This is a genomic window from Chryseobacterium pennae, from assembly GCF_003385515.1.
Lineage (GTDB): Bacteria > Bacteroidota > Bacteroidia > Flavobacteriales > Weeksellaceae > Chryseobacterium > Chryseobacterium pennae.
In genome coordinates this window covers 57,672-115,202 of sequence record NZ_QNVT01000001.1, presented here as the reverse complement: position 1 = coordinate 115,202, position 57,531 = coordinate 57,672, and the positions used below count along the sequence as shown (strand labels likewise).

The window sequence follows — 57,531 nt, the reverse complement described above, 5'->3', positions numbered from 1 at the left end:
GAAACGGTAGATAATCTTCACAAAATGGGAGTAAAAGCGACCATGCTGAGTGGAGATAAAGGAACCGTAGTAAAATATGTAGCCGATCAACTGGGGATTGATAATGCATTCGGAGATCTTCTTCCGGAAGATAAAGTGAATAAAGTAAAAGAGATCAAAGCTAAAAATCAGACCGTAGCTTTCGTAGGAGATGGAGTGAATGATGCTCCGGTAGTAGCTTTAAGTGATGTTGGAATCGCGATGGGAGGTTTAGGAAGTGATGCTACCATTGAGACGGCAGATGTTGTTATTCAGGATGATAAACCAAGTAAAATCCCAATGGCAATCAATATCGGTAAACAAACGAAAAAGATTGTCTGGCAGAATATTATCCTTGCTTTTGCTGTAAAAGCTGTAGTTCTTGTACTGGGTGCCGGAGGTTTAGCAACGATGTGGGAAGCTGTATTTGCTGATGTGGGTGTTGCTTTGCTAGCGATCTTAAATGCCGTAAGAATTCAGAGAATGAAGTTTTAAAATTAAATAACGTACAACTATATTATATTAATGAAGGCTCTGCTGATTACAGCGGAGTCTTTTTTTTGAAAAGGGAACGCTTTAGAACATGAATTTTATTTTTTTTCTATGTGCCTGTGTGGTTAGAAAAAATTTAAACCACACAGGCACATAGATTTTAAGCAAAATAAATTAATTCAAGCATTCGTGGCCATTAAATGTCCGGCATCCAATTTTATCGCAGATAAAATCTTTGCACCTTAAAACGTAATCTTTTAAAAACTCTTAGCGTCCTTGCGCATTCCAACAAGGCCAATAAAAAAGCCCTGTCGAGAAAACAACAGAGCTTAACAAGATTAAACTTTTATAAAGAACTAATTTTTTGTTTTGATAAGGCAAAGAAATCAAAGTCCTCTTTTCCGATACTGAATTGATGTTTCCCAACCTTGGTAAAACCGTTTTTATCATAAAACTGTAATGCTCTCTCATTGGAGTTCAGAACGGATAACCAGATATACTTCTGATCAGAATTTTCAAAAGAAGTCATCAGTTCATCCATCAGCACCTTTCCTGCTTTTTTATCCAAAAACTCTTTAAGGACATAGATCTTTTGTAGCTGGGAGGCTGCATTGGAGCTAATAAAGTCAATAGGAGAATGTACTTTCAGTTTTGCATACCCAATCGGAAGTTCATTCCAAAAGGCAATCCAGAATTTATTATTAGGGTTCTGTATGCTGTTCCTGATTTTAGAAACACTGAAAGTCCGTTCAAAATAATCAAATAAGTCCTTTGGATCCCGGAAATGTTCCGAGAATGTTTCTGTGAAGGTTATCCTTCCCAGCAGGGCAATATGTTGAGCATCTTCTGCTGTAGCGGTTCTTACCTGGATCATGATATAGATTCTGAAACCTAAGAATCAAAGTTCGTAATAATATGACAATGATAACAGATACAGTTTTATTAAATTTATAGGGAACAGATTGTTCTAAATAGGTGAAAACTCTCGTGAATTTTGCTGATTACGCAGATTTTTATCCACAATCATCTGTGAAAATTTGTGTTATCTGTGGTTAATTATATTGCCAATAAAATTCAAGTGTTATAAAATATAAGCCCAAAACAGACTTTTCTATGTGTGGTTAGTATTTTTAAACAGCATAGAAATATAGATTTTATGCGTCTTAAAAAGCGTAATCCTGAAAACTCTCTGCGCCTTCGAATATTCCAAAAAAGATTTAGCAGCTCAAACAAAGCCATCAATGACATTCATCATAAATAGAACAGAAAACAGTTTTGAAGTAGTATATTTGTAACACAGAACAAAAGAGTTGAGGTTATTTATTTCCATATTTATCATTTTTACGGTTGCAATACGTCCCGTCTTGCCACTGATAAACTATGTGGTAAATTATGATTATATTGTACAAAACCTTTGTGAAAACAGAGAAATCCCTCAATCTACCTGTAAAGGAAAATGCTATGTGGAAAAAGAGCTGGCAAAAACAGAAAGACAATCAAACAGTTCACAGACTGTAAAGATTGCCGGACTGGATGTTTTTATTTCCAATGAAATTCTTTTCTGTTCAAACAAAACAGAACCTGAGCCACTGGCTGAGGCTCCGGATTCAGATTACTTTGATTCCTATTCTTCAGATTATTTTTTCAGGATATTCCATCCTCCTTTAGCATAAATTTATTTTGAACTAAGGTTTTAGTTTTTTAGCTAAAATGCATCTAAATAATTTATTAAGTATTTTTCAAACAAGGCTTAACCAATAAGTGCTTAAAGACTTTCTCATTTTGAATAAGTTGAAATGTTCAATTTTATGATAACGTCTTATCAAGTTTAAATGTATGGTGTGATTTATTTTTGATGTATTATACTCCCCTTAAAACGAAAAAGCTAAATTAAACAATAAGCAAAAAAGGCTGAAAATACCCATTAATAATAAGTTTTTGCCTACATTAAAGCCTTTGGGTAAAAAAAACGAAACGCCGAAAAATTACTATCTGCTACCATTTTATTACTATCGAAAAAAGTTTTTCATAATTATACAGCCCCTTTTTGGGGCTTTTTTATGCTCTAAATGTATAAAATTACTATTCCATCTAAAAACCTTACTGTAAAGCATTTCATGTGCGTTAAATGAAGTTTGTAAGTAATATTATTCTTTAAAGCATTACTGAAGTTTCTGTATTTACTCAAGTAGCCATAAAAATTACAACATTTGCTTTGGGGTTGCAGTTGGGGTTGCATTTGGGGTTGCAAACTCCTGTTTTTCAGATCTAATTCAGGTATATATAAGGGTCGGAAAACGTCAAAAAAAGTAGTATTTTGAATTATTCAACCATATATAGGGACATCCTATTTATGGTGTACATTGCTTAAAACCAGATATTTAAAACATCGTATGCAATCGAACACTTGCTTTGATTATTGCAATGGCATTAATCTCACTTTTTTTTATGTCTTTTGGTTGATGGTGCTGATTTTGGCTCACCAATCTTACGTAATCATTTCCAAGATCTGATTTTTGCACAAATTTAATGGTCACATAGTCGTCAAAAGTTTCAGTTCTGATACCCAATAAATACATTTCCCCGTAGAATATATCATTAACGGTGGTTTGTTTATATGCAATAATGTCTCCTGATTTTAAAAGTGAATACATACTGTCTCCTGTAACATAAACTGCTCCATCACACTTTGGAAGATTGGGAATTTTAAGAGTTTGTAATATTTCATGAGGAGTCCCACTATCGAAAAGCTCTTTTAAACCAGCTACAGCAGGAAAATCATACAACGGAACCTCTTGATTTTCAATTATACCATCTTTGGTCTTCCTATTTCCGGTTATAGGAGTGATAACGGGTTTTTGTTTCAGCATTTCTCCTTTACCGCTAATAATCCAACTATACTCGAATATGTCAGAATATTCTGAACTATCAAGCCTATGAAAGAAGTCGAAACTAGGCTTTACTTTGCCGCTAGTCAAATCATAAATTGTCTGTGATCTGCTGTATTCCAGCCTCTTAGCAAACTCATTAGGGTTAAGGCCCAGATATTCAAGCATTTTCTGAATTCTTTCAGAAATATTTGTATTTTCTTGCATATTTATTTTGTTTTACTGAAACTTCTGTATATATTTGTCCAGACATTTAGAGCAAATGTATAATAAAAAAATTGATTTATTATGGAAAACAAGGAAAAAGAAAAAATTAATTATGGAGACTATCAGCTACTTGGCGAGATGTTATACGTTTCTTCCGACGCTGCCCGTAAAAGATACAAACGAAATGAAGAGGAGGCATTGAAGGCAATGGATATGATACAAGAAAACCGGAAAGAACTGATTGAAAAGTACAGAAAGTCCTTGCAGATAGATTAGAATTATTAATGAGTTAAAAAAAAGATTATGCCACAAGAATGGGGAAATTTATTAGTCGTTACTAAAGACGAACTGATCCCAAAATATTACAACTGTATCAGTACTTTGAAATCTGAGGTACACAGATACAAGGATCTGCCTTACGGTATCAAAAAAGTACAGAAGGGAGGCAATGGAAGACAGATGTTTATTGACTTTGACAGCCTTTCAAAAAATGTTCAGGACAGCTTGGGTGATCCACGAAAAATGAGACATCCTTTAATTTCTTTTTTTGAATTTGATGCTATTGCAACCCGCTATTATAATGATTTCAGGTTTGAGGATGGCACACCATTAAAAGAAAACTTTAAAGAGGAATATATTATTAATGCCAGTGTTTTGATTTCCGCTGAAAGGTTAAAAGAAGCCCGTCTGTCTGAATGGAAAAAGCTAAGAAAAACATCAACACGCGGAATCATGTCTACTATTATAAGAGACATTACAACATTTAATGAATTCCTTCCAAAACTATTCAACGTCACTCACACGATTGCTTCTTCGCAAAGAGGATTTGACAGGATATGGAAGCCATTTTTTGAGTCTCTAGGTGATGGGCTGAATTTCGAGAGCCTTATTTCCGGGAAGTTAAAAAACCAGAACCGGAAGTTAATGACAGAAGAAATGATGGACTTATTAAATGATATGTTTGCGGGTCAGGATTATAAGCCTTCACGTACTGAAGTTGCCGATCAATATCAAGCCTTTTTAAACGGGCAGTTGGACATTATCAACAAAGAAACAGCAGAAATCTATGATCCTGCCAACCCAAATTTCAGGGAAATGTCTGACAATTCCATTATTGCATGGCTTGGTAAATGGGAGAATAAAATCGGAACCTTTGCCAAGCGTTCAGGTGACAGACAAAAATTGATGCAGCAATTTAGCCCTTGGCACAAGCTTACCAAAATTAAGGAAGCAGGTACGCTGATCTCCATCGATGACAGACAACCTCCTTTCATGTATAATGAACAAAGAAAACGTGCTTGGTTTTATATGGGTATTGACTTGGGGTCTGAAGCTTGGACATGTTGGGTGTGGGGAAAAGATAAGAAAGGTATTATTATCGAGTTTTACCGCCAAATGGTCAGAAACTACTCAGAATGGGGCTTTAATCTTCCGTTGGGGTTGGAGTGCGAAAGTTCACTTAATAGCGGATTTAAAGATACTTTCTTACGTAATGGGAAAATGTTTGACCGGGTAAACATTTATAGGAACCGCGCAAGGTCTAAAGTGGTAGAGCGAAAATTTGAGGAATTAAGATACCGACATGAAAAAAGCCGTCTGGGCTGGCTGGCAAGACCACACGCACTAAAGGAAGAAAATCAAAAAAGCGGAGAAGAAGAAATCATCATTCCTTTTGATACCATTGTAGACCAATCACTCAGCGATATTGAAACATGGAATAATAGCCCTCATTCCGTCCATAAAGAGAAAACCAGATGGGAAGTATTTTGTGAAATGCAGAACAAAAACACTCAAGCAACCCATTGGACTGCTATCCTTCCCCATATAGGAAAAACAGAAATATCAAGCTGTAATGCCGGAATTATTAAGTTCAGAAGTACCACTTTCGTTCTGGGGCTAGAAGGTGAAATTGCCTTGAATGACAACTTAATCGAACTCCTGAAGAATATTGATGGTAAGGAATTTACCATTTACTGGCTCGATGGAAATGATGGGGATGTTTTAAAAGCAATGGTGTATTACAATGATACAATGCTTTGTGATTTGGTTCCTCATCCAGAATATGCAAGATCAATTCATGAAAGGGATGAGCAGGGTCAAATTAACCGCGAGTTAATGAGTGCTTATGAAAATACTGTTAACAAATTTATGGCTCAGCGTAAACGTGAAATTGATCAGGTCTTAATTATTGATCATCGTAAAAAAACACTCAACAATAAATTTCAGATTGGAGGACGTAAAAAATACACTCCAAACACAGATATTCCTAAAGAAGTTTTAGCCGATACTGAGGAGAACACTTATAATCATAATACGGCTACTCCAACGGCAAGACGTTGGGCCTCTAATTTCTAACAAACCAAATTCCAAAATAAAAATAGAATATGATAACAAAAGATTTAATTACAACAGAACAAAAACAGAACATTTGTACCGCTATGTTGGGCGGCAGAGAAAAGTTCAGAGGGAGTGATCTGGCTTATGCAAAATCACTCGGAATAGATTTAAACATCTACCAATCCTTACAAGATGGGAAAACTGAAGATATAATGTCCTTTGGCCAATGGCTTAACATAGGCTCGAAATTTCAGGTGGCGAAGAAGGACTATGAAATGAAATTGGTGAAAACTGAGGTTTACTATGCTTTAGAAGATAATTTCAATTTTTGTCAGGCCACCAGAACCTCAATGATCTTAGTTGATGACTGCGGGATTGGAAAAACCAGATGTGCAATGGATATTATTTCCAAAATGAAGAATGCTTTTTATGTGGACTGCTCTCAATCTCACACCAAGATAAGGTTCGTAAAGCAACTAGCAGCCTCATTAGGCTGCGATACTACCGGAAAATATTATGACATTCTGGAAACCGTTAAATATGCTTTAAATATCATTGAAAACCCATTTGTCTGTGTGGATGAGTTTGGAGATCTGGAATACAATGCCTATCTGGAGTTAAAAGGAATAATGAATGCCACCAAACATAACTGTACATGGTATGCAATGGGAGCCGACGGACTGCGCACAAAAATCACCAAAGGGATCAATAATCATAAAGTAGGGTTTGCGGAGATTTTCAGTCGTTTATCTGATGATTTTGTAACGCTGGTTCCTAAAAATCCGGAAGAGAGAAAAGAGTTTTACTTGAAACTTTTTGGTGATGTTGCCTATGTTAATTTGAAAAACAAAAAAGAGGTTAATGATGTGGTAAAAAAATGTATGGTAAAAGTTGCTAACCCTTTTGAAAAAGAACAGAAAGGACAAAAGATCGGGCGGATTAAATCACTCAGATATTTAGAAACACTCTTAAAAGTCAGGGAATAATGAAAGCACTATCAGTAAAACAAGCGTTTTCTATTGTGTTTAAACTGTTTGATTTTACTGGTCTTTGGCTTCAGGCCTTTGGAAAACCGGAAACCACCGGTTTTTGGTACTTGGGAGGGGGAGAAAAGAACGGAAAATCAACTTTCGCCATGATGCTGGCTAAATACCTAACCACATTTGGAAAAGTGCTTTATGTATCCGCAGAAGAAGGATTATCGAAGGATATTATTGCCGCCATGAAATTTGCGGGATTATCAGATAAAGACAAAAAATTTCACATTATAGATTACGAGCCGTGGGCAGAGCTTCAGGCTCGTTTTAGCTCCCGAAAATGCGCTAAAATCATTTTTATAGATAATTCTACAATTTACAGGGATGAGATCACCAGGAAGATGGTATCAGAATTAAAACAAAACCACCCCAATAAATTAATAATAATGGTTTGTCACGAAGTAAAAGGACTGCCGGACAATGCACTGGCAACAACATGGAGAAAACTTGCAAAAATTATTATTCAGGCGGAGGGTTTAAAAGCTATTATTTCCGGCAGATGTCCGGGAGGAACATTAATGATTAATGAAGAAAAAGCAAATCTTTATTGGGGAACAAAATAAAATAAGAAATACAATGAACAACGATATATTATTAAAAATTTTACAACTGGACAGCCTTGTCAGGTTTTTAGACTGGGGCGAGCGGGTAAGAATCCATTTGTACAGAGAAGGAAAATTAGATTCTACAACGCCAAAAATTCTGGCCGCTTACGAGTGGATCATAGATGAAAACTGGGAACCACCGGTGATGCACTATGGAGAAGACCGTTTTCAATATTTTAAAGATCATGAGCTTGATATATGGGTTGAATCGGAATGCTATTTAAACTATTTCCCGGAATACAGGGAGGAACTATTTAAACTTAAATTTTAACTTAAAAATACATATTATGAAAATCGAAGAACTTTTAAAAAAACCAACCAATGAACTTACAGCTGATGAAATGGAGGCCATATTAAATCATAAGAGAAAACTACAAATTGAGCAACAGGAAAAAGAAAGACGCGATTATGAACGCGAACGGGATACTGATATGGGAGAGCTTGTTGCCTTGGCGATGGAAATTGAAAGCAAATCAGCTTTATTAAAACAACTTACCCACAGTAAAATGGAAAAGCATCAGGAGAAGCTGAATAACTATGGTAAAATCCGCAGCAATTCAAAAGGCGGTTTTTCGCTGATGCATAGTGATAAATCCATAAGAATCAAACGTCGCAGAGATACGCAGCCTACTTGGGATGAAAGAAGTACAAAGGCATTGGAACTGATTCACGCCTTCCTTTATGATACCGTAAAAAAGAGGGACAAAGATTTGTTTGAAATGCTGATTGGTTTCTTGGTGAAAAACAAAAAAGGAGATTTGGACTATGCCAGTGTAATGAATTTATTAAGCCATGAAACACGTTTTGAAGACCCAAGATGGAAAGAGGGTTTAAGGCTTCTAAAACAGAGTTACAGCAATTTCCTGAAGGGATATCAATACGACTTTGAAAAACAGAATTCTGAGGGTAGATTTGAACGAATAGAACTCAATTTTTCGGCTTTATAACCAGCTTACATATTTTATCATCACATCGGAAGTACTCCGAATCTATAAAAAAAGAAATACCATAAACAAATGTAATTATAATGGTTGATTTAAGTTAAAACTCCCTTATTAGCTTGAGACTAATAAGGGAGTTCTTATTTTTGATCGTTCTTAAAAGTCTTTTATTTTAATCTGACGATTACATCATAAGTAAACATTGCAGAGTTCCAATTATTCCTACTACAAACAAATTTATATAAATCATACACCTGTTGTATATTAGCAACTCCACCCAATTCATAAGTTTCATTTTTTACGTGATTGAAATAAACTACTGTTTTCATTTTTAGTTGATGATTTTGATATTGTTTAATTTTATATATTCATTTGCATCAATTAAGCTACTAAAGTCTTCTCTCATATTTTCTCCTTCAATTTTAACTCCACCGTCTGAATAAATTCTATAATTCAAAGTTTCACCGTCCCGTGTTCTTAACTCCCCTTCAGTAGTGTTTATATGTAAAACACTCATAATGAATGTACTATATTGTTATTTTGATATAGCAAATATAAAACATAACTATCATACAAAGCAAGCAATTTAATAATAACCTAAATTATAACATGCTTAAATCCAGTATTTTACATTTATATGTAGCTGACTTAAAGAGCATGACTATTTTTTAGATTCTACCTTTAGTCTTGCATTTTCCTCTTTTAATAAAGCAATATAGTCCAGTAAGTTTCTAATAAGTTCAACATTTAGATCGTCTTCAGGCGTGACAGATGGAGCTTTTTGAGAATCTTCATTTGTGATTTTTTTAGATGCTTCCTCCTCATAAATATCTTCTAAAGGTACACTGAGAAATTTGGAAAGTTTGTTCCATTCTTCCTCAGTGATCTTCACATCCCCACTTTCTTTTCTGCTATAATTAGAAACATCGGTTGCAAGAGCATCGGCCACATGTTGTTGTGTATAATTTTTTTGCTTTCTTATTGTACGTAATTTGTCTTTTTGCATGATAGTTTTTTACAAATATGCAAAAAAAATACAATTCATTATTAGGGGATGTATGAATGTGTTTTTTAATTTTAAAAATCTTTTCAAAATAATTGTCGTAGAAGTACTACACTTTTTAAAATTTATCAAAAGAAATGAATTAAAATAAAATAATATTTCTAACTTTCAGGAATTATTACCAAAAAACACATACTATAATTATGAAAAAAAATATCCCAAATTCGGGTGATTCTCTCAGGGGAATTACCTCCTCCTTGAAACAGGACATCTATTTTGTAAAACAAGGAGAAACACTGGAAAGCATCTCATGGGAATTGACTCTTGAAAATCCTAAATATCTTCGTGAATACCACAATTCAAGATGCAGCTACCTAGACCTTATTCCTGAAGATGGAACTCTAAGATTTTTGCAGAAACTGCATATACCCAACTCAGACGAAATATTAAAACTCAATGAACAAATACGAAAATCTGGAGAAAGCTTATGTTACCTACTTCCAATGGGAAAAATCTCTTTTAATATAGAATTAATAGACGGGGATTATGAAGTGAAACAATCTGAAAGTGATGAAGGGATTAAAAAAAGTGAATATTCATACACGCTACACTTTAAATATATAAGGAAGGATGAAAGGGGACATCATGTACAATTCTCTATGAATAATTTCAAAAAAAATGAAGAGGAGCCGGAGGAAAAAATAAATAATCTGGCATCCGATTTTGTAAAAATAGTTTATCCTATAACATTGATTATAGACAAATCCGGAAATTTTGTTGAAGCAAATCCTATTAAAGAGACTAAGGATATAATTAATGAACTTGAAGCATTAAAGCAATATCATACTGGCTCTTATGCCGTTTCTCATATTAACCAGATGAAAAACAAAATGGCTGACCCACAAATGATCTATAATAGTCTCAAAGAAACATTACCCTTTCAATTCATTTTTAATCAATTTTATAACGCAAATTATCATTCAAAAGATACTACAGCTCCATATCATGATGAATTTTCGTGGCTGGCTCCAGCTTCTCCTATTAGACTGGAAATGGCTCATCAAACCTTACCACAAAATGACTCCAATTTAGTAGAGCTAGTACAAATAGGTAAATCCATAGATTACCGAACTGTTGCTGAATTGTATTATACAGACCTGGAGTATGACGAGCAAATAATGCCCCATTCAAAATCATTAAGGGCTAATCATTCAGCTACATACACACTGAATTTCATGAACTTCTCTATTCAAAAGATAAAAGCCATATTTTTTATACAGATTGCCGATTATGAGAAGACAATGACTTTTGACTTAGAAAAGCTAGCAGGATAATTATCATTTTTAGAACCATCAATCACAAAGATATGTCAGAAAATTCATCAGCCCATAGTGACAAGCACTTTGTCATTCAAAAAGGCAAGGCTCAATGCAATCAAGGTGACCAGTTCCCGCAATTTCAAGTAACATCACACCAAAAGCATTATTGGAATAATAAAAATACAACGGAAGATTACCTAGCCGTAACAGAAGACGATCTACAATTTAATCCTCCCGGACCTAGTTTTGGGCAATGTAAATTGAAACCAACGTCCGGGGGATATTTACCCTGTGCTTATGCTCCAGCCGGAAAATGGCAGAAAACGTATGAAAAAACAAAGGTGATGAATAAAAGCTGCCTTTCTGAAATTTCTGAGTTGATGTGCAATGTTGGAGGAAAAATCACGGTAAAAGAACATGGACAAACATCAACTATGAATAAGCAAAGTATAACAACAGCTGATCCAAAGACCTATAACATTATTAACCCATTTATGAATTTTGAGGAGTCCCAAAATGAACTGGAAGGACCTGAGCAGATTTATGAATAAAATGTCTATCAAAACTAACGACTATGGCAAAATTAACTATTAGAGGTAATACAAAACCTATTGTTGGAAATACGGAGGCTTATTCACTTTCTGTATTTGATAATGTAATGACATCCAATCCTTTTTCATTCCCACATCCTAAAGTAAAATGGGATATCTATGTACAAGACAGAAACGGATGGCGGATCGCCAAGGGAAATATAAAGGAAGGGGAAAATGTAACCTATAAATTCACGGCTAAAAGTCTTAAATATAAAGCTTTAAGAATTGAAGTTGTAAGGGGGAAAGATAAAGGAGAACTCTATATAAAACCACAGGAAGCAGAAGATCCAAAAATTGTAAGTGTTGAACTACAAGACATTAACTCTGAACGACTACCAAAAGGAAAACTATTACATTATACTGATACCGTAATAGCTAAAGCCCATTGTGTAGGAATGTTTGGATATAAAGTGGCCTTTACTCTTTGGGAAGATGATGCCATAGGAAAAGGACATGATCCTATTGTAAATATGATGAATAAGATCAACCAGGTACCACTGATTGGGGAAGTAAATCATGAGGGAGTTGCCAAGGTTTATTTTAGACTGCCTGCTTATACTATGGCCGTTCAAATTGCCAATGCCGGAGTAGCAAGAGGAGACAAAAGCGAAGGAAAAACTCATGAATATTATGTAACCGCGGAAGTAGTTTCCAAGCATATTTTAAAAGCGAGTCCTAATGTAAATGTTGCCAACCCTGCTCATATTCCAGCTCCACCTAAGAAAGCTGAACCGGTGGACAATACTCCCGCACACAGGAAACCGCCGGTTGCTCCTGAACATAATAAACCAAAACCCAATAAGCCAAAACCCCAAGAGGAAACAGCAAAGTTTCCTCAAACCCCTGCGGCCAAGAAACAGGCAGATCCTGAAGGAAAAATATTAAGTGTGGAGTTTACAGATGGTACAGGAAAAACGCTTAAGAAAGCCAAAACAGGAGATACAGTATCCATTAAAATAACTTCTCAAGGTATGAGAGGTAAAAATGTAACAATAAAAATTTGGGAAGAAGACCTATCACGATACAACGATGATCTTCTATATAAAGAATCTGTAACATTGGCCTATGATACATCTTTTATTAATTACATTAAGCTTACAAAAGCGATGTATGATAAAAGTAATGATTTTGGAGAAGGAAATGAGCGGGAGTATTATATAGAGGTTGAACATCTTAAGACTTCTGTCACCTCTCAGGTTATCCCGATAAGTCCAAGTGCTGAACCAGTAAAAGTAGATCCTAATGATTCTCCTGCGATTATTAAGGAACCTAAGCAGGAAAAAATAAAAAAAGAAGGAAAGTGTTTCTGTAATAGAGATTTTACACCTGATGAATTTGAAAAAATAATTCATGGGCTAAGAGATAGTGAACCAACGGTTAAAAAAAATATCGGTTATACATTATTTGGTGCTAGTAACTGCAAATTAAAACAAGAGGATAAAACAATTGAAAAATTAAGAATTGAACTTAATAAAGTTTTTAATACTTATGAAATAAATACTTGTATAAGAAAGTTACATTTTCTGGCTCAGATTTATCACGAAACAGATCGTCTAAAAACTACTTTGGAATATGATACAAATAAAAAATATAAGCCTTATTTTGGTAGAGGATTAATGCAATTAACTTGGGAAAGCAATTACATAGTATATAAAGACTATAGTAAAATTGATTGTGTTAAAGATTATGATAGTATTGCAAATAATTTTTCCTATGCTTGTGACTCTGCCGGATGGTTTTGGAAACAAGGCAAAGTTCTTAGTGTAGGAAAGAGGTGGACAGGACCTCCAAATCCTCCAACATACGTGAAAATTCATAAACCAGATTACCCAAAGAAAACTATTAGTTATAAACATGGCGAAAAAACAATTAAGTATGGAACTGTAGATTTAGGTTTAATAGCAGATGATGATAAAGTTGATTTAATAAGTTATTTGGTTAATGGAGGAGAAAATGGATTGGTAGAAAGAAGAAACTATGTTGTAACATTAAAAAGTATATTTAACTATCCACAAGAATGTATTAATAAAAAACAAATTGTGGCAGTAAAAAAAGAGAAAGAGGATGACAATGAAGTCACATTGCATTTTGTTGGTCAAACAGCTAAAGAAAATGCTCTATCAGACAAAACAAAAAAAATATTAAAAGAAGTTGGAAAAGTATCAGGAAACTATGATATATATATAACCAGTACTGCAAGAAGCTCTTATGATCAAGCTAGAATTATGTATGATAATTGTAAGACTGATGTAAACGAACAAAAAAGAATATACAAAGCTCCAGGAAAAAAAGTTATAGCCGTTTATGAAGCTAATATTAAAAAGCCTAAAAGTGAAGTTGTTAAGTTAATGGAAAATAAGATTAACGAATTAGGTCCTTCAACTGTGTCAAAACATTTGGCCAATCCAGAGGTTTTAAATACCTTCGATGTGTCTTATGACAATCTTTCCAACAAAACTAAATTTTGGAATGAGATGGAAAAACGTCCCGAATTAGATGCCATACTTAATGAAAACAGATGTTATCATATTCAAATAAAACAAAAATGAAAAATATAATAATCCTTCATTTCCTAATTGTATCATGTTTGTTTTCTTGTAAAAAAAATGAAAAGAATGATTCTCAAAACATCAATCCTCAAGAAAAAAAAGATACAATAGTGAATAGTTCTGCAATTTTCTTATTAACTCCTGATGATATAGAAATAAAGGAACTAAAAGAAAAACATGGCGAAGATAATTTTTATACTATTGCAGATGATGCTAATTATTATGTCTCTCAAATTAGAGATATTTCCCCTCAAAAATTAAATAAAATTCGTTATAAAAATATTAATTTTAGCAGAGAAGATTATATTTTTAAAAAGAATGCATATAGTGATAAATGGCTAATTATAAATTATACTGAAGGTAGTAAGCCAAAAGTATATTCGTTAGTAGACTACTATATGTCTTTAAATGGAGAAGGGAAAGAAAATAGCGACTTTTCTTACTATGAGAAAAATGAAGATTATTTTACTCGAGATATTGATATCAATAAGGATGGTTTCAAAGATAAAGTTGTTTCTAGTAAAAAAAATATGGGTGATGATTTAATATTTTTTTTGGGGAATGAAAAGTCAAAATATCAATTTGCTTTAAAAACCTATAATTTTTCGGAAGATGGTGGGTTTGTGATTGATGATATAAAGCCTCTTACTAATAATTCAACAAACGAAGTTTTTTATATTACTACATATTTTGATGGTTCAGGTGGGGCTCAACGAATAAATTATATTGCCTATGAAGGCAACAAATGGAAATTAACTAGGTCCGTTTATATAACTTCAGATTGGCGTTCAGATGTAAATAAAGAATATTATTGTGATCTAAAACAAAATATCGCTTTAGATGATAAAAAAATAAGAGAAAAATTACATCCAATGCCTGATGAAACTGTAAGAGATAAGGTATGTAAATCAAGGTATAAGTTTGAGGATACTTTAGGACAATTTGAAGAAAATATAAAGAATTCAGTTAACTATACGGGCATTGAAAGGTATCAAGAGTTATTACTTAAATTCCCAATAAATAATAGTAATATACTGCAATATAATAATATTGCTTATTACTTGTATGAAAAAGGTGCATATAATGAATCAATATTATTAATCAAAGAAATTTTAAAAAAAGACCCGAATAGGATTGTGGCATGGTTTAATTTGGCTGATTTACAATGGGAATTGGGTAATAAAAATGAGGCTAAAAAATCCTATCAACAATACATTTTATTAATGAAAAGCCAGGGTAAAGACCTAAAAAAAATTCCAAATAGAGTATATGAAAGAAGTAAATAAATTAATTTATTGGATATTCCTAGTATCTGTAATAACTTTAGTAGTCTCTTATTTTCTGTTAGAAAGTTCTAACTGTGGAAATAAAGTTATTGTGGGTGATGACATGTTTGGCATCAATAAAGCAAAATCGAATTGGTGCTCAATTCTCACATTTTTAAAGAATATATCGACTGGCTCACTATTTGTGGGAGCGCTGATCTATATAGTAAACTATTACTTTTCAGATAAGTATGATTATTAAAATGCCTTAGGTTTTGACCGATAATGCATATCTAAAAAAACTCCGTCTCATTTTTTGAGACGGAGTTTTTATTTTTCATATTTATTCAATTTTTCCTTCAACCTCTGATTTTCTTCCTTTAATAAGGATATATAATCCTGAAGATTTTTAATGATAGAGGTGTTTTCTTTATTAGTAAAATTAGTGACATTCCCCCCCGCCGAAGAACCCGGACTGTCATTAAAAACTGGGTTTTCTACAATAACCCTTACCTCTTCCTCTTCATAAATTTCGTCCACAGGAACTTCCAGAAAACGAGCAATTTTTTCCCACTCCTCTTTATAAATTCTTACATCACCAGTTTCTTTTCTGCTATAGTTGGATACATCAGTTGCAATAATATTGGCAATTTGCTGCTGAGTAAATCCCTTCTTCTTTCTCAGTGTACGTAATTTTTCTTTTTGCATGACCTCTTTTTTACAAAATTGCAAAAAAAAATCCAATAAATATCTATACCCTTGGTAGAACATAATACCGTTTTTACGAAACATAATAAACTCCAACTTGCACGAAATGAGAATACTTTTTACTTTTGTATTATGGCAGAAGTAAAACAAACAAAACAGGATAAAATAATTAAACGAAACGAACGTATTCGTGAACGCTTCGCTTATTATACAGACACAAAGCATTATAATAGCGATTATGCTTTGGGGTTGCTTGAAGAAGAATATATTGGGTCACTAGAAAGAGATACTATTTGGCTTATCATTAGAAAGACAGGTCATTATAAAAACTTATAATTATGAAAAAAATACTATTACTTTTATTGTTTCCAACCATTTTTTTTTCTCAGACTTCTTTAACTAATGACGATATTTATGCTGCTGTAGGAAATGAATATGAAACTTTGTTAACGAATATTGGAATAGATCGTGAAGGAGGTTTTGCAATCAATCATTTTTTACATAAAATGGGGTTTACACCAGATGAAAAGTTTACACAAAATAGCGAAAACTTTAAACAGAAATATATACAGCAAATTGTATCAGGGAATGCAAAGCCGACAGTAATATGGGTAAGCTATTTAAACAAGAAAGTTAAAGGATACAATTTCCCCATTACACAGAAAGTAGATATTTCAGGCGATACTGAGAACATCATTAAATTTTATGTAAATTTTTGGAGCCGTGCTATCAATTTTAAAGATACCAAGCCGGGAGAAACCGTTACTATACGATTTTTATCTGATGTTGCAGCTCTATCAGTAGGAACAAACGGGCAGTCAAAAATAGTTGTTACCTCGGCAAAAGACTATTATAAATAACCAAATGAATTAGAACTAACACATGAAAACATTTCTCTTAGCATTTTTATTATTTCCGCTCTTTTATTATTCACAGCAAGATACCAACGGGTGGTACTATGTAGGTACAGGAGTTGATGGTACAAAAAACTACATTAAAAATCTTGAAAGAAAGAACTCAGATACTTTTAGTGCATGGATAAAAATGGCTTTACCTTCGAAAAAAAATAAAAAAGGGATAACAGTTTCCAGAGGTTATTATTTACAATATTGGACAGCTTATTGCTATGATAACGAATATTCTGTTTCCGATACAACCTTATATAATTCTAAAGGGACACCTACTGATTCTTTTGATCGATCTGATGAAGGAATTAAAAAAGTAATCCCTGATTCCGTTGCTGAAGGAATTACCTCTGTGATGTGTGAAGCCGGAAAGATGCTACAAAATTAAATAATAAAATCAGATTTGATATTAACCTGCCTTTCCGGTAGGTTTTCTTTTGTCACATACTTCACAATTGGCTCAGCATCCACCTTTATCATTTTGTTGCAGTCAGCCTTCGTATCATCGGTAATAGTAACCTCATATTCATACACTGTAACGATCACATTATTATGATCCAAATCGTCTTCGTCTGCCACCTTTTTCAATTCACTGAATTTTGTACCGCTTAATCCTTCCAGTGCTGCGTCTACTTTTTCATTGAGGTCAAAAAATGCCAGTGCTAATTCCTGGTCAATACTTCCGGTATAGCTTTCTGCATAATTCTCACAAATTACACGCACACGAACGGTTCCTTTTCCCTCTTTAATTCCGTTTCCGATGTCAGACCAATCAAAACGCATAAACGCGATTAAAATGGCGGGTTTGGGTACCATTATAATGTTTTCCTTTTCAACCTGCCCACGGTCTTTATCAATGTAGATCAATTCCTCCACGCGCGATTCCAGATGGTCGGATATTTCTTTAAATACAACTGCTTTTATACTCATAATAGTATTTTTTTAAGTTCTGATATAATCATACGATCCAATGTTTTTTCAAGTGCTTTCGAGTCGCCAATAAATTTTCGCTGCGGAATATCAATATGGGTCTTTGTAGTGAGTGCAAGCCATTTCCAGTATTCTTTTCCAGATTCCTTATATTTTGCCCAGAAGAACCTGCGCATCTTTGGAGTAATCAAAATTTCTCCCCCTTCATTATGGATTTTCGCATAATGGTTATGATTTCCGATACCTACGACAACGCGAGATTCCGAAACCTGTATTTTTTTAATTTCTCTGCGTGTATTTCCAGAACGTACCATTGTAGTTCTTGCTCCGGGATACCCGCTTTTTTTCCATTTCTGAAAAGGAACATCCACGAAGCCGCCAACATTAAAATTTCTTTTAAAGAAGTTCACCATTGTAATGGCGGCTTTCTGCGGAATGGTTCTTTTAAAATTCCTGTATTTTGCACGGAGCCTGTCAAACTCCTGGGCATTATTCTCTCTACGCATTGGCTCTAATTTCTATATCGGCAATCATTTCATTAAATATCTGCTCCAGTATTTTTTTGATCTCCTGTGGATTTTCTTTGATGTTTGTGGTCTTAATGGTCAATTCCTTAACAAAGGACTGGATATTAAAGATCATTTTTTTACCGTCTCCCCCGGTTCCGGTTCCTGATAAGGCATTTTTGGTTTTATCCTTTTTACCCTTTATATTTCCTCCGGCCTGCGAATCCAAAGCGGTCGCAGGTTTTCCACCCGGAGTAGCTAACCCGGACGATGGTGGAATACCGGCAGGAGTTATTACCTTATTTTGGGTGGTGATTTTAACCGCTTTTTGAACCGGTTTTTCCAGCTCTTTGTTCCATCCCTCATAAGCCCCTTTTACAATATTGGGAACTAATTTTGCGGTATCTTTTACGGCTCCGAAACCTTTTGATAATGCTGATCTTATTTTATCTGTATCAAGGGTAAAAATGCCTACGAGTAAATCACCCACACCGCCCAAAATATTAACAGCCATATCTTTAATGCTTTTAAATACGGAATGAACCACTCCCACCAAAGCATTTAATAAACGCTGTACCCATACCGTTTTTTTACCCCATTCTAATACGGCATTAATAACACCTAATATGGCATCTACGGCTTTAAAAACAACTCCGATCACGACTCCCAGTATTTCACCGGCATAGCTCACTGCCGGGGCTATGAGTTCCCAAACCCAAGTTAAAATTCCGATGATATTAGAAAGGAACTGCGCCATATTCCCTGATTCATACATGGCCATACTATTTTCTATCAAGGCTTTGCGGACATAGTTAAACGCAGATTCAACCCCTCCAATAATTTTAAAAAGCAGTTCCAGAAGCGGGGTTAAAAACCGGATCACTCCGGAGATACCTTCCATAGCCAATTTTGCAAAATTGGTATCCCCAGAAAGCTTTATAAAACCGTTATTTTTGATCGCGTCAATAATCGGCTGAAAAGCTTCCGCTACTGCTGAAAGAGCTTTTTTAACCGGCTGGGTATAATTCATCATATCAGAGAGGAACCCAAAGAGAAAATTTCCGGCATCCAATACTCCTATAATCAGCGGGCGGAATGCTTCCCCGGTTTTCAGTTTAAACTGCATTAACGCATTTTCCTGTCTGTTAATCGCCGACTGCATTGAGTTCATTGCTGCGGGTAAACCACCCTCAAAAGTATTTTTTAATTCTTTTGAAAACTTAGGGAGAAAATCCTCTGCCATAATCTTACCACTGTCTAACATTTCATTGAACTGTGCCTGAGTCATTCCCATAGAACGAGCGGCAATTCCGAGCGCACCCGGAATTCGTTCTCCCAACTGCCCCCTGAGTTCTTCAGCAGAAACTTTGCCCTTGGAAGCCATTTGTGAAAGGGCCAAAAATGCTCCTTCACTTTGCTCAGCCGATAGGTTCATCACCGAGGCAGCAATTCCGACAGCCTCAAAAATATCCCTTGTGGCCTGTCCTTCCAGGGCGGTTCCTTTTAGCGATCCGGTTAAGGTCTGAAATCCTTTATATGAGGATTCCATATTGAGGTTAAGGTCTTTTATCGTGGTATCCAAAAATGCCATGTTTTTTGCTCCCTCTTGACCGGAGGCAAAGACAATGGCGTTTTCCATTCCCTCGAATTTGGAGGTAATGCCGGTGATCTCTTTTCCAAAACTGATCACCGCTCCCACAGACAATGCGGCAAGAATGGCGACTCCCGCTGTCTTGGCATAAGTGGCAATGCTGCCGAATACACTTTGTCCGGTATTTCTTAACCTCCCAATACCACTATTAGTAGTATTGACCGCATTATCCAAACTCCGTGTTTCATCTCGTGCGCGACTAATGCCACTCGAAAAGGAGCGGTCAATTAAATCTAAAGCATATTGTAAACCGTTCATTGTTCTTTTATTTTTTTGGGATATTCACAAGCAAACCTTTACGTGCCGTATCTGCATCTGCGATAAGGGTATAATCAGTAACTTTTACTGATTCGGTGGTCACTTTAAAAGCTCCATCCTTATAAAACCTTATAAATACCGACTGTGGCATTTTACCGGAATCACTCCAATACACCTCGTCCGGACTTATTAAAGTTTCCCTGATCTGGGTAAATAGCATGTCATCTAATTTTGAAGCTTCGGCATCAATCCAGACCGGTAGATTTTCAGAGGTAATAATTCTCGCCATGCCGGTTTTATCAATATGGCTTCTAATAGTAACCGCTTTTTTGGGGTAAGCGTTTTTTTTAACTTTTGCCCACTCTGAAAGTCCATAATCGGTAATTCCCAAATCACTCACATCGATAGGTGTAGAATCCTGAGACAATTTTCTAAGGTAGCTTTGCGCGTGGGTAAAGATTTCGTCACTATCACCCCAGTTGACATCAAAGCCCTGTTTTTGCATCCTTTCCCATCCATCCGGATCAGTTTTTATGGCCTCTTCAAAACTTGTAATTTCCCCGTCGTAATCATCAAAAATATCCTCTGCATCGGTGCGGCATTTCCAATGTAAAGGAGGGAGAAATTTCCATGAACTCTGATCTCTTTTATCAAAGACCTTTCCGTCCATACTTCGGCAAATAACAGTCGTTCCGTTATCTATAATGGCGTTTAATCTCCAATAAGGAGCAATTTCTATATCATCCATCATCTCCATGTATCGCGCTGCCATATTGGAGGTGGCATTGGCATGATCCCATTCTGTTTTCAGATACAATTCTTTATAGTTTGGAAATACAGCTTTTGCCTTATTTCGGAAATCATTAAAACTTTTTACTTCCGGATGCTTCAACATTTCATTAAGTTCATTAACCTCCGCCTGTGTTTTGTCTACTCCGAACCGGTGTATATTATTCATCCAAGCCCTCATCCTACGGTGATCGGTACTGTCAAAATCAAAATCCATTTTTCCAAAGCCTTGTTTTATGGCATTCAATAAAGAGGTATGAGATTCTCTAAATTCGTTGTAGCTCCAATTAATAGCTCCGGGATTTTCATACAGTTGGCGAAGAAAATTTTCTTCCTGCATAGTGATATCCCTACCATTAAAAGGAGCGGCTGATTTTCCTCCGGATAAGCCCTCAAGCTGGGCTGGGGTTCCAAACCCCTGAGGCAATTTAAAATTTCTATACCTATTTTCTGGAATGGGTTGCAATGATTCACCACCGGAGACTTCTCCAACAATTTCAACGTCCAACTCGGTTTCAATCTGTTCCTTTTTGATTTTATACCCCAGATCTTTCACCCCTTTAAAAATTTCAAGCCTTTCCTTGGGAGTCAACTTTTCATTATCATTCCAGATACAGGTATCACTTTCATCAAAAGGATAACCCAAACCACGAAGCCAGGGCAGCACATCATCATTGATAAAAAACATGACAAAGGTTTCATCATCCATTGTGATGAGCTTTTGAGTTCCATTAATGATTTCTCCTGTTTTAGCCCGGCTCCCGGTATCCTTTGCTGTTTCGGAATTCCCGTCAAAAAGGTTGGCAAGTTCTTCATTACAAGCTTTCCTTTTTTCGTTAAATACATTAAAGCTATCCCGGCTGTTGGACTCTTTAATATCGATTTCCACCCCCTCCGGGAATCTTGCCCACCCGGCAGAACCCAAATCCTTTAACCATTTATCTACTTCCTTTTTTACACGCGGATCAGTAGAAGCCACCTTTGCCGTACGCATCGGAATTCCGAACATCTCCTCAAATTCATCCCAATTCTGCCATGAATGTTTTTTAAAAATCCATAGCGGGATTGCTTTATTTAAAAGGCCGATTGAATGTTCATGACTCACCCACAACATCCATTTTTTGAAATCACCTTCCCTGAAGTTCTCGCCCTGCATATCATAAGGATTGATTAATATTTCTGTCGTTTCCGGTACAATGTGGTCCCGGTACACAAAAGACAAATTTTTGATAAATCCGTTTTCGTCCAACTCCTTCGGATACATAAGTGTATAACTGAAATAGATACTGTCAAGGGTATATTTGATCAGGTTCTTAAACCAAAGCTTTTGCAGGAGTTTGGTCTTTTCTTCATTAATCTCTCCATTCTTATCAATTATGGCAGCCGTTTTATTAGAAACCCTGAGTTTTCGGGTCTCACTGCGCCCATAAATAAAAGGATCGTCCAGAACTTCCTCCATAATATCAATGAGCATCTTGCGGCGGGGAATTATCGGATCAAGAGCTATGGCTCTAGCCATTTTCCAATCCCTTATTTCTTTGTTGTATAAAGTCCGCTGACGCTTAATCGCATCCACCATCTGGGTGACGGCTCTTTCATAATCTTTATCTTTACCGCCGCTAAAAGCGTTGTGTAAAAAATCAGTGACCGTTTGTATTTTAAATTTCATGTAAAGAGTATTTAAAAAGTAATTAATAGCGCTCAGAATATTTCGGATTGCTTCCAAATTCGATTACCTGATTTCCGGTTCCTTCATTACCTTCTCCTTCGTCAGGCTTTTCCGGCAAGTCCGGAGAAATTTCTCCTTTGGCAACGGCTTTGAGCCAATCTTTGGCAGCATTGTAACGGATAATTCTAAGTTCAGGAATAAGATCTCCGGAAGAATTGGCGTGCAGGTGATAAATGGCAATATCAACCATATATTGAATAATAAGTGCATTTCTATCGGCTCCAGTAACGGAAAAAATCTTTGCTACATCATACCGTTGTCTCAGGTAGCTTTCCATTTCTGCCTGAGCGGCAAGCTCGGCTTGGTGCTGAACATCTTCTTTCCTTTGGATAATAATCTGTTTAATCCAGTTGCGGATCTGTACTTCGTAGTCTGTATCAGTTAAAAAAGGCATATTGTAAATTTTTAATAAGTGTTGTCTTCATTTCTTTCATGTCTTCCCATACCTAGGGAATCTTCGTTCCAGTCTTCAGAATCAGAAATAACAAACTGATCCAGAAAAAACCACGCACCTTCGTCAGCATCAGGAGCGTCATCTGCGGTATTATATCCCGGTTCTATTCCTTTGACTTGTAAATTTCCCTCTACCATATCCGGATCGTTTTCATCTTCCACGTTATACACCACGTTACCGGAGGAATATTCCGGTTCCATTCTGACCATACGGGTATATTTATTGGGTTTTTGTCTTTCGTCTGTCAGGACACTAAGCGGGTATTTGTATCTTTTACAGGCACGTCTGAGCGCTTTTTTAACGGGTCGGGTATAAAATTGTTTTTCCATATACCAGATGATCCCTACTCCGGGAGGCAGGTTTTTCTCCACCTTAATCATCCACTCAAAAACGTCTTCTAGTTCGCAGCGTCGAGTGAATCTTTTAATGCAGTAACGTTTGAATTTGTCCTGCCCCCAGATTGATACCGCTTTAAAATCTGAAGTCTGGTTGTTTTCAAAACTTGGATCAAAATAACCGATGATAATATCCATTTTAGCCAGATGCGGAAGCTTGGCAAAACGGAAGTATTTATTTTTAAAGATTTTCCCTTCAATATCCGTTTCGTGAAAAAATTCCTGCTTAGCAAGAACAGGTCCTGCTTTGGCAATTTTCCGCAGAAGTTCCTGTAATGAATACCGCTGCCACCAAGCCGGCTTTCCGTTTTCAATGGCTTTAACTTTGGAATGGTAAATGCCTTCTCTCTTCTTTGCCCCCGGTTTAGTATCTCCTACAATATTGGCAAGGATTGAATTATGATGGATACGGTTCCCGCCCATAGCGAAACGTGCCCCTTTGATACTGAGGGCAAAATACATGGCTCCCAAAATTTTTTTGACCACTTTATCCACCCTTTTGGGGTTGTGTACGATATCATCATCGTCCACGTCGTCAACCACGCCATAATTGGGACGTTTTTCGTTTTCCCTTGCTCCACGCGGAGACTGATCACGGCCAAACCCCAGAAAGCGAATCCCGCCTTTTGTCGTGAAATCTCCGTCCTCCCATGATCCGAAATTATATTGCTCTCCGAAGTCATGGGCAAAGAGTTTATTGTGTTGCAGCTGCGCCTGAAGATCGGATAACAGGTTACAGGCATCGTCCTCATTTTTCCCCATCAAAAGCATACCAGTTAACTGCCTGTGAGCAATGAGCCACATCGGGATAATAATAGTCAGGTGAACCGATTTTGCGTGTTCCCTGGGCCATTCTGCAACCCCGAAAAAATTTGGATCAGCAAGGCATTCGTTCGCGTATTCAATATGAAAATCTGCGCAGTCCGCATCAGCGTACAATTCAAAATAGGTTTTAACGAAATAATCATAGTCCGTTAACGCTCTTTTAATTCTTAATTTTTGCGTTTCTTCGGTATCATTAAATGCAAAGGCGGCACTGTTCTGAACCTGCGAACAGAACTCTAACCATTCGTTATAATCCCTTTTTGTAATCGTTAATGTCGACATTATTTTTCCCCGATTTTATAATCCACATATTTTTTTTGCAGCAGGTTAATTTCCTTTGCAAGACCCGCGTTCTGAGTGAAAGCGTATGTTATAAAATCCTTAAATACATTAATGATCTGACTGACCGTTACTTTTTTGTTCGACAGCTTTTCAATACTGTTAGCGATCTGGATGATGTCATTAGGTTTGCTTTTCGGATCCTCACTTAAGGCGTGGGCCTTTTTATATAGGTTTTCAATAATCTTACGGGCCGTTACTGTGGATGCGCTTTTAAGCAAGTCCCATTCTCCTTCTGCTTTCCATTTTCCCAAAGTTTTTTCAGTGACGTGCGCTATTTGTGCGATTTCTTTCTGTGTTTTGTCCGTATCCAGATAGAGATCCTGAGCAATGGCATATTTTTCGTCATTCGTCAGCTTTTTCTTTTCGTTCATAACTTATATATATGAAGCAAAATTGCTTTATATAAAGGCCTTACAGAAGATGGATGTTAGGGACTATATAAAAAAACATAACCACTAAATGAAAATATTCAGCCCCTAATGGATGGCTTTTTTCCAGGTGTTTTTAAACTAATCTTTGTCTTATCTAAATCAAAGAAATGTCTAAAAAACTTTTTCATTATGAACTCAAAAATCAGGTTTCTGGCGGCGCTGAAATCAGAATGTATGGCTACATCGGAAAATATGATGAGTTTGACTATAAAAGGTTCCAACAGGTTTTTAGGGATGCATTGCAAGCTCATAATGACTTAACCATCAGAATGCACTGCGGAGGAGGATCTGTTTACGAAGGACTTGCTATTTATGACCTGATTTTGGGTTCAGAAGGACATACGAAAATCATTGTAGAAGGAATGGCAGCATCAATGGGCGGGGTAATCGCCCTTGCCGGGGATGAAATAGAAATGAACGATAACGCCTTCTTTATGATGCATGCTGTAACAGCAGGATGTTTCGGAAATAAAAATGATTTTAAAAATGGGATTCAGCAGATTGAAAGCTGCGAAGAGAGGCTCGGAAAAATCTTTGGTGAAAGAACAAAAGCGGACGCACTGACCATTAAAAACTGGTTTGATTCCGGGCAGGATCACTGGCTCAGCTCCGATAAATGTTTAGAACTGGGAATTTGTGATACTGTAATAAAACCCACCAAAAAAAGAAAGAATCAAGAGAACATAGAAAGCATCTTCAATAAAACCCCGGAAGAAGCCTTTGAATGCTTTAACCTGTACCCCAATCCCTCAGAGGATAATAATATTAATCAACATACTGAAATGAAAAAGGAAGCAATTTTGGCTGCTTTAGTTGCGGCAGGATTGGCGGGAAAATTAACCGCATCGTCTTCGGATAAAGAATTTGAAGAGCGTCTGGAAGATATTCTCGGAAAGGCAAAAAGAACCGACACGCTCGAAAATGAGCTAAAGGAATTTAAGGTTTCACAGGCGGAATTCCTTATTTCCGGAGCATTAAGGGCCGGAAAGATTACGAACGCTGAAAAGGACGAATGGAAAAACGACGCCATTGAGAATTATGGATTGGTGGCAAAGTCACTTGAAAGAATGTCGGGGAAACCTGATCCCAACGCCGGGTTGGAAAGATTAAAACCTGTGGTGGACGGAGATAAGCACGAACTGTTAAACGGACGTGAAAAATGGACATTCTCTCAGTGGCAGGAAAAAGATCCGAAAGGATTGGAAAGGCTTAATGAAGAAGCCCAAGAAGAATTTGAAAAATTGTTTAACGCTGAATTTGAAGATTAAAAATGGCAGAATTAATAGACGGGTTATACCTGAACAAATTTGTAGCTCCACAATTACTGAAGGAATTCAGAAACTACAATGATAAATTTTTGATAGCACTGGAACCGGCACCGGAGGGAGCAAAAACCGCGGACGGTCTTCGTCAGAATAAACTGATTAATAATGTTGGCTTTTATGTCAACAATACGGTCCCTTTTACCGCAAAATCAATGACGGGTAAAAACGGCGTTATTCCTTGGGATAAACTGGATACTGATCCGACGAAAGTTAGCGATGCTGAAATTAGAGCATTGGCATTTGATAAAAGATCTGAAGTCCGTGTTAAGCATTCTCAGGGGTTCAGGATCGGGGTACGTGATTATGTTTTAAATAAACTGGCACCTACTCAGCATGTTTCCGGAGCTATGCCGGTATTAAGAACCAGTGGGGCGATATTTAACGGCAGAAAAAGACTGACGTTTCAGGATTTAATCAATTTTTACAATGAAATCGAAGTGTTGAACCTGATTGATGACGACACTTCAGAATCTCCAAACTTCTGGAATATGATCTTAAACGCGGACCATCGCTCGGATCTTAAAATTGATAAGGCAGGAACCGCTAATCATAGGGATAATCTGGAATTTGACAAAGATACCGGGGAATTCAAAAGATTCTATAAAATGAGGATGTGGGAAAATAATGCGGCTCCTCTGTATTCAGCTACCGGGGAACTTAAGGCGAGGGGATCAATACGGGAAGCTGGAGATCAATATGCCTCAACATTTTTCTATACACCCAATACAGTGTATCATCTGGAGAAACTAAAAATTCTTTATAAACCCGAATATCAGGACACAGTAAATGCAGATCCGGAGTCTGAGTTTAGATTACAGGGCTATGGGCTTTGTGATAAAAAGCAGCAATATGGTTTTGGGGCAGTTATTTCTGAAAATGCTTAAAAAATATACACAATGAAATTATCTATAAAAGCTTTAGAAATTGCAGCCTCGCAAATCGGAAAGCAGGAAAACCCTCCGGGTTCCAACTGGGGAGAACCAGTTAAAAGCTACCTCTCCAGTGTAAAAATCAACTTTCCTGCAGCTTGGTGCATGGCCTTTGTATACTGGTGTTTTGCTAAGGCTTCTCAATCAATGAATATTCATAATACGGCCATTAAAACAGGGAGTGTTATAAATGCATGGAATAAATCCGGCCCACATATAAAATCCTCTGTTCCCCTGATCGGGTCTGTGTTTATCATGGATTTTGGTAAAGGGAAAGGGCATACCGGCCTCGTTGAGAATTTCGACGAAGAATTTATTTATACCATAGAAGGAAATACCAATGATGCCGGTAGCCGTGAGGGGATTAAAGTGTGCAGAAGAAAACGTTCAAGAAACACTATTAAAGGGTATTTGAACTATTAAAATGAAATCTTTTTTAACTCTATATCTATTTTATTTTGTCTGGCTCAGTCGGTTTCCTGTGGAAGCAGGAAACCACTACAGCCGGAAAATAATCACTAACGAATTTAAAAATTCACTTTATGTCTAATAAAAAGAAATTTCAGGAAAAAGCCAATGCTCTTTTTGAAAGATACCCTGAGACCAATAAAATTTTTATTTCAGAAAATGGGCAGTGTTTCTTTGAAGAAAAGGCTGCTAAAGATTACCACGATTTAAGAGGGTTTGAAAATGAGCCTGAAGTCTTTTTTCGTGAAGGGACCCAGGATGAGGATGATTCGGATGTACAGGAGGCTCTGCATCATTCTGAAGTGGCACGAAAAACCTTAGAAGGAATCATCGAAGATGTGATGGAAGTTTGTGATCTTGACCATGATTATGAACCGGCCAACGCTGACACGGACAAAACTGTTACCGCTGTTATTTCACTTCGTGAAAAATACGCTGAAAAAGACCGCCTGCTTACCGAAATGGGTGCCGATCTGGAGAAGCTTTCCAATGTTGCAACAGAAAATGAAAATCTGAAGCAACAACTGGAAGCCGCGAATAAACAACTTGAAGAACTGAATAAAACACTAACTGTTAAAACCAAGAAAGATGCGTCCCAGACTGATAGTACAAAAGCTTAACGGCGGGCTTGGGAGAAGAAATCCCTCCGCCGACATGGTAACTGGCAGCGTGATGAATGCCATAGCCACTTCTGAAATGGTACTAGGAAATATTTACACCTTAAAAAGTATTCAGGAGGTTGAATCATTAGGAATTACCGCAGAATATGATACGGACAAAAAACTGCTTGTATATGAAAGGCTAAGACGCTTTTTTATACATAATCCATCCATTACAGTACATTTTATGCCCGTTGCTCAGGGAGTTACCCTAACTCAGATGGTGGATAAAGACAATAATTATTTAGCCAAACTATTAAGGGAAAAAGCCGGAGAAATTGTGCAGGCTTCTGTTTCATTAAATCCGGTCTCAGATTATACGCCAACCATAGAAGCGGGACTCGATAAAGACAGTATTAATGCCATTTATAAAGCACAGGCTCTGGCCGATTCCCAGTGGACAAAAGACCGCTACTGTGAAATTTATATTGAAGGCAGAAGCTATTCAGGAACATCGGCTGCAGCCCTTAATTTAAGAATGCTTGTAAGTGAATGCCCGGATGTTTCCGTGGTGATTGGTGCAGATTACGAGGTTTCAAGCCGTGATGATGTATACAAAGGATATGCAGCCGTTGAAGATTATACAGCAATGGTTTCTAAGGCGGATGTTTCGCAGAATGCGGGGGAACAAATAGGTGATTTTAACCTAACCAACGTTGATGCGAAAACCTTTATTATTCCCGGACTTAGTTCCGGCAATAAGCTGAGTGACTATTCTGATATTGATTTGGACAACCTGGATGAAAAAGGCTACATCTATTTTGCTCCTATTGTTAATCTGGGCGGGATTTCTTCAACAGCAGGAATCTATATAGGTGATACTCACACCTGTTGTAAAATTACTTCAGATTTTGCCTATGGGGAAAATAACCGAACCATAAAAAAGGCGATCAAACTCGCTAAGGCAGCTTTAACCCCAAAAGTGAAAGGACGTTTATACGTTGATGAAAATACGGGCTTTATGGCTCCGGAAACGGTTAAGGACTTAGAAACCATTACAAAGGTTTCTCTTGATCCGATGGTGGCAAATGGCGATATAAGCGGCGGTGTGGATGCGTACATCAACCCGGAGCAAAATGTACTGGCAACGAGTGAATTTATAGTGTTATTAACCTTTATTCCTGTAGCCATCGGCAGAAGGATTACCCTAAAAGTGGGATTCAGAAACCCTTTAAATACTCAATAAAAATGGTTACTCAGACAAGAATTAATGGAAAATACAGGAACTATGGGAATGTCCGTATTACCGCCTTGGGGGCGACCTTCATGGGCGTTACCAAAATAGAATACAAAAGAACCGATGCTATTGATCCAGTAAAGGTTGTGGGAACGACCAAATCAGTTGGATATACCCAAGGGGATGAAGTCTGTGAAGGAAGTATCGGTCTTTTGAGTGAAACGGTGGACGCCATTCAGGCGAAGCTACCTAAAGGAAAAACCTTGCAGGATATCCCGCCCTTTCCGATAACGGTTTCTTATGTGGATGATATGGGCTTACAAGTCTGTCATGTCCTTTACGGCTGTAAGTTCAAGGAAAACGGAAGATCTGCTGAGGCGGGAAGCAACAATGCTATCGTTGTAGAAAGCCCGTTATATATTCATGATATAGACTTTGCAGCCTAATGAGCCGGCAGGAACTAAGGGACCAATGCAAAGAAATGGGCATCCCCTTCACAGTAAAGAACACCAACAACGAACTCAGTCATAAAATACAATTAAAAAAAATGTCAATGGAAACAAAAGAAGGTAATATCACCATAGAGCAGATCACGGAGTGGAAGAAAAAGTTTAAAACGGATAAGCTTCACAAGCTGACGGTAAAAGATAAAGATGGAAACCCTATTGTTGGTTATCTGAAACCTCCGGGAAGGGAGATCAAAGCCACCGCGCTTTCCATGTATTCACAAAATAAAATTTTAGAATGTGGGGAGTTTATCCGGGATAACTGCTGGCTTGGTGGTGATGAAAGATTAAAAATGAGTGGTGACATTGCTGATACAGCGGCGATTCAGGCTTCGGGAATTATCAAATTTTTAGAAGCTGAACTGGGGGAAGTTTAGGGCTTCCGATTAATAAGGAGGCCGGATTTGATTTCATTCGTAAAGTAGGTGCCCTATTAAGCTATCATTTTAAAATACCTTCCCCGGAAGAACTGGACGACCATACTTTCTGGAATAAATGGGAGCAGCTGAAATGGGTACTGTTTTTTGAAAACAAAAGAGCTAACGCAAAAGAAGGAGAAAATGTCGAGTTATAATATTAACGTTAAAGAACTTATGGGAAGACACTTTCCTTTTAAACTGGGTTTTGCAACACAGACCGTTGCAGAGACTCTGTTTAACAGGTTTGATGATATACAGGTACTGCCCACCCATAATGAATCTGCTAAAATTTCAGTGATGGGAACACCAGTCTGGGATTTTATAGACTTAAAACCTTCTTATGTTGAAGGAACTCGTGAACAGTTCACAGGATACTCTTTTCCTCTTGAAACTACCATTGAACCTATAAGACCTAAAAAGATTGTGGAGACTGATATTTTCGGACGCGATGGAAACATAGAGGAACTCATTGCATTGGATGACTGGCAGCTTACCATTAGAGGGCTTATTATCAATTATGACAGCACCGATTACCCGGAGCAGCAGGTTAAGGAATTACAAAGGGTTTGTGAACTTAAAACTTCATTACTGGAGTGTGAAGGAACCTTATTAACGATGCTTGGTATTAATTATATGAGCATTCACAAACTCGTATTAACGCCTTCTATTGGTTACTCACATATTCAGGCTTTTGAAATTGAGGCAAAAAGTAAAATTCCCTTTATAATCTCTCCATAATGGTACCCTGTATTGAAATACTGATCGGAAAATTAAAGTTCACGGCAGTAACGGAAGTTAATATTAAAAAAAGCTGGAGAACTTTTACTGATACGGCAACAATTAAACTTCCGAAATCCATCTATTATTATGACGTTAACGGAATTTTAAAACCGGTGGAACATCTCGGAAAATTTATAAAAGTTGGTGCTAAAGTAGAAATCAAACTGGGATATAACCGCCAGTTATTTACTGAATTTACCGGCTATGTGGCAAGATCACCACGGGTTAATATTCCTTATGAACTCTACTGTGAGGATGAAATGTGGCAGCTTAAAAGAAAAGAAACTAGTGTGTCGATTGAAAATGCAACGGTACAACAGATTATTCAGGCTGTAGCTCCGGGGTATGAATTGGACTGTATCGATGAAATCTACGGTGATTTTTCAATGAAACAAACCACTGCCGTTAAGGTATTTAATGAACTTCAGGAGAAAGCAGGCATTTATACATTTTTCAGGGATGGGCGCTTAGTGTGTGGTAAAGTCTATTCTGATGAGAAAGTTTCAAAAACTCAACCGGTTTTCGAGTACTGCGAGAATATTATTGATCACAACCTTCAATATATTTTTCCAGATGAGGCAAAGGTGAAACTGTATGTAAAGTCTAAAAATAAAGACGGTAGCTATACACAGGTTGATGTTGGAGAAGACGGTGGAGATATTGAACACTGGGAAGTACCTGCAATGGATATGAAGGAAAAGGAATTAAAAGCAATGGGTGAAAATCGTCTTAAAAATATTAAAAGATTCGGCGGATATAAAGGTACAATAACCTCTTTCGGTTGGCCGCGTGTAGAACATGGACAAGTAGTAAAAGTATTAGATAAAAAATACGAAGAAAGGAACACCAAAAATTTCGTTGATGAAATCGAAATTAATATTACTGCAAATGGGGGTTACAGGAGAACAATTGACATAGGAAAAACATACAGGGATGGAGAGTTTAAAACAATTACTTAACCGATTTCCAGTGGTATTAGATACGGCAAAAGTTGTTGCTATAACTAATGATAAATGCCATGTTGTAAGTCTTACTACGGGGAATGATTTTAGAAAATGCTCAATCAATTCAATCATTGAAAACAAGCATAATAAATTATTGGTTTATCCCAAAATAAGCAGTGTTGTTATAATCGGTATTTATTCTACCAATAATAAGGCCGTTATCCTATCCGCAAGTGAGGTTGAAAAAATTTACTTCAGAAACGAAAAATCAGAGTTCACGTTTGATGGCTCCGGCTTTCAGTTTAATCGGGATGGAGAAAACCTGAAAGAAGTCCTTAACGGGTTTCAGGATGGATTCGGAAAATTATGTGATGAGTTGGCAAAAGTGGTAGTTTCTATTGGAGTAACCCCTGACGTTCCGGCAATCATGCAGATCAAAAATGAGATTGTAAACATCAATAAACAGGCATTAAATAAAATTTTAACTTAAAAAACATGATTGATATACTTCTGAATAATGACAACGATATTTCCATTGTAAACGGTGATTTTCAGATTGGAGAATCAGAGCAGCAGGAAATTGAAAGTATACTTATTGCCTTTAAAGGAGAATTTAAAAATACTCCGCTTTTGGGTGCCGAAGTTCCCAGAATGTTAAAGGCTAGAAATACCAGGCAAGGGATTACCCGTGAGATTAACGAGCAATTAAAATATGATGGTTTTAGCCGTATTGATTTCAAAATTGAAGATGCTGAAAATTTCACCATAAACGCCCAAAGAGATGCCCCTTAATAAACCACAATTAATAAACAGGCTTAAAGCTATTTTAAGTAAACCTAAAACGACAGGCAACGTTGACACAGCAGCTCAGGAACTGGCAGATGCTTTTGAGGAATTTGTCAGAAGTGGTACGGTTACAGGAGTTTGTAGTGGTGCGGGAGGGCCTTTAACACAAGGAAAGGTAACGTAATGGAAGAAATTATTTTAACTCATCAGTCTATTCTGGATATTGCCATACAGCATACCGGAACCGTTGAGAATTGTTTTGCCATCGCCGTATCCAATGGTTTTTCGGTTTCCGATATATTGTCCGCCGGATCACTTGCTGAGATTCCTGAGGATATTTTAAAGAATACCGATGTCCTGAATGAGTACTATGCTAAGAAAATACAGCCCGCGACGGGCTTTACAACAGGAGAAAATAGTGAAATACCAACATTAAAAGGTATCGGATATATGCAGATTGAAAACGGATTTAAAGTAAGTTAAGATGAATAATACACTTCAGGAATTAATCGGACTAATCCTATCAATAAAAGAAGCTAACCCTTTTTTAAAGGTGCTTACTTCTACATCAAAGTCAGCGGTTTGGCGTAACATTCTGGAAACTGTGGCTTTTATGATCCTTAATTTTCAGCAGGCCCTTCTGTTACACATGAAGGAGATTGACGAAAAAATAGCCAGTCAAAAAGTACCCAATGAAAAATGGTATCGCGAACGGGCGCTTTCGTTTCAGGATGGGTTTAAATTAGATCCTACTTCATACATCGGAGCGTTTCTGCCAACATATAAAGATGCAAACGAGAATGTTATAAAAGCGACAGAGCAGCAGATTGAAGATTCAAAAATTATAAAATATGCGTCAGTTACAGCTAATATCAGTGGAAACGGGGTGAAGAAAATTTCAATGAAAATAGCCGGTGAAAATATGGACGAGGTGATTTCTGACGAAAAAGCGTTAGCCTTTATGTCCTATATTGAAAGAGTACAGGCAACAGGAGACAATATCGTAGTGGTTAATTTCCTGCCTGATATCCTTTTATTAAAATATAAGATATGTTTTGATCCTTTAATCCTGCGCCCTGATGGCATGAGCATTTTGACGGGAGAATACCCTGTCAAAATCGCTATTCAGAATTTTCTAAAAAATCTGCCATTCAACGGTGAACTTTCTGTCGAAGCATTGGAAGATGTTATTCAGAAAGTTAACGGAGTTACTGATCTGCAAAAGTTAGAGGTCTCAAGCAAATGGATTGAACCAGGAACCGGATATGGATTATTTCAGCCTATTGAAATCAGCAGGATTCCAAAGTCCGGGAGATTTAAAATTGAAGACTGGGGCGCAATAGAATACATTAATTATCAACCTACCGACTCATGAAAGATGAATTATTCAACATTAATTACAAACGGTTAGCCCTTTGGTGGCTACCCACTTTCCGGAGAAAATCGGTAACCCTTCATTATGTGTGGTGCCTGATCTTTCCTCTTGAAACATTATATATTGAATTTATGAAACGGAGAAAACAAAACCTGATTAAGATGAATTTTAACTACCAGAAGTTTTCAATGGAAAGAAGGCTGAATGATGCTTTTGATCCTATTGACAGACGAATAGAAATTGTGAACGCCGTCCAGTATGAAGGAGTTTATTTATATACGGAAGCTGAAAACGATGATTTTTTTTCAAAAACACAATGGCTTTACGGAGATGAGAAGCCACTGTATTTAAGAACCGAGGCAGAATTGCACAGCGAGTATGATTTTATCGTCAGAATTCCGGCTACATCAATCAATATGCATCAACTCAGAGCCGAGATTGACTTTTACAAATTAATAAGCAAACGTTACAATATAGAAATAATACAATAATGAGAATCAATATAAAGTTTCTCCAAACTGGCGGAGTTCCCCTCACCAATGATTTAATGGATGTGCTTCAGGACGCTTACTCAATCTTTAATGTTTTGGGAGAAGTTGCAGGACATTTAACCATTTTATCGGGATGTACAATAACCGGGCAAAATGTAAGTCCGGGAATTGTAGTGATCAATGGGGATATTCTCTATTTTGAAGGAGGGATCATGAGTTCTTCCGTGTATATCCAGACGGTACAGATTACAAAAACTTTTCAGGACCAAACAGATAAAGTTCTGGTTGAAAAGAAAACCGTAAAATTTGGATTATCCACACCGGATAATATGTGGAACTGGGCGGATTTCAAAAGGCTGGACACCATCAAAGTGATTATGGAAAAGCTTGAAGAAACAGCAACACAACTGGATTTAACGGATATTAAAAAAAGGCTTGAGATCGTAGAAATGAAAACTGCTCCAATCAGGAATGAAGGTGTTGTGATGATTTGGCCTAGAAATATACCAATCCCGCTGTTCTGGAAGGAATGTACAGATTTGAGAGGAAAAACACCCATTGGCTATGATCCGAATTATGTTTATAGTAGTACTGTTCATGCCTTGGATTATCGGCTTAACCAAATGGGTGCTAACATCGGAGACCTTTCTCATAAATTGATTGTTGCGGAACTTGCCGGACATGGTCATTCAGCCTTTGTCAACAATGACTGGGGAGGCCCTTATCCATCGGTGGTCCATTCCACAGGAGGAAATTTGGGGTATGGTATAGTTGGTGGCGGAGATAACGGATGGTCATTCAGTGTAAGACATGAAGGCGGAGACAAACCCCATAATAATGTCCAGCCATCAAAAGTAGTATTATTTATAGAACCTAACTTTCCTTAAATTATGTCAACACCATTACATACGATATTCAGCTGGTTTGAAACCGGCGACTTTCCAACACAGGCACAATTTCAGGCTTCGTGGTCTTCATTCTGGCATAAGGATGACTTGGTCCCAATTTCTCAAATATCCGGGCTTACCCAGGTCATTGAGCAGATGGCAAGCTCTGAAGCCTTGCAAAATCATATTAATGATTCAAACGCACATACCGGTTATTTGGCTAAACTTGATGCCTCTAATCTGACCACGGTTAATGTAAACTCATGGAAAGAAAAACTAGGCGTTGGAGAAATTCCTGCTAACGTTGCTTTAGTGGATATGGGTGAAAATCAGTCTGTTTTCAACAAAGATCAGATCACTTCAATATGTATGCTGTTGGAAAACTATGTAAATAGTAATGGCAAAATTATGTCGGGAATGATTGAGGCTTTAGGTTTAACACAGCTGATTCCGGTAAGTGAATTTACCTTGCAGGATTTTATCGCGAATCATTCAACTTACGATTTTCAGATCAATGACATTATTGCTATCCCTTCCTCTGATCCTCAGCAGGGTTATAGACTTTATTTTTATAATGGTGGAAATAAGACCTCCGAAGACAGTTATCTGGCAACCGGTTTATCCAATGTTACCATTGCAATGGTTCAAGGATTACAGGCCGCTTTAGATAGCAATATGAATAAGCCAACGGCAAGCGGTAATTATTATGCAAGGCACTTTTTAGGACAAGCTTCATGGATTGCCATCAACCCGGCTTCAAGTTACCTGCTTTTTTGGAACGGAAATGATTTTATTGGATCTGGAATTTATACGGATGGTACAAAATTCGGAATCGGAACAACTGTACCCGCTGAAGCATTTCATCTCAATAATGGAAGACTTCGGACCAAAGCGGTTGTTTTTGATGAAAATACTGAGGCATTGCCATATCAAATTACCCATAAAAACAGACGCTATTACGGCTCTGATCTGACAGGTGCACAATATTTATTTATGTACCAAACTTATGCGGATCTGCATAATTTGCTATTGGGGCTTACTGATCCCCAGAAAGAACAAATCAGGAATGATTTACGCTTAACAGGAGAAATTTATTCCACTGGACAGCCAAGGATTGACAGTGTCATTTTACCGTTTATTGATAACTCTTATACATTTACGCAATATGTCACATTGATAGGTTTGAACCTGTTTGTTGATAATCAAACTCCAACTGCCAATCTTATAATGAAGCGTGTAAAGGATATAAATGGTAGCGTACTATCTACACCGGAAGTCTACAATATAACAAACTTCAACGTCCTACAGAGTAGTCCTAATACGCTGAATTTTGGTGTAAAATGGAATACTTACCCTGAGGGATATTATCAATTCTTTTGCACCCATAATCATCTTACTAATCCAGCCAGTCCGGAACTTTTGGTAAAGAAGGGGATTTCATTTACAACATTGAACCCGGTTTGGCAAGACTTAGCAGGAGGAGCAACTGTTGATAGCAATAATAATATTGTTTTGGGAAGTGTAGGAAGTGCAAGGACAAATGTATTGATAGATACCACACAGATGGTTAACGGGTTTGTTGCTAAATGTTCTGTATCAACTACTGTCACAAACAACGGTGCAAATTTCCCCGGACCTACGAGATTTACTCTGAAAGGAGATGATGGACTCGAATATGGGGTTTCATTAACAGGTTCTTTAGATTTTTATCCTAATACGGTAGGTGGTTTTACAACAAATGTCGACGTCATCTATATCAGTTATTACAATGGAATCCTAACCCTTAGTGCTGAAGTTAATGGTAAAACTAAAATATTTGCGGTGACTTCCATTCCTACAACACCAAGATATTTCTACGCCAGTAGAGCCGGTGGCGGGATTGGCTCATTCTCCGCAAAACCAACGCAATTATTACTATTATAAAGAATATTATTATGAAAACAGAACTTATAGTAACGCCTGAGGTTCAGGCAGTATTGGACGCCATAAAAAATACTGGTAAATCATGGCACGAGGTTGTTCTTCCGGATCATCCCATATACCCTCAATTTGCCCGCAAATTAGTGGTGACAGGTTTTAATACCCCGGATATGGAAGGTGATGAAGACCGTATTTATGTCAATGTCCGTCAATATTTAATAATAAGGGATTCTAACATTGTACATAAGCGATTAAAAATGCCCGATTGGATGATTCACGAAGGAAATATGGAGGAAATATTGGGTGAAAACGGTTTTCTAAAGGGTATTTATAGGACTACGGACGAAAACGGGCAAATTATAGAAGAAAAGGAGGAAATATTGAAAGTTCAATCGGTGCAATATGTCCGCTTTCTAATTAAAACAAAAGCTGCTCATATAGTCGACGTCTTGGAAAGATTCATGGGGCTTTATATTGCTTTGTTTGATAAAGATATAAACGAAATATAAAATGAAAGAATTATTAACAGAACCAATAATTGCTTTTATCGGAGCCTTATTAACTGGTCTTGCAGGATTTATATTCGGAAAGAGAAAACTACGGGCAGAAGTTGAGGGAATGAATGCCGATAATGAGGGTAAAGAAATTGAAAACGCTGACAAATTGGTTAAGCTCTACAAAGAGGCTTTAGATGATTTGGGCAGTCGATATGAAGCAAAGTTTAAGGAGTTTTCGGACTTATCAGATAAAAAGGTTTTGATGCTCCAGCAGCAAATTGATTTTCAGAAACGTATTAACGAGCAACTAAAAGCAGAAAAAAACCTGTTAAAAGCAGAGAATACAATGCTTAAAACGAAATTAAAAGAAAATGGCATTACCATAACATCATAAAAATAAAGAACATGGCAGATTTTAATTACAAAGAACAGCATGCTGTCATCATAAAAGTAGACAGTGAAAAGGAGCAGAAAGAACTTTTCGATAAACTTAAAAAAATGGGATTTAAAAATTTAAAAGTAGTATCCGTATGAAACCTTTAGGTTCCATTTGTCAATAAATATGAAAATAGAAATCAAATGAAAATAAAAATAAAACACACCTGCGAAAATTTTAATTCGTTCAGATCAGAAAAAGTAAAAAGCTTATTTAATGCTGAAAGCGGTCACAACTGGGAGCATACCGCTGAACTTCCAATTGAAGATGAAGGGTGGCAAATTGGAATTATTGTTGGGGCTTCAGGAAGCGGCAAAACGTCAATAGGCAGCCAAATTTGGAAAAATGGAATTGTAAACCTTGCTGAAGGTTGGAATCCGAACCTCCCCATCATTGAAGACATATCACCGGACTCAGATATGAATACAGTAACAAGCGCGTTATCAGCCGTTGGATTGGGTGATGTTCCTGCCTGGCTCCGACCTTTTAAGGTTCTAAGCAATGGTGAACAGTTCCGGGCGGGGCTTGCCCGTCTCATTTGTGAGGCTCCGGATAAAGTTGTCATCGATGAATTTACTTCTGTTGTAGACAGGCAAATTGCTAAAATTGGAGCTTCCGCCTTTTCCAAAGCTTGGCGGAAAATAAAGGAAAAACAAATTGTATTATTATCATGCCATTATGATATTGTTGAATGGCTGCAACCTGATTGGGTATATGACACCCGGACAGGTGAAGTAAAAAAAAAGCCTCAAAACGGCCTCCTATCAAACTCGACATTTGGAAGGTCGACGGAAGTTACTGGAAGTTTTTTAAACAACATTATTATTTAGATTTAAAGCATCCTCCTTGTGCTGAATATTTTGTCGGAACTGTAGATGGAGAATTGGTTTGCCACATTGCAGTTTGCCCATCATTTCAAACTAAAGGTTACAGGGCCACCCGCTTAGTTGTGATGCCTGAATGGCAAGGTGCGGGAGTAGGTACAGCTTTTTTAAATCAAATTATGCAGTATCATTTGGAGGGTAAAGGAAGATGCCAAAGAAAATATCCAACCTATTTTCATACCTCACACCCTCAACTTTGCGGGTATTTAAGGAATTCTAAAAAATGGAAACAGGTTTCTGCAAAACTTACCGGAGATAATAAAGCCCGAAGTATTAAATCAATGTACAATACCGGAAAAGGGTTTGATGGTGGAAAGAAAAAAACAACCGGAGGATTTGGTGGACATTTTAGAGCAATACAGGGATTCAAATATTTAGGAAATGAAGAAATTTAGAGTTTTTATATCTGGTCAGAAATTCTTTGCTGAAGAAGTTTTCAGGCTTTGCCAGAAATTAGACATTGAGATTGTCGGGGTTTGCTGCCCTTTGGATGATAAGTATATTGGAAAAGCCGCCCGGCGTTGGAATATCCCCATTATTCCCGCCAGAAGTCTGAACGCTGATAATATACCAGAGTGTGATTTGGGGATTACCGCACACTCTTTTGATTATATTGGGAAGAAAACCAGGTATATTCCGCGTTTGGGTTGGTTAGGATATCACCCGTCATTGTTGCCAAGGCATCGTGGGCGCAGTTCTATTGAATGGGCAATCAGAATGAAGGAACCTATTACTGGAGGGACGGTATTTTGGCTTAATGCAGGGATTGACAGAGGAGACATAGCTTATCAGGATTGGTGCTGGATACCTCCGGAATATCATTTAAGCCCTCAAAAATCGGCTGCAAGCCTTTGGCGCGACACATTACTCCCAATGGGGTTAAAACTCTTTGAAAGAGCCCTTAACGACATTTTAAATGGAGTTATCAAAAGAACACCTCAAGACAAAAGATTCAGCAGCTTTGAGCCGGATACCAATGTAAAAGATATTTACAGACCTGATCTGTTAATGATCGAATATGCAAACAGCCACAACTAAGTGGCTGCTTTTTTTATATCTTTGAGTTTATATTTTTTTCGGCAATTTGGAAATGGCCTTCAGGCTTTTTGGAATTGTTGATTGTAATTATTTAGTTCCATAATTTTATTCAATAGTATTAATTTCAATTGATCATTAAAATGAAATCTCCATTTATTTTGACGGCTTTGCTGTCAATTATCCTGTTGTCATGTGCAAAAGAACCTCAGGTAAAACATAAAAGTAATATGACTTCTTCAGGGGAAAATATTAAAATACAGGTAGTGAATGAAGAAGATCCCATCTGTCACATGAAGACGGCAGGATTTCTAAAAGATACAGCAGTATATAAAAATAAGACATATGGCTTCTGTAGTTCCTATTGTAAAGATGAATTCAAGAAAAATCCTGAAAGCTATGCCCAAAAATAAGCAGAACAATAAGAGCAAGGTGATTATCCCGATTGCCGTTATTGCATTACTTTTCCTGGGAATAGGAATTGGGATGGGATATTTTAAAAAGAATCTTTATACGGTGATGAAAGTTCCTGATTTTGAACTTACCGATCAGAACGGTAAAAAAATCACCAATAAAGATATGCTGGGGAAAGTGTACCTGGTAGAGTTTTTTTACAGTAAATGTCCTACGATTTGCCCAGTGATGAATACGAATATGAAGGCGATTCAAAATCAGATCAATAATCCTGAATTCGGAATCATTTCCATCAGCATTGACCCGGAAAATGATACGCCGGAAGCATTAAAAGAACATGCACAAAGAATTGGAGCGAAATCTTCCAACTGGCATTTTCTTACTGGTGACAGAACGTATATCGGCAAACTTGCCGATCACTTCAATATCTATGTGGGAGAAAAGGAAGATGAGGCAGAAAGTCTTAACCACAGCGGGATGATTGCGTTAGTAGATGAAAAAGGAAATATCCGTTGCAGATACAATAACGATAATATGCCGATCCTTTATTATTCAGGATTGAATTATGAAGATCCGGAGGGAAAAACGCCCAAATTAACCGGAAAATATCACCCGGATAGAGAAATTCTGATTGAAGACATTAAGAAGTTATTAGATTAGGAGGGAAGAAAGGAAGCCGGAAGTACTTTTCGTTAAGTACTTCTATAGTTGTTTTTAAAATTTCAAGTACTTCCATCTTACAGCCTCCATCCTTCAAAAAAAAATATTGTTAAACCATATAACAAAACATTATGAAGATTATGAAAATAGCTGCTTTAGGAGCAGTATTTGCGGCTCAGTTTACACTGGCTCAATTTAAGCAAACACCTTTACCGTATGCTTATAACGCATTGGAAGGATCAATAGATGCGCAGACAATGGAAATCCATTATTCAAAGCATGGTGCTGCATATGCCGCCAACTTGAATAAGGCCATCGCCGGAACCCCACAGGAAAAAGAAACTTTGATTAAGATTCTTTCCGAGACGTCCAAATTAAGTCCTGCTGTAAGAAATAATGCAGGTGGACATTATAACCATGAGCTTTTCTGGACTATCCTTACTCCTGAAAAAAATACCCAACCCTCTGCAAAATTAGCAAAGGCTATTAATGAAACTTTCGGAAGTCTGGATGCTTTCAAAGAAAAAATGAGCAAGGCTGGTGCAGACCGTTTCGGATCAGGGTGGGCATGGCTTTCTGTGGATAAAAACGGAAAACTTTTCGTTTCCTCTACTCCCAATCAGGACAATCCTTTGATGGATATCGTAGAAGAAAAAGGAACTCCTATCCTTGGAATAGATGTTTGGGAGCATGCTTACTACCTGAAATATCAGAACAAGAGAGCAGATTATCTTTCAGCAATCTGGAATGTTCTGAACTGGAAAGAAGTCAGCAAAAGATATGAAGAGGCTCTAAGCAAGAAATAATTCATGAAATTCATTTACAGCATACTTTTTATAGGCTATATGGTGTTCAGACCTCTGATACCTCTGGCTGAGTATGCTGTAAATTATGATTATATCGTTAATACTCTTTGTGTCAATAAAACTAAGCCGGAACTCCATTGTAACGGAAAATGTTACCTGAGTAAAGAGCTTGCAAAAGCCAATAATGAGACAGAATCCACTCCTTTCAATAAAATAAAAAACTCAGGGCAGAAAATTCTTGATATCTATACACTTCCTGAGATTACAGAGGTTACCCTCCCTGGAAAAATTATACTTTCCAATTTCAACTTTATCTATGAAACAGCTTATTCTTTTCTGTTTCTGAATTTCATTTTCAAACCACCGGTTTTTTAAATTTTATCTATAAAATACTACCACAAAAGTTTATTTAAGAATGCTTAAGTAAGCTAAAATATTTATGGGCGAAAAGTTCACAAAACTTGAAAATATTTGATTTTCAAAAAAGCTTAGGTATACTTCTAAACGGTTTATTGATCAGCTTTAAAAATCTTTTGTGGTAAAAAATATTGGATGTTTCTGCATTCAATGTATATCTATTGTATTTACCAACTAAAAAATCAACAATGAAAATATATCAACTTTTCGTAGTGAGTATCCTGTTGATGGCTATTTCCTGCACCCTCGATAAAACGGATTATGAAAGCGAAATCAATACAGCCGTTCCGGAACACTATGAGTTTAAAGAAGCAACGGCTATCAATAAAGATCAATATAAAATAAGCATTGAGACTTTAAACGGAACATTTTACCAGGGGTATAATGAAATCAGAGTAAAGATTACCAATACTCAGACTAATGAAAATATCAATGCTTCAAACATTACTTTTTTACCCATCATGACGAATGCTGATGGAAGTAAAACATCATGCCCTTATCAATACGCTTTGGATTATAAACCGGAGGGAAAGTATTATTCAGGATATTCTGTATTTACGGATAAAAGTAATTCCACTCTAAGCTGGAAACTTTATATGAGTTTCAACGTGAAAGAGGTAACATATACGGTCAATAAAGATATTGCGGTCAATGAGCAAAGCAATAAGAATCTTAATATGACTTCGTTTACAGGAAATGATGGCGGGCAATATTATATTGCACTTATTGCCCCTCAAAAACCTAAAGTGGCGGAAAACAAATTGGTAGCAGGAATTTATAAATATAATAAACCTACTATTCCTGCCGGAAATTTTCCCGATCCTTCACAGTTTTCATATTCAGTGGTAAATGGATATACACTGCAATTGGATCCGAGAATGCCGGAACCATCAATGGGGAATCATTCCTCTCCTAATAATCAGGATTTAATACATGGGGATGACGGACTGTATCATGGTATTGTCAACTATACAATGACAGGAAACTGGACCTTAAATTTTATCATGCTGAATCAAAATGGCAAGATCGTTAAGGGAACTAAGGTTTCAACAGATTTTACACCTGGTGTTCCGGGAACCAAAAGTGAACTGTTTATTGATACTTTATTCTGATTTTATGAAGCAGTTCGGAATTATATTGATCTTTTTGGGAGTGACAATCAATGCACAACACCAAAAAGTAAAAAAAGACAGTATTGCCCATTTAGCTGAGGTAAAAGTAAAAAGCAATAAAAAGAAGATTGAAACGGATATGAAAATGGCTGTTTCAGTGGATGAATTTCTGGCATCTTCTGATAAAATAAGCTTTATAAAACGGGGTGCATATGCATGGGAACCTTTACTCAATAATATGAGTACGGAAAGATCTGTCATTACCCTTGATGGAATGCGCATCTTTGGAGCCTGTACTGATAAAATGGATCCTGTTACCTCGTATATGGAAAGCAATAATCTTTCAGGGATAGATATAAAATCAGGTCAGGAAGGGAGTTCACACGGAGCAACAGTAGCCGGAAGTATTGATCTGAAAAGAAAAAGTACCTCTTTTGGTCTTGAAAAAAAATGGAATGGAACTTATCAGACAGGTTTTGAATTCAATAATAAACAGTTTTTCAATCTTGGAAATATTTCCTATTCCGGGAAAAAGCTTGTGGTAGATGGGAGTATCTCATTCCGGAAAGCTGGTAATTATTATGACGGAAACGATGCCGAAGTGAATCACTCTCAATATAATAAGTTCAATACCGGAATTGGAATAGCTTACAAAGCAAGTCCTTTATCTTCAATTAAAGTGGATGCTATTTTTGATATGGCAAAAAATGTCGGATTTCCCGCACTACCAATGGATTTATGGCTTTCCAGGGCAGTGATTACTTCAGCGTCTTACAGGCAATTGTTTAAAGAAGGATTAATAAAATCCTGGGATACAAAAATCTATTTCAATACCATTGAACATTATATGGATGATACCAACCGCCCTGAAAATCTGGTACACATGGATATGCCGGGCTGGAGTACTACCTATGGTTTGGTTTCTTCAATGAACCTCACTAAGGAAAGGTATACCTCAGACATAGAGCTCAATGCCTACAATAATACATCTATTGCAGAAATGCGGATGTATCCGCAGGATAGAAAGAACAGAACTATGTTTGCCTATAGCTGGCCTTGGGTGACTACCCGTTTTGCCAGCCTTTCGATGAATAATAAATGGGATATCTCAGATAAAAGCCGGTTGAGTTTCGGAGGATCATTAGGGCTGAATTATAATGAGTCTAAATATGCCGAATTTAACTGGATCTTCCATCCGGGAGCATCACAGCAAAAAACAAGAATTCTTCCCAGTTTACATGCAGGTTACCAATTTACCAATCATCATTTCAATTTTTCTGTAGGAACTGGTTACGGGCACAGAGCACCTTCCGTTTCAGAAGGATATGGATATTATATTTATAACAGCTTTGACCGCTATGACTATATTGGAAACCCTGATTTAAAAAATGAAATTTCTTACGAAACCAATGCCAGTGCAGGTTTTAAAAATGAAAAAATGAGTATTGAAGCCAAAGTAAATTACTTCTATATTCAGAATTATATTATCGGAAAAATTTTAAGTCTGGGAAGCCCTATGAATTATCAATCCGTAGGAGTGAAGGCTTATACTTCACTGGATCATGCGACCCTCTTTAATATGTCTCTGAATGCAAATTATAGCATTATCCCGGATTTACATTGGAAAGGAACGATAACCTATGCAAGAGGAAGGGATGATAGAGGAAAAAACCTGCCTTTTATCCGTCCTTTAAGCTATCTGACCTCTTTACATTATACCCATCGTAATTTTGGAATTCAGACCTCTGTAAACGGAGATTTTATCCAGCTCAATTACAGTCCGGAATATGGAGAAGATCAGACATCTGCCTATACTGTATGGAACTTTTCTGTAGATTATACCTTCAGGATTAAAAACCTTAAAACTGTTTTTCAGGTAGGAGCAGAAAACCTGTTAAACAAATATTACAGCACCTATGCAGACTGGGGAAATATCCCTAGAATGGGTCGTAACATCTTCACGTCTTTAAAATTCAGTTTTTAAGGATTATAAAACTTTAATTAAAACAACAACTAAAATTTTTAAAATGCAAAACTTAAAACAATATCTACTATTATCAGCTTTTTCATTAGGGGTAATATCCTGCCAAAGCAGTGATGATAATCCTGTTGCCAATAATGTTACCCTTGAATTTAATAATACGTTTAAAAATGAAACAATTGTTCTTGGAAATGCCACTTCCGGAACAGCGACTACCAATACCTCAGCAGAAGGGCAGGTTCATCATTTCTCAGAATTGAAATATGTGATCAGTAATATTCGTCTGGTAAAAGCAGATGGAAATGAAGTTCCTTATAAAGTTAATGATCTGGACCAGGGTGCTACCGTGATTGACCAATCAAAACCGGAAACCCTCCATTATTTATTAAGTAATATACCTGCCGGAGAATATAAAAGAATCAAATTCGGATTAGGCGTAAAAAAAGACCTGAATGTGCTGGATCAGGTGAGATTTCCAAAATTTTACGCCATTGCAGGTTCCAATGATACCCAGATGATGTGGGAATGGGGAGCCGGTTATCGTTTTACAAAAATCGAAGGTTTTTATGGAGTAGATAACAAACAGATGTCTATCCACACTGGGAGCACAATAAAAGGATCAGAAGGTAATTTCACTCAGGGAGTAGATGCATACAGAGAGGTTACTTTGAATCTTCCCCACAATGCCATAGTGGATAACAAAGCTCCTAAAATTATTATTAAAGCAGATTTTGATAAGCTGTTGACGGGTAAAATCAATACGATTGTATTGGTTACCGGAACAGGATCAGATGGGAATGCCACTCCGAATATTCATACTGCTAATCAAATGGTGAAATTTGTTGATAACCTCGGAGGAAACGGTTCAAGTGATATTTCCGGAATGTTTTCAGTAAGTACTGTTGAAAACTAAACTTTTTTCTATTGCAATGAAAAAAGTATTAAGCGTTTTAGTAATTATTATTCTATTCATATCTTGTAATAATGATCGTTACGAACCTATTTCTGACGATAATCCACAGGTCTTGCTCAATATTCCGTCTGGGTTTCCGGAACTAAACAATTCGGTGAACTCTAACAGGCCTACAAAATATGGAGTAGAGTTGGGGGAAAAATTATTTAATGAGAAAAGGTTAAGTGCAGATAATACTATTTCCTGTTCCAGCTGTCATATTCAGGGAAATGCTTTTGCAGATCATAATGCACAGGGAATAGGAATTCAGAATAGAGTAGGGTTGCGAAATGTTCCCGCTATTCAGAATATGCTCTTTATGAAGTTTTATAATTGGGATGGCAATATCCTTCAACTAGAAAATCAACCCTTGGTTCCTATTATCACTCATGAAGAAATGGGGTCTTCTATTCTGGAGGTGATAGGGAAAATAAAGGATGATATGATGTATAAAGATCTATTCCGAAAAGCATTTGGAGACGAAGTTATTACTGCTGAAAGAATTTATAAAAGTATTGCACAGTATGAGTACACGTTGATTTCTGCCAATAGTAAGTATGATAAGGTAAAAAGAAAAGAAGGAGAAACTTTTACTGATAATGAAGCGCAGGGATATCAGACTTTTCAACAGAAATGTGCGGGTTGTCATAATACAGAGTTGTTTACTGATCAGAGTTTCAGGAATATTGGGTTTCCTGTAAATCCGGATACCAATGAAGCCGGCCGTGGAAGGGTTACGGGTATTCCTGCAGACTATATGAGTTTTCGGGTTCCTTCTTTGAGAAATGTAGAATATACAGCACCTTATGGAAGTTATGGACAGTTCCCAACATTAAGGGCAGTCCTTGATTATTTTGACAAAGGTGTTTTATCTGCAGATAACCTTGATCCTGTTCTTAAAAATAATGGAAACAGAATTCCTCTCTCGGAACAGGAAAAGACAAATCTTATCCTGTTTATGAAAACGCTTAGTGATCGTGAATTTGTAAAAAAATAATCACGGGTAAAAACAGAAAAAACTCAACAAAAATTGATTGCTTAAATCCCGTTAAAACCTAACGGGATTTTTCATGTTTACTGATTGATAATCATTTTATTCTGCGTGCCATCGTATCTGGTGAGAATTTTATATCTTTGCCGGAATTTGGTGAGCCATAATAAGCTCTTAAAAGGGAATCCGGTGAAAATCCGGAGCAGACCCGCTGCTGTAAGCTCCGCACCAAAGTTTTTGAAGAATAGATCCACTGTTTTTAGGAATGGGAAGGATTTCAAAAACGGAGTAAGTCAGAAGACCTGCCAGAAATAATAAACGTTTGACGCTTTCGTGGAATAAAGCTTAGGACAACAATGATTCTGTGCAGTAACAGCTGTGCTTTGTCGTTGCTTTTCTTATATCCATTAGCGTCATCATGATCCATGAATGAGCTAATGATAGCAAAACTAAGTACATTTCAATTCCATAAAACTGTTTTCACGGTATTCGTGTTAACTTCTCAGATTCTGTTTTCTCAAACCAGAAAAAAAGACAGTATCAAAGGAGAAGTCATAAAGACTGTCAATATTTACAAAAAGAATTTTAAAGAAATCCTTCCGGCTCAGGTCTTACAGGGGGAAGAACTGGAAAGGCTCAACAGTCATTCTGTTGCTGATGCCTTACGCTATTTCTCCGGAGTTCAGATTAAAGATTACGGTGGAATGGGTGGTTTGAAGACGGTCAATATCCGAAGTATGGGAAGCCAGCATGTAGGTGTTTTCTATGATGGAATCCAGCTGGGAAATGCTCAGAACGGAGTGGTCGATTTGGGAAGATATTCTCTGGATGATCTGGAAGAGATCTCGTTGTACAATGGTCAGAAAAGTGAGATTTTTCAACCGGCAAAAGACTTCGGATCGTCAGGATCTATTTATTTACAACCAAAAACGCCGGTATTCACAGGAAACAGGAAAACCAATCTTCTGATAAGAGCAAAAAGTGCTTCTATTGATTTATTTAATCCTTCTTTTCGCTTAGAGCAAAAGATTTCAAAAAGAGTTTCAGCAAGCGTCAGTGCGGAATTTCTCCAAAGCGATGGGCTTTACAAGTTCCACTATAGCAGGAAATATCCTAATGGGGCTACTGCTTCTGATACCATTTCCAAAAGATATGACTCCGACATTAAAGCAAAGCGTTTTGAAACCGCTATTAATGGAACTTTAAATAACGGAAGCTGGAATATACGTGGGTATGGTTATATTTCAAACCGTGGTATTCCGGCGCCCATTGTGAAGAACCGTTTTAAGGCAAGAGGAGCAAGAATGCTTGATGAAAATTATTTTGTTCAGGCCAATTTCAGGAAAAAGCTGTTTCCTAAGCTTGAAACTCAGCTGAAGGCGAAGTTTGCTTACGATTACACTTATTTTAACGATACGGTATTGTCTCAGTCTGCGATGCCCGCTATCAATACCTATATTCAACGGGAGGTTTATCTTTCCTCTTCCAATGTATACTCCATCACTCCTAATTGGGATGTCAGTCTGAATGGAGATTTTCAGTACAATAATCTGGATGCTAATTTGTATAATTTTTCATATCCTACCCGCTATACTACGCTTGTAGCTTTAGCTTCTACCTATCAATGGAACAGATTTAAGTTTTTAGGAAGCCTTTTAGGGACATTTACCTTTGAGGAAGTAAAAATGAATAAGCGCCCTGATGACAGGAGAGAATGGACACCCGCTTTCTTTATGAGCTATCAGCCGGAAGCAATACCAGAGCTTACCCTCAGAGCTTTCTATAAAAATATTTTCAGATTACCAACCTTTAATGACCTGTATTATACGAGTGTTGGAAATACCTATCTGCAACCAGAGTTTACCCATCAGTATGACGTAGGATTTACCTATCAGAAAAGGTATGATCATTCCCTGTTTAAAGGTCTTTATGTAAAAGTGGACGGATATTATAACAAAGTAAAAGATAAAATTGTAGCAGTACCTACCACTAATATGTTTCGCTGGATGATGGTGAATCTTGGGAAGGTTGAAATCATTGGAGCAGATGTTAATGTGCAGGCTGAAATGATGTTGGGGAATGTAAAAATTAAACCATTATTATCATATACCTATCAGAGTGCTCAGGATAAAACAAACAATGCCGGGGATAAAGAAACCTATTATGGAGAACAAATTCCTTATACGCCATGGCATAGCGGATCCTTTACCCTAATGGCTGATTATAAAGACTGGAGCTTCAACTACAGTACAATCTATGTAGGGAAAAGATATGACGGGCAGCTGGATAATATTCAGTATAATTTTATTCAGCCCTGGTATACCCACGATCTTTCTATTCAGAGAAAACTGAGCCTGGCCGGACATCCTTTTAAAATCAATCTGGAAATGAATAATGTTTTTAACCAGTACTATGATGTGGTAATCAATTATCCTATGCCGGGAAGAAACTTCAGACTCACTTTAAACTTTAATTTATGAAAAAGCTAAATATTTGTTTCCTGTTTTTGACATTAATTGCCCTGGTTTCCTGTCGCACCGATGATGTCATTATTCCTATGGAAGTTGTGGAAGGGCTTAACCCTGTGGAGAATACAGCAATAAAAGGATTCTATGTATTGAATGAAGGAAATATGGGAAGCAATAAATGCACCCTTGATTTTTTTGATTACACCAAAGGAACCTATTTCAGAAATATCTATTCCGAGATCAATCCAAACGTTTTAAAAGAGTTGGGTGACGTAGGAAATGATATTAAAATCTATGGCAGTAAGCTCTACATTGTGGTTAATGTTTCCAATACCATCGAAGTGCTGGATGCCAAAACGGCCAAACATATCAAGTCTATTTATCTACAGAACTGCAGATACATGACCTTTAAAGGTGGGAAAGCCTATGCCAGCAGCTATGCTGGTCCTGTGGATATCAATCCGTTAGCACCTAAAGGAAAAGTAGCAGAAATAGATACGGTATCGCTGACCATTCAACGTACAGCAACAGTAGGATATCAGCCTGAAGAAATGGAAATTGTGGGTAATCAATTATTTGTTGCCAATTCCGGAGGATATATGGTTCCAAATTATGACAGAACTCTTTCAGTAATTGATCTGAACACTTTTACAGAAAAGAAAAAAATTGATGTAGCCATCAACCTTCACCGTCTTAAAAAAGACAATTACGGAGATCTGTATGTAAGTTCAAGAGGAGATTATTACAACGTTCCTTCCAATTTATATCTGGTAGATGCGGCAACAGGAGTGATCAAGAAAGACTTTCATATTGCCGTTAGTGAAATGACCATCGTAAATGATAAACTGTATTATTACGGAAATGAATTCAATTACAATACTCACGCGTATGTAAAAACATTTGGAATCATAGATGTAAAGACCGAACAGGTTATTTCCAACAGGATTATTGATAAGGAGTATGAAACAATCATTAAAACGCCTTACGGAATAGCAGTAAACCCAATTACCGAAGATATTTATATGACAGATGCCAGAAACTATGTGTCCATGGGATTTGTATACTGTTTTGATAAAAACGGACATTTTAAATGGAAGACTGAAGGCGGAAATATCCCTGCCCATTTTGCCTTTTTATATAATTAAATGAAACTGATCAACATGAATAAAAAAACTATTAATTATTTAACAGCCGGGTTTTTATCCCTTCTGTTTGTAGGAATGCTTGCTTCTTGTCAACATGATGATGAGGTTGCAGCACCTATCGATCCGGAAGTAATACCTCCAACGTTTAAAGGATTAGATACTGCTTATACCATTGAACGCTTCAGAGTATTGAGTATTCCTACGAATATTTCCGGAAACATCACCTGGAGCATTAATGATTCCATCATTTCCCAGAATTCAGAACTGGAATTTATCAGCACCAAGACCGCTATTTACCCTTTAACATTAAAAGTAGGAACTGATAAAGTATTTCATTCTAAAATCAAAGTGACTAAGGAAGCAGGAACACTAAGTAAATATATTTCTAAAGTATTTGACTTTCGTCCGGCTGTAGGACAGTTTATGAATGAAATTCCTGAATTCGATCAGGGAAATACAACCGCAGATATGATCAAAAAAGCCAATAACTATCTGGTAGGATCTAATTCCTCTATGGTAAGTCTTGGAGGTTTTGGAGGATATGTCGTATTTGGTTTTGACCATACCATTCCCAATATGGAAGGAAGAGATTTTAAGGTCTTAGGAAATGCATTTTTCGGAAACTCTGCCAATGATCCCCGCTCAGGAAGCTGTGAGCCGGGAATTATTATGGTAGCTTATGATAAAAATAAAAACGGAAAGCCTGATGATGATGAATGGTATGAAATTGCCGGAAGTGAATATTTTAAAAATACAACCACCAAAAATTACAGCATTACCTATTTCAAACCCAATGAAAATAAGACACCTGTTCCTGGAAATGATCCTTGGCAAACCGATATAGAATATATTAAATGGCAGGATAACCAGGGGAACACGGGATTTAAAACAAGAAATACTTTCCACTCACAAAGTTATTATCCTTTATGGTTTTCAGATGCCTCTTACGGGTTTACAGGAACAAGACTTAAAGATAATTTTTACGACCAAAGCGGAGCCGGGAACTATTGGGTAGGAAAATCCTACGAATTCGGATATGCAGATAATGCCCCCAATAATGATGAGGCTTCCAATATTGATATTTCATGGGCCGTTGACAGAAACGGAAAATACGTAAAACTGCCGGGAATTGATTTCGTAAAAGTATATACAGGAATAAACCAGGAAGCTGGTTGGCTGGGAGAAGTTTCTACAGAAGTGGCAGGAGCCTACGATTTGCATTTAAAAAAATAACGAACATAAAATATATTTAAATCAATAAAAATGAAAAAGTTTTACCTTTTTACCCTATTTTTTCTGTTTGCATTTTTCACGAATGCTCAGATAAAAGTACAGGGTGTACCGCGAAATGATATTTCGGGGAATAACCTTTCGAATACCATCAATAAGAATGCTGCAACGAACATCAGTTTTTCTGATATTCAGTATTGGGTAGGAACAGGTTCTAACCAGGCTGCATTCGTAGTACAGTGGAATGACAGTAAAAACCCGGACGCTTTGGTATGGGGATTCAGATGGGATGGTAATGCGACAGGTGAAGATATGCTTAAAGCCATTGCAAAGACGGACAAAAGATTCTTTACATTGCTTTATCAGGGGACTCAGTTCGGAACTGCAATAGGAGGATTGGGATTTGATTTGAATGGACAGGATTCTAACGCATTGATTAAAAGCGGTAATGCGACTTACCCTCTGTATCCTATTGATGGTATTGTAAATACAGCAGCGTATGATTTTGATGATTATTTAGCAAAAGATATCAACGATCATTGGAAATCAGGTTGGTATAATGGATTTTGGTCTTATTGGGTGAAAAATCCAGCTGATGCTGACTTCGGGTTTTCTGGTGTAGGAGCTTCCTCCCGTGCTTTAGAAAATGGATCGTGGGATGTTTGGAATTACAGCCCGGATTTTCAAACACCCGCAATATCTTCCACTCTTACACCGGTTTCCCCTTATGTAAGTTCTACCAACTTTACCAACGGATTCTTTATGGTGAATGAAGAATGGTTCGGGCACACTAATGGTTCCGTAAACTTTATAGATAATAACGGATCAATCAATTACCGTGTTTACAGTAATGCAAACAATAATAATGCTTTCGGAGCCACTACTCAATATGGAACCATCTACGGAGATAAATTTTATTTTGTATCCAAGCAGGCAGCTGATGGAGGAGATACCCAGTATACACCTGGAGGCAGACTGGTAATTGCCAATGCACAGACGATGCAGAAAATTGCAACATTTAACAATATTGGAGGTGGAGATGGAAGATCATTCTTAGGTGTAAATGAGACCAAAGGATATATTGGAGCGTCTAATGGTATTTTCTTATTTGATATTGCAAACCTACAGGTTGGTAATATGATTGCAACAACCGGTGGCGGAAGTCAGTATGCCGGGCAGATCGGAAATATGATTCGTACTTCAAAATATGTTTTTGCCATAAAGCAGTCAACAGGAATTTTAGTGATTGACCCAATTACAGATACAGTTGTCAATACTATTGCAGGTCCTTTTATTTCTGTTACTCAGGCGAAGGATGGAAGTATCTGGGCGATTCAGAGCCAGAAACTGGCCAATATTAATCCAACAACACTTGCTGTACAGTATTATAATATTCCAACTACAAAATATTCTGACTCGTGGGGAGCATGGAATGCAGGAAGTTTTACAGCTAGCAATACGGAAAACTCATTATATTGGATCAAAGCCGGATCAGGATTTAACGCGGGTAACCAGATTGTAAGATTTGATGTTACTACAAAAGAATTCAACGAAAGTTTTATTACGTTGCCTGGACAAACCGGAACTTATAAACAAATTCCTTATGGTGCAGCACTTCGTGTAAATCCGTCTACAGGAAACCTTATCCTGAATACTACGGAAAGCGGATCCTCAATACACTTCATGAAGAACTGGATTCATACATTTGATGGAAATGGTAACCTTATTAATACGAAAATATTAAATGATTACTATTGGTTCCCTTCATTGGCTGTATTCCCGGATAATACAGCTCCCGTAGTAAGCAATACATTTCCGTCACAGGTTACCGCGACTGGTATTACCACAATTGATCTGAAAACAATGGTTTCCGATGAAGACAGTTTTGGATCATCTATTGTAAAAACAATCAAATCAAACACGAATCCATCAGTAGTGTCAGCGGAAATTAATGCCAATGAAGAATTAGTGCTTACTCCAATAGGTTCAGGAACAACAGATATTGTAATCAGCTTTAATTCTAACGGTAAAGTGGTGGAAAAAATACTTAAGGTAAACAGCATTACCTCTACACTGGCAACAGCAGAGGTGAAGAAACTGGAATTCGGTATTTATCCCAATCCTGTTACAGATATTTTATATATCAAAACGCAGGAAAAAGTGGTAAATGTTTCTATTTATGATGTTTCAGGTAAACTGATCAATACTCAGTTTAACAACGGACAGGTAAATGTAAGCATCTTACCAAAAGGAATGTACATTCTAAAAGCTACAACTGAGAAAGCAGTATATCAGCAAAAACTAATTAAAAATTAATTTTAGCATAGCTAATTTTTGTTTCACTCTGACCCGGCCAGGAATTGGCCGGGTTTTTTTTATAGAAACGTTGCGTATTTTATTTGGCGTTGTCAGAAAAAGATGAAAGTTTTATGTTTTTTGTACTAAAATTGACAAAGAAGGAATGATCGAAATACAGAAGCTACGCCCTTTTAGTTATTGAGGTTGTAGGATGCGTGTAGAGTATTCGGAGTATCATAGATATTACAACTGTTGTATATAAGGTGTACGCGTATTTTTGGCGTTTGAGCGATGGGAAATATATTTTTGTTTGAAATCAAACCAAATGGAAAACAAAAGAAATTATTTATTATCCCTTGATATTCTTTGCGAATGTTTTGTTCTATCAGGTAGGTCTAGGTAGGGCCAACCCCAGGGGTGCGTTAGACATCAATTAAAGAAACCACCAATAAATGGGGTTGGTTTTCCTACCAATGCAGATCGTAAAAACATGATCAATTCAAAAGAAGGAGAGTCTGTTATAGGAACAATTATATATGATGGAACGCTTTTGCCAATACTAATGTTCAGAGATTAGATATTCATAATCAAGTAGGTTTACAGAATGTACTGGCATCCAGAACATGATGCTTATGAAGATTTTATAATTGGGACGGGAATATCCTTCAATAGGAAAACCTGTCACTGGTTTCTATTATCATTCATGAAGAAATTTGGCTTTCTATTTTGATGTGATTGGTAAACACTATCAAAACCTGAATCAGTATTGATAAATAAGCCTTTATATTCTATTTCTGCGTGATTCAAATAAGATATAATTTCTTCAAGAACATTTTCTATTTCATATAAATCATAATACTCTCCACTTTTTGGGGTTCCCATTGAAAGCATTTGTCCCTGATTATCACAGAGAAAAACAATGTTAGTCGTTTTACACTTCTTCCTACCTAGATAACCAACCCTTCTCCTCCCATTCTACTTCTGGTATAACTTCCATCAAGCTGGAGACTTGACAGGTCTAAAGCCCTTTTGTTACTGTACAAAAGATGAATCCAAATTCTCCTGAAAGAACCACCCTTGCTCCATTTATTGAAACAATAATTGATGCTTTGCCAGCTTATTTTTTCTCTTCCAAAATATTCTTTCAACCTCAATTCCCGCCATTGGCAACCTGTTTTCAATCGTTTTATTATTAGACACATAACCTGGGTTAAATCAAATTTTGTGGTAAATGCCCGTTTCCCTCTGCTTAAATGAGGTGAAATCCATTTCTCTATTTTGTTTTTGCTTTCCAGATTGTTAGTTGTTTAAATTGCAATTCAAATTTGCTGATTTTCTCGGAACTCTTTTTATCTCTAAATAAGTTTAAACAACTTCAATAGTAAGTAAGATAAAGTAAAGCGGAATTAGGGAGTGGTTTTTATAGAAAACGAAAACAAGGTTATCTTACTTTTAAACAGAAATGTATAATGTGTCATAACACAGAGTTTTTTACTGATCAAAGCTTCAGAAATGTTGGATCCATATAAACTTAAATACCAATAATAAAGTCATACCAGAAGAGTTACAACGAATAGTAAGATTGTATAGACTTTAGGATTTCTCTTTAATTAAGTATAGAATTTACCGCTTCTTATGGAAATTTCGGACAATTTACTGCTTTAATATTCGTTATTGATTATTTTGATAAAGATGTTTCGAATACAGATGACATTGATCTTTTTTTTTAAATAACAATAAAAGAATACTGCTTACCGGAAAAAGAAAGATTAATCTTATTTTGTTCATGAAAATTTATAGTAATTCAAAATTAGTTATTCGATAACTGTTGTTTTGGGATGAAATAAGTAAGTAGGACAATGGGGGAATGGCTGCTATATTGTAAAAATAATTACGAATGAAATGATCGATCAGTTAGTAATACCTGAAAATTATTCAAAAAATCTAGTACTTTTTTGGGTTTAAACGATTTTTTTTGAACGATATTAAGTTGATTTTATTTATAAAATCTTGAAAAAATGGTGAAAAAATAAATCAATATAATTGGATTTAATGCTATTGAGTGCCCATAATTATTTTGATTTTATCCTTTATTTATTGACTTCGTAGTATTGGTGTAGTGTTGAGAAATGCATTATAAACATTGATAACGATGTATGTATGTAGTGTGTGTGTTTTTGGAATATTAGGCGCATGGTATGTAATTTCGCAAAAACATAAATTTAAAAGTTTATTTATTGTTAAATAACACAAATATGAAGAAGATACTTTTATTTTCCAGTTTATTAGTTTCCATTGTAGCCTTCGGCCAAATAGGAGTTAATACAAAAGATCCCAAAGCTATGCTTGATATTAAAGGGAC

General features: G+C 36.7%; 65 protein-coding genes and 1 riboswitch (2 of these 66 running past the window's edge). Of the genes, 51 read left to right on the top strand and 14 right to left on the bottom strand.

The window, feature by feature from the left end; genetic code table 11:
- Window positions 1-513, top strand: the 3' end of a protein-coding gene (locus DRF65_RS00575) for a heavy metal translocating P-type ATPase (RefSeq protein WP_115967989.1). It extends 1,482 nt beyond the left edge of the window; only the last 513 of its 1,995 coding nucleotides appear in the window; its start codon lies beyond the left edge, outside the window; the stop codon is at window positions 511-513.
- A gap of 343 nt (window positions 514-856) precedes the next feature.
- On the opposite strand, the gene DRF65_RS00570 is transcribed toward DRF65_RS00575, so the two are convergent.
- Complete coding sequence (locus DRF65_RS00570; protein WP_115967987.1) at window positions 857-1,384, bottom strand: GNAT family N-acetyltransferase; 528 nt, start codon at window positions 1,382-1,384, stop codon at window positions 857-859.
- 490 nt (window positions 1,385-1,874) lie between these two features.
- On the opposite strand from DRF65_RS00570, the gene DRF65_RS00565 reads away from it, so the two are divergent.
- Window positions 1,875-2,183: a hypothetical protein gene (locus tag DRF65_RS00565; protein ID WP_228438422.1), complete on the top strand. Its 309-nt coding sequence runs from the start codon at window positions 1,875-1,877 to the stop codon at window positions 2,181-2,183.
- 708 nt (window positions 2,184-2,891) lie between these two features.
- On the opposite strand, the gene DRF65_RS00560 is transcribed toward DRF65_RS00565, so the two are convergent.
- Entirely contained in the window at window positions 2,892-3,605 is a 714-nt protein-coding gene (locus DRF65_RS00560) for an XRE family transcriptional regulator (RefSeq protein ID WP_115967983.1), read from the bottom strand.
- 81 nt (window positions 3,606-3,686) lie between these two features.
- Between DRF65_RS00560 and DRF65_RS00555 the strand changes: the two genes are divergently transcribed.
- The 6 genes from DRF65_RS00555 to DRF65_RS00530 are packed head-to-tail and all read left to right on the top strand — an operon-like array spanning window position 3,687 to window position 8,531.
- Window positions 3,687-3,881 (top strand): hypothetical protein, encoded by a 195-nt coding sequence (locus DRF65_RS00555; protein ID WP_115967981.1) that lies wholly within the window; start codon window positions 3,687-3,689, stop codon window positions 3,879-3,881.
- Between the two features lie 27 nt (window positions 3,882-3,908).
- Window positions 3,909-5,960, top strand: coding sequence for a hypothetical protein (locus DRF65_RS00550; protein ID WP_115967979.1), 2,052 nt, complete (start codon window positions 3,909-3,911; stop codon window positions 5,958-5,960).
- Window positions 5,961-5,989: 29 nt separating this feature from the next.
- Complete coding sequence (locus tag DRF65_RS00545) at window positions 5,990-6,928, top strand: hypothetical protein (protein WP_115967978.1); 939 nt, start codon at window positions 5,990-5,992, stop codon at window positions 6,926-6,928.
- Entirely contained in the window at window positions 6,928-7,542 is a 615-nt protein-coding gene (locus DRF65_RS00540; RefSeq protein ID WP_115967976.1) for an ATP-binding protein, read from the top strand. The genes DRF65_RS00545 and DRF65_RS00540 overlap by 1 nt, the downstream gene beginning before the upstream one ends.
- A 13-nt stretch (window positions 7,543-7,555) precedes the next feature.
- The gene (locus DRF65_RS00535) at window positions 7,556-7,855 is read left to right on the top strand and encodes a hypothetical protein (RefSeq protein WP_123947247.1); all 300 of its coding nucleotides are present in this window, start codon (window positions 7,556-7,558) and stop codon (window positions 7,853-7,855) included.
- A gap of 16 nt (window positions 7,856-7,871) precedes the next feature.
- Window positions 7,872-8,531 (top strand): DUF3164 family protein, encoded by a 660-nt coding sequence (locus DRF65_RS00530; protein WP_115967973.1) that lies wholly within the window; start codon window positions 7,872-7,874, stop codon window positions 8,529-8,531.
- Window positions 8,532-8,692: 161 nt separating this feature from the next.
- On the opposite strand, the gene DRF65_RS28345 is transcribed toward DRF65_RS00530, so the two are convergent.
- Together DRF65_RS28345 and DRF65_RS00520 are read right to left on the bottom strand one after the other, a co-directional pair.
- Window positions 8,693-8,854: a hypothetical protein gene (locus DRF65_RS28345; RefSeq protein ID WP_165852151.1), complete on the bottom strand. Its 162-nt coding sequence runs from the start codon at window positions 8,852-8,854 to the stop codon at window positions 8,693-8,695.
- A gap of 332 nt (window positions 8,855-9,186) precedes the next feature.
- On the bottom strand, window positions 9,187-9,531 hold the full coding sequence (locus DRF65_RS00520; RefSeq protein WP_115967970.1) for a helix-turn-helix transcriptional regulator: 345 nt from the start codon (window positions 9,529-9,531) through the stop codon (window positions 9,187-9,189).
- Window positions 9,532-9,731: 200 nt separating this feature from the next.
- On the opposite strand from DRF65_RS00520, the gene DRF65_RS00515 reads away from it, so the two are divergent.
- The 4 genes from DRF65_RS00515 to DRF65_RS00500 are packed head-to-tail and all read left to right on the top strand — an operon-like array spanning window position 9,732 to window position 15,275.
- Complete coding sequence (locus DRF65_RS00515) at window positions 9,732-10,862, top strand: hypothetical protein (RefSeq protein WP_115967968.1); 1,131 nt, start codon at window positions 9,732-9,734, stop codon at window positions 10,860-10,862.
- Between the two features lie 32 nt (window positions 10,863-10,894).
- Window positions 10,895-11,398, top strand: a complete 504-nt coding sequence (locus DRF65_RS00510) for a DUF4280 domain-containing protein (protein WP_115967967.1) — start codon at window positions 10,895-10,897, stop codon at window positions 11,396-11,398.
- Window positions 11,399-11,421: 23 nt separating this feature from the next.
- The gene (locus DRF65_RS00505) at window positions 11,422-13,989 is read left to right on the top strand and encodes a hypothetical protein (protein ID WP_115967965.1); all 2,568 of its coding nucleotides are present in this window, start codon (window positions 11,422-11,424) and stop codon (window positions 13,987-13,989) included.
- Window positions 13,986-15,275 (top strand): tetratricopeptide repeat protein, encoded by a 1,290-nt coding sequence (locus tag DRF65_RS00500; protein ID WP_165852150.1) that lies wholly within the window; start codon window positions 13,986-13,988, stop codon window positions 15,273-15,275. Before DRF65_RS00505 ends, DRF65_RS00500 begins: the two co-directional genes overlap by 4 nt.
- 309 nt (window positions 15,276-15,584) lie before the next feature.
- On the opposite strand, the gene DRF65_RS00495 is transcribed toward DRF65_RS00500, so the two are convergent.
- A complete protein-coding gene (locus DRF65_RS00495; RefSeq protein ID WP_115967962.1) occupies window positions 15,585-15,962 on the bottom strand; it encodes a helix-turn-helix domain-containing protein in 378 nt (125 codons plus the stop codon).
- Window positions 15,963-16,094: 132 nt separating this feature from the next.
- Here DRF65_RS00495 and DRF65_RS00490 point away from each other — a divergent pair, with 132 nt between their 5' ends.
- Genes DRF65_RS00490 through DRF65_RS00480 form a run of 3 tightly spaced genes read left to right on the top strand, consistent with a single transcriptional unit; the run spans window position 16,095 to window position 17,255 of the window.
- Window positions 16,095-16,298, top strand: a complete 204-nt coding sequence (locus DRF65_RS00490) for a hypothetical protein (protein ID WP_115967961.1) — start codon at window positions 16,095-16,097, stop codon at window positions 16,296-16,298.
- 2 nt (window positions 16,299-16,300) lie between these two features.
- Complete coding sequence (locus DRF65_RS00485; protein ID WP_115967959.1) at window positions 16,301-16,822, top strand: hypothetical protein; 522 nt, start codon at window positions 16,301-16,303, stop codon at window positions 16,820-16,822.
- Window positions 16,823-16,844: 22 nt separating this feature from the next.
- Window positions 16,845-17,255 carry a hypothetical protein gene (locus tag DRF65_RS00480; protein WP_115967958.1) on the top strand — a complete coding sequence of 137 codons (411 nt, stop codon included), beginning with the start codon at window positions 16,845-16,847 and terminating at the stop codon, window positions 17,253-17,255.
- Here DRF65_RS00480 and DRF65_RS00475 read toward each other — a convergent pair.
- The 7 genes from DRF65_RS00475 to DRF65_RS00445 are packed head-to-tail and all read right to left on the bottom strand — an operon-like array spanning window position 17,252 to window position 25,117.
- Window positions 17,252-17,797, bottom strand: coding sequence for a hypothetical protein (locus tag DRF65_RS00475; RefSeq protein WP_115967956.1), 546 nt, complete (start codon window positions 17,795-17,797; stop codon window positions 17,252-17,254). The genes DRF65_RS00480 and DRF65_RS00475 overlap by 4 nt on opposite strands.
- A complete protein-coding gene (locus DRF65_RS00470) occupies window positions 17,794-18,303 on the bottom strand; it encodes a phage virion morphogenesis protein (RefSeq protein WP_115967955.1) in 510 nt (169 codons plus the stop codon). The genes DRF65_RS00475 and DRF65_RS00470 overlap by 4 nt, the downstream gene beginning before the upstream one ends.
- The gene (locus DRF65_RS00465) at window positions 18,296-20,212 is read right to left on the bottom strand and encodes a tape measure protein (protein WP_115967953.1); all 1,917 of its coding nucleotides are present in this window, start codon (window positions 20,210-20,212) and stop codon (window positions 18,296-18,298) included. Before DRF65_RS00465 ends, DRF65_RS00470 begins: the two co-directional genes overlap by 8 nt.
- A gap of 7 nt (window positions 20,213-20,219) precedes the next feature.
- Entirely contained in the window at window positions 20,220-22,670 is a 2,451-nt protein-coding gene (locus DRF65_RS00460; RefSeq protein WP_115967951.1) for a phage portal protein family protein, read from the bottom strand.
- 22 nt (window positions 22,671-22,692) lie between these two features.
- Entirely contained in the window at window positions 22,693-23,124 is a 432-nt protein-coding gene (locus DRF65_RS00455; RefSeq protein ID WP_115967950.1) for a phage protein Gp36 family protein, read from the bottom strand.
- Window positions 23,125-23,135: 11 nt separating this feature from the next.
- Window positions 23,136-24,686: a hypothetical protein gene (locus DRF65_RS00450; RefSeq protein WP_115967948.1), complete on the bottom strand. Its 1,551-nt coding sequence runs from the start codon at window positions 24,684-24,686 to the stop codon at window positions 23,136-23,138.
- A complete protein-coding gene (locus DRF65_RS00445; RefSeq protein WP_115967946.1) occupies window positions 24,686-25,117 on the bottom strand; it encodes a hypothetical protein in 432 nt (143 codons plus the stop codon). The genes DRF65_RS00450 and DRF65_RS00445 overlap by 1 nt, the downstream gene beginning before the upstream one ends.
- Window positions 25,118-25,284: 167 nt before the next feature.
- On the opposite strand from DRF65_RS00445, the gene DRF65_RS00440 reads away from it, so the two are divergent.
- The 35 genes from DRF65_RS00440 (at window position 25,285) to DRF65_RS00280 (ending at window position 55,187) form a co-directional block, all read left to right on the top strand.
- The gene (locus tag DRF65_RS00440) at window positions 25,285-26,445 is read left to right on the top strand and encodes a head maturation protease, ClpP-related (RefSeq protein ID WP_115967944.1); all 1,161 of its coding nucleotides are present in this window, start codon (window positions 25,285-25,287) and stop codon (window positions 26,443-26,445) included.
- Between the two features lie 2 nt (window positions 26,446-26,447).
- Window positions 26,448-27,386, top strand: a complete 939-nt coding sequence (locus tag DRF65_RS00435) for a hypothetical protein (RefSeq protein ID WP_115967942.1) — start codon at window positions 26,448-26,450, stop codon at window positions 27,384-27,386.
- A 12-nt stretch (window positions 27,387-27,398) separates the two neighbouring features.
- On the top strand, window positions 27,399-27,854 hold the full coding sequence (locus tag DRF65_RS00430) for a CHAP domain-containing protein (RefSeq protein WP_115967940.1): 456 nt from the start codon (window positions 27,399-27,401) through the stop codon (window positions 27,852-27,854).
- Between the two features lie 119 nt (window positions 27,855-27,973).
- Complete coding sequence (locus DRF65_RS00425) at window positions 27,974-28,519, top strand: hypothetical protein (RefSeq protein WP_115967939.1); 546 nt, start codon at window positions 27,974-27,976, stop codon at window positions 28,517-28,519.
- Window positions 28,488-29,744, top strand: coding sequence for a DUF2586 family protein (locus tag DRF65_RS00420; protein ID WP_115967937.1), 1,257 nt, complete (start codon window positions 28,488-28,490; stop codon window positions 29,742-29,744). Before DRF65_RS00425 ends, DRF65_RS00420 begins: the two co-directional genes overlap by 32 nt.
- 2 nt (window positions 29,745-29,746) lie before the next feature.
- Window positions 29,747-30,181, top strand: a complete 435-nt coding sequence (locus DRF65_RS00415) for a hypothetical protein (RefSeq protein WP_115967936.1) — start codon at window positions 29,747-29,749, stop codon at window positions 30,179-30,181.
- A 107-nt stretch (window positions 30,182-30,288) separates the two neighbouring features.
- Complete coding sequence (locus DRF65_RS00410; protein ID WP_123947246.1) at window positions 30,289-30,618, top strand: hypothetical protein; 330 nt, start codon at window positions 30,289-30,291, stop codon at window positions 30,616-30,618.
- A gap of 183 nt (window positions 30,619-30,801) precedes the next feature.
- Window positions 30,802-31,398: a DUF6046 domain-containing protein gene (locus DRF65_RS00405; RefSeq protein WP_115967933.1), complete on the top strand. Its 597-nt coding sequence runs from the start codon at window positions 30,802-30,804 to the stop codon at window positions 31,396-31,398.
- Complete coding sequence (locus tag DRF65_RS00400; protein ID WP_115967931.1) at window positions 31,398-32,399, top strand: hypothetical protein; 1,002 nt, start codon at window positions 31,398-31,400, stop codon at window positions 32,397-32,399. The genes DRF65_RS00405 and DRF65_RS00400 overlap by 1 nt, the downstream gene beginning before the upstream one ends.
- Complete coding sequence (locus tag DRF65_RS00395) at window positions 32,374-32,874, top strand: hypothetical protein (RefSeq protein WP_115967930.1); 501 nt, start codon at window positions 32,374-32,376, stop codon at window positions 32,872-32,874. The genes DRF65_RS00400 and DRF65_RS00395 overlap by 26 nt, the downstream gene beginning before the upstream one ends.
- Window positions 32,875-32,879: 5 nt before the next feature.
- Window positions 32,880-33,176: an oxidase gene (locus DRF65_RS00390; protein ID WP_115967928.1), complete on the top strand. Its 297-nt coding sequence runs from the start codon at window positions 32,880-32,882 to the stop codon at window positions 33,174-33,176.
- Window positions 33,166-33,354 carry a hypothetical protein gene (locus DRF65_RS00385; protein WP_115967927.1) on the top strand — a complete coding sequence of 63 codons (189 nt, stop codon included), beginning with the start codon at window positions 33,166-33,168 and terminating at the stop codon, window positions 33,352-33,354. Before DRF65_RS00390 ends, DRF65_RS00385 begins: the two co-directional genes overlap by 11 nt.
- On the top strand, window positions 33,354-33,653 hold the full coding sequence (locus tag DRF65_RS00380) for a hypothetical protein (protein WP_115967925.1): 300 nt from the start codon (window positions 33,354-33,356) through the stop codon (window positions 33,651-33,653). The genes DRF65_RS00385 and DRF65_RS00380 overlap by 1 nt, the downstream gene beginning before the upstream one ends.
- A 1-nt stretch (window position 33,654) precedes the next feature.
- Window positions 33,655-34,545, top strand: a complete 891-nt coding sequence (locus tag DRF65_RS00375) for a nucleotidyltransferase (RefSeq protein ID WP_115967923.1) — start codon at window positions 33,655-33,657, stop codon at window positions 34,543-34,545.
- Entirely contained in the window at window positions 34,542-35,036 is a 495-nt protein-coding gene (locus DRF65_RS00370) for a hypothetical protein (protein WP_115967922.1), read from the top strand. Before DRF65_RS00375 ends, DRF65_RS00370 begins: the two co-directional genes overlap by 4 nt.
- The gene (locus DRF65_RS00365) at window positions 35,036-35,923 is read left to right on the top strand and encodes a hypothetical protein (RefSeq protein ID WP_115967920.1); all 888 of its coding nucleotides are present in this window, start codon (window positions 35,036-35,038) and stop codon (window positions 35,921-35,923) included. The genes DRF65_RS00370 and DRF65_RS00365 overlap by 1 nt, the downstream gene beginning before the upstream one ends.
- Before the next feature lie 3 nt (window positions 35,924-35,926).
- Window positions 35,927-37,846: a hypothetical protein gene (locus tag DRF65_RS00360; RefSeq protein ID WP_115967919.1), complete on the top strand. Its 1,920-nt coding sequence runs from the start codon at window positions 35,927-35,929 to the stop codon at window positions 37,844-37,846.
- An 11-nt stretch (window positions 37,847-37,857) separates the two neighbouring features.
- A complete protein-coding gene (locus DRF65_RS00355; protein ID WP_115967917.1) occupies window positions 37,858-38,352 on the top strand; it encodes a hypothetical protein in 495 nt (164 codons plus the stop codon).
- A 1-nt stretch (window position 38,353) separates the two neighbouring features.
- Window positions 38,354-38,734, top strand: a complete 381-nt coding sequence (locus DRF65_RS00350; protein ID WP_115967915.1) for a hypothetical protein — start codon at window positions 38,354-38,356, stop codon at window positions 38,732-38,734.
- Between the two features lie 11 nt (window positions 38,735-38,745).
- Window positions 38,746-38,874, top strand: a complete 129-nt coding sequence (locus DRF65_RS29070) for a hypothetical protein (protein WP_262511432.1) — start codon at window positions 38,746-38,748, stop codon at window positions 38,872-38,874.
- A gap of 45 nt (window positions 38,875-38,919) precedes the next feature.
- On the top strand, window positions 38,920-39,606 hold the full coding sequence (locus tag DRF65_RS28765; RefSeq protein WP_228438420.1) for a hypothetical protein: 687 nt from the start codon (window positions 38,920-38,922) through the stop codon (window positions 39,604-39,606).
- Window positions 39,540-40,055 (top strand): GNAT family N-acetyltransferase, encoded by a 516-nt coding sequence (locus DRF65_RS29215; protein ID WP_394337810.1) that lies wholly within the window; start codon window positions 39,540-39,542, stop codon window positions 40,053-40,055. Before DRF65_RS28765 ends, DRF65_RS29215 begins: the two co-directional genes overlap by 67 nt.
- Complete coding sequence (locus tag DRF65_RS00340) at window positions 40,042-40,698, top strand: formyltransferase family protein (protein WP_115967914.1); 657 nt, start codon at window positions 40,042-40,044, stop codon at window positions 40,696-40,698. Before DRF65_RS29215 ends, DRF65_RS00340 begins: the two co-directional genes overlap by 14 nt.
- Window positions 40,699-40,838: 140 nt before the next feature.
- Window positions 40,839-41,108, top strand: a complete 270-nt coding sequence (locus tag DRF65_RS00335; protein WP_115967912.1) for a YHS domain-containing protein — start codon at window positions 40,839-40,841, stop codon at window positions 41,106-41,108.
- Complete coding sequence (locus DRF65_RS00330) at window positions 41,095-41,769, top strand: SCO family protein (RefSeq protein ID WP_115968631.1); 675 nt, start codon at window positions 41,095-41,097, stop codon at window positions 41,767-41,769. The genes DRF65_RS00335 and DRF65_RS00330 overlap by 14 nt, the downstream gene beginning before the upstream one ends.
- Before the next feature lie 131 nt (window positions 41,770-41,900).
- Entirely contained in the window at window positions 41,901-42,575 is a 675-nt protein-coding gene (locus DRF65_RS00325; protein WP_115967911.1) for a superoxide dismutase, read from the top strand.
- Between the two features lie 3 nt (window positions 42,576-42,578).
- On the top strand, window positions 42,579-42,950 hold the full coding sequence (locus DRF65_RS00320; RefSeq protein WP_115967909.1) for a hypothetical protein: 372 nt from the start codon (window positions 42,579-42,581) through the stop codon (window positions 42,948-42,950).
- 230 nt (window positions 42,951-43,180) lie between these two features.
- The gene (locus DRF65_RS00315) at window positions 43,181-44,104 is read left to right on the top strand and encodes a hypothetical protein (RefSeq protein ID WP_115967908.1); all 924 of its coding nucleotides are present in this window, start codon (window positions 43,181-43,183) and stop codon (window positions 44,102-44,104) included.
- A 4-nt stretch (window positions 44,105-44,108) separates the two neighbouring features.
- Window positions 44,109-46,088, top strand: coding sequence for a TonB-dependent receptor plug domain-containing protein (locus DRF65_RS00310; RefSeq protein WP_115968630.1), 1,980 nt, complete (start codon window positions 44,109-44,111; stop codon window positions 46,086-46,088).
- 43 nt (window positions 46,089-46,131) lie between these two features.
- Window positions 46,132-46,998, top strand: a complete 867-nt coding sequence (locus tag DRF65_RS00305; RefSeq protein ID WP_115967906.1) for an MbnP family protein — start codon at window positions 46,132-46,134, stop codon at window positions 46,996-46,998.
- A gap of 16 nt (window positions 46,999-47,014) precedes the next feature.
- Window positions 47,015-48,034, top strand: coding sequence for a cytochrome-c peroxidase (locus DRF65_RS00300; RefSeq protein WP_115968628.1), 1,020 nt, complete (start codon window positions 47,015-47,017; stop codon window positions 48,032-48,034).
- A gap of 131 nt (window positions 48,035-48,165) precedes the next feature.
- Window positions 48,166-48,352: riboswitch (cobalamin riboswitch) on the top strand.
- 113 nt (window positions 48,353-48,465) lie between these two features.
- Window positions 48,466-50,508 carry a TonB-dependent receptor plug domain-containing protein gene (locus DRF65_RS00295; protein ID WP_115968626.1) on the top strand — a complete coding sequence of 681 codons (2,043 nt, stop codon included), beginning with the start codon at window positions 48,466-48,468 and terminating at the stop codon, window positions 50,506-50,508.
- Window positions 50,505-51,641 carry a YncE family protein gene (locus DRF65_RS00290; protein WP_115967904.1) on the top strand — a complete coding sequence of 379 codons (1,137 nt, stop codon included), beginning with the start codon at window positions 50,505-50,507 and terminating at the stop codon, window positions 51,639-51,641. Before DRF65_RS00295 ends, DRF65_RS00290 begins: the two co-directional genes overlap by 4 nt.
- Before the next feature lie 15 nt (window positions 51,642-51,656).
- The gene (locus tag DRF65_RS00285) at window positions 51,657-52,874 is read left to right on the top strand and encodes a cell surface protein (protein WP_115968624.1); all 1,218 of its coding nucleotides are present in this window, start codon (window positions 51,657-51,659) and stop codon (window positions 52,872-52,874) included.
- Window positions 52,875-52,904: 30 nt separating this feature from the next.
- Window positions 52,905-55,187, top strand: coding sequence for a T9SS type A sorting domain-containing protein (locus DRF65_RS00280; RefSeq protein ID WP_115967903.1), 2,283 nt, complete (start codon window positions 52,905-52,907; stop codon window positions 55,185-55,187).
- Window positions 55,188-55,850: 663 nt separating this feature from the next.
- Here the strand turns inward: DRF65_RS00280 and DRF65_RS00275 are convergent.
- Both DRF65_RS00275 and DRF65_RS00270 read right to left on the bottom strand, forming a co-directional pair.
- On the bottom strand, window positions 55,851-56,051 hold the full coding sequence (locus DRF65_RS00275) for a hypothetical protein (protein WP_115967901.1): 201 nt from the start codon (window positions 56,049-56,051) through the stop codon (window positions 55,851-55,853).
- 65 nt (window positions 56,052-56,116) lie between these two features.
- Window positions 56,117-56,434 (bottom strand): transposase, encoded by a 318-nt coding sequence (locus DRF65_RS00270; RefSeq protein WP_228438469.1) that lies wholly within the window; start codon window positions 56,432-56,434, stop codon window positions 56,117-56,119.
- 990 nt (window positions 56,435-57,424) lie between these two features.
- Here DRF65_RS00270 and DRF65_RS00265 point away from each other — a divergent pair.
- Window positions 57,425-57,531, top strand: the 5' portion of a protein-coding gene (locus tag DRF65_RS00265; RefSeq protein WP_115967898.1) for a hypothetical protein. It continues 406 nt past the right edge of the window; the window shows 107 of its 513 coding nt (coding positions 1-107); the start codon lies at window positions 57,425-57,427; its stop codon lies beyond the right edge, outside the window.

Bases quoted from the DNA above. Each gene is read 5' to 3' on its own strand.
- DRF65_RS00570 (WP_115967987.1), bottom strand. From the start codon at position 1,384: ATGATCCAGGTAAGAACCGCTACAGCAGAAGATGCTCAACATATTGCC.
- DRF65_RS00560 (WP_115967983.1), bottom strand. From the start codon at position 3,605: ATGCAAGAAAATACAAATATTTCTGAAAGAATTCAGAAAATGCTTGAA.
- DRF65_RS00555 (WP_115967981.1), top strand. From the start codon at position 3,687: ATGGAAAACAAGGAAAAAGAAAAAATTAATTATGGAGACTATCAGCTA.
- DRF65_RS00550 (WP_115967979.1), top strand. From the start codon at position 3,909: ATGCCACAAGAATGGGGAAATTTATTAGTCGTTACTAAAGACGAACTG.
- DRF65_RS00545 (WP_115967978.1), top strand. From the start codon at position 5,990: ATGATAACAAAAGATTTAATTACAACAGAACAAAAACAGAACATTTGT.
- DRF65_RS00540 (WP_115967976.1), top strand. From the start codon at position 6,928: ATGAAAGCACTATCAGTAAAACAAGCGTTTTCTATTGTGTTTAAACTG.
- DRF65_RS00535 (WP_123947247.1), top strand. From the start codon at position 7,556: ATGAACAACGATATATTATTAAAAATTTTACAACTGGACAGCCTTGTC.
- DRF65_RS00530 (WP_115967973.1), top strand. From the start codon at position 7,872: ATGAAAATCGAAGAACTTTTAAAAAAACCAACCAATGAACTTACAGCT.
- DRF65_RS28345 (WP_165852151.1), bottom strand. From the start codon at position 8,854: ATGAAAACAGTAGTTTATTTCAATCACGTAAAAAATGAAACTTATGAA.
- DRF65_RS00520 (WP_115967970.1), bottom strand. From the start codon at position 9,531: ATGCAAAAAGACAAATTACGTACAATAAGAAAGCAAAAAAATTATACA.
- DRF65_RS00515 (WP_115967968.1), top strand. From the start codon at position 9,732: ATGAAAAAAAATATCCCAAATTCGGGTGATTCTCTCAGGGGAATTACC.
- DRF65_RS00510 (WP_115967967.1), top strand. From the start codon at position 10,895: ATGTCAGAAAATTCATCAGCCCATAGTGACAAGCACTTTGTCATTCAA.
- DRF65_RS00505 (WP_115967965.1), top strand. From the start codon at position 11,422: ATGGCAAAATTAACTATTAGAGGTAATACAAAACCTATTGTTGGAAAT.
- DRF65_RS00500 (WP_165852150.1), top strand. From the start codon at position 13,986: ATGAAAAATATAATAATCCTTCATTTCCTAATTGTATCATGTTTGTTT.
- DRF65_RS00495 (WP_115967962.1), bottom strand. From the start codon at position 15,962: ATGCAAAAAGAAAAATTACGTACACTGAGAAAGAAGAAGGGATTTACT.
- DRF65_RS00490 (WP_115967961.1), top strand. From the start codon at position 16,095: ATGGCAGAAGTAAAACAAACAAAACAGGATAAAATAATTAAACGAAAC.
- DRF65_RS00485 (WP_115967959.1), top strand. From the start codon at position 16,301: ATGAAAAAAATACTATTACTTTTATTGTTTCCAACCATTTTTTTTTCT.
- DRF65_RS00480 (WP_115967958.1), top strand. From the start codon at position 16,845: ATGAAAACATTTCTCTTAGCATTTTTATTATTTCCGCTCTTTTATTAT.
- DRF65_RS00475 (WP_115967956.1), bottom strand. From the start codon at position 17,797: ATGAGTATAAAAGCAGTTGTATTTAAAGAAATATCCGACCATCTGGAA.
- DRF65_RS00470 (WP_115967955.1), bottom strand. From the start codon at position 18,303: ATGCGTAGAGAGAATAATGCCCAGGAGTTTGACAGGCTCCGTGCAAAA.
- DRF65_RS00465 (WP_115967953.1), bottom strand. From the start codon at position 20,212: ATGAACGGTTTACAATATGCTTTAGATTTAATTGACCGCTCCTTTTCG.
- DRF65_RS00460 (WP_115967951.1), bottom strand. From the start codon at position 22,670: ATGAAATTTAAAATACAAACGGTCACTGATTTTTTACACAACGCTTTT.
- DRF65_RS00455 (WP_115967950.1), bottom strand. From the start codon at position 23,124: ATGCCTTTTTTAACTGATACAGACTACGAAGTACAGATCCGCAACTGG.
- DRF65_RS00450 (WP_115967948.1), bottom strand. From the start codon at position 24,686: ATGTCGACATTAACGATTACAAAAAGGGATTATAACGAATGGTTAGAG.
- DRF65_RS00445 (WP_115967946.1), bottom strand. From the start codon at position 25,117: ATGAACGAAAAGAAAAAGCTGACGAATGACGAAAAATATGCCATTGCT.
- DRF65_RS00440 (WP_115967944.1), top strand. From the start codon at position 25,285: ATGTCTAAAAAACTTTTTCATTATGAACTCAAAAATCAGGTTTCTGGC.
- DRF65_RS00435 (WP_115967942.1), top strand. From the start codon at position 26,448: ATGGCAGAATTAATAGACGGGTTATACCTGAACAAATTTGTAGCTCCA.
- DRF65_RS00430 (WP_115967940.1), top strand. From the start codon at position 27,399: ATGAAATTATCTATAAAAGCTTTAGAAATTGCAGCCTCGCAAATCGGA.
- DRF65_RS00425 (WP_115967939.1), top strand. From the start codon at position 27,974: ATGTCTAATAAAAAGAAATTTCAGGAAAAAGCCAATGCTCTTTTTGAA.
- DRF65_RS00420 (WP_115967937.1), top strand. From the start codon at position 28,488: ATGCGTCCCAGACTGATAGTACAAAAGCTTAACGGCGGGCTTGGGAGA.
- DRF65_RS00415 (WP_115967936.1), top strand. From the start codon at position 29,747: ATGGTTACTCAGACAAGAATTAATGGAAAATACAGGAACTATGGGAAT.
- DRF65_RS00410 (WP_123947246.1), top strand. From the start codon at position 30,289: ATGGAAACAAAAGAAGGTAATATCACCATAGAGCAGATCACGGAGTGG.
- DRF65_RS00405 (WP_115967933.1), top strand. From the start codon at position 30,802: ATGTCGAGTTATAATATTAACGTTAAAGAACTTATGGGAAGACACTTT.
- DRF65_RS00400 (WP_115967931.1), top strand. From the start codon at position 31,398: ATGGTACCCTGTATTGAAATACTGATCGGAAAATTAAAGTTCACGGCA.
- DRF65_RS00395 (WP_115967930.1), top strand. From the start codon at position 32,374: ATGGAGAGTTTAAAACAATTACTTAACCGATTTCCAGTGGTATTAGAT.
- DRF65_RS00390 (WP_115967928.1), top strand. From the start codon at position 32,880: ATGATTGATATACTTCTGAATAATGACAACGATATTTCCATTGTAAAC.
- DRF65_RS00385 (WP_115967927.1), top strand. From the start codon at position 33,166: ATGCCCCTTAATAAACCACAATTAATAAACAGGCTTAAAGCTATTTTA.
- DRF65_RS00380 (WP_115967925.1), top strand. From the start codon at position 33,354: ATGGAAGAAATTATTTTAACTCATCAGTCTATTCTGGATATTGCCATA.
- DRF65_RS00375 (WP_115967923.1), top strand. From the start codon at position 33,655: ATGAATAATACACTTCAGGAATTAATCGGACTAATCCTATCAATAAAA.
- DRF65_RS00370 (WP_115967922.1), top strand. From the start codon at position 34,542: ATGAAAGATGAATTATTCAACATTAATTACAAACGGTTAGCCCTTTGG.
- DRF65_RS00365 (WP_115967920.1), top strand. From the start codon at position 35,036: ATGAGAATCAATATAAAGTTTCTCCAAACTGGCGGAGTTCCCCTCACC.
- DRF65_RS00360 (WP_115967919.1), top strand. From the start codon at position 35,927: ATGTCAACACCATTACATACGATATTCAGCTGGTTTGAAACCGGCGAC.
- DRF65_RS00355 (WP_115967917.1), top strand. From the start codon at position 37,858: ATGAAAACAGAACTTATAGTAACGCCTGAGGTTCAGGCAGTATTGGAC.
- DRF65_RS00350 (WP_115967915.1), top strand. From the start codon at position 38,354: ATGAAAGAATTATTAACAGAACCAATAATTGCTTTTATCGGAGCCTTA.
- DRF65_RS29070 (WP_262511432.1), top strand. From the start codon at position 38,746: ATGGCAGATTTTAATTACAAAGAACAGCATGCTGTCATCATAAAAGTA.
- DRF65_RS28765 (WP_228438420.1), top strand. From the start codon at position 38,920: ATGAAAATAAAAATAAAACACACCTGCGAAAATTTTAATTCGTTCAGA.
- DRF65_RS00340 (WP_115967914.1), top strand. From the start codon at position 40,042: ATGAAGAAATTTAGAGTTTTTATATCTGGTCAGAAATTCTTTGCTGAA.
- DRF65_RS00335 (WP_115967912.1), top strand. From the start codon at position 40,839: ATGAAATCTCCATTTATTTTGACGGCTTTGCTGTCAATTATCCTGTTG.
- DRF65_RS00330 (WP_115968631.1), top strand. From the start codon at position 41,095: ATGCCCAAAAATAAGCAGAACAATAAGAGCAAGGTGATTATCCCGATT.
- DRF65_RS00325 (WP_115967911.1), top strand. From the start codon at position 41,901: ATGAAGATTATGAAAATAGCTGCTTTAGGAGCAGTATTTGCGGCTCAG.
- DRF65_RS00320 (WP_115967909.1), top strand. From the start codon at position 42,579: ATGAAATTCATTTACAGCATACTTTTTATAGGCTATATGGTGTTCAGA.
- DRF65_RS00315 (WP_115967908.1), top strand. From the start codon at position 43,181: ATGAAAATATATCAACTTTTCGTAGTGAGTATCCTGTTGATGGCTATT.
- DRF65_RS00310 (WP_115968630.1), top strand. From the start codon at position 44,109: ATGAAGCAGTTCGGAATTATATTGATCTTTTTGGGAGTGACAATCAAT.
- DRF65_RS00305 (WP_115967906.1), top strand. From the start codon at position 46,132: ATGCAAAACTTAAAACAATATCTACTATTATCAGCTTTTTCATTAGGG.
- DRF65_RS00300 (WP_115968628.1), top strand. From the start codon at position 47,015: ATGAAAAAAGTATTAAGCGTTTTAGTAATTATTATTCTATTCATATCT.
- DRF65_RS00295 (WP_115968626.1), top strand. From the start codon at position 48,466: ATGATAGCAAAACTAAGTACATTTCAATTCCATAAAACTGTTTTCACG.
- DRF65_RS00290 (WP_115967904.1), top strand. From the start codon at position 50,505: ATGAAAAAGCTAAATATTTGTTTCCTGTTTTTGACATTAATTGCCCTG.
- DRF65_RS00285 (WP_115968624.1), top strand. From the start codon at position 51,657: ATGAATAAAAAAACTATTAATTATTTAACAGCCGGGTTTTTATCCCTT.
- DRF65_RS00280 (WP_115967903.1), top strand. From the start codon at position 52,905: ATGAAAAAGTTTTACCTTTTTACCCTATTTTTTCTGTTTGCATTTTTC.
- DRF65_RS00275 (WP_115967901.1), bottom strand. From the start codon at position 56,051: ATGGGAACCCCAAAAAGTGGAGAGTATTATGATTTATATGAAATAGAA.